At 68.8% G+C, this 57671-nt stretch carries 47 protein-coding genes (2 of these 47 cut by a window edge); 20 read left to right on the forward strand and 27 right to left on the reverse strand.

Annotated features, from left to right (window positions below):
• Nucleotides 1-592, reverse strand: the 5' portion of a protein-coding gene (gene queE, locus QLQ86_RS05975) for a 7-carboxy-7-deazaguanine synthase (RefSeq protein ID WP_282816221.1). It extends 65 nt beyond the left edge of the window; the window shows 592 of its 657 coding nt (coding positions 1-592); its start codon is at nt 590-592; its stop codon lies beyond the left edge, outside the window.
• On the reverse strand, nt 592-1275 hold the full coding sequence (gene queC, locus QLQ86_RS05980; protein WP_282736142.1) for a 7-cyano-7-deazaguanine synthase QueC: 684 nt from the start codon (nt 1273-1275) through the stop codon (nt 592-594). Before queC ends, queE begins: the two co-directional genes overlap by 1 nt.
• Nucleotides 1276-1496: 221 nt before the next feature.
• Between queC and trhP the strand changes: the two genes are divergently transcribed.
• Together trhP and QLQ86_RS05990 are read left to right on the forward strand one after the other, a co-directional pair.
• On the forward strand, nt 1497-2936 hold the full coding sequence (gene trhP / locus QLQ86_RS05985) for a prephenate-dependent tRNA uridine(34) hydroxylase TrhP (RefSeq protein ID WP_282816222.1): 1440 nt from the start codon (nt 1497-1499) through the stop codon (nt 2934-2936).
• A gap of 74 nt (nt 2937-3010) precedes the next feature.
• On the forward strand, nt 3011-3421 hold the full coding sequence (locus QLQ86_RS05990) for an SRPBCC family protein (protein WP_282816223.1): 411 nt from the start codon (nt 3011-3013) through the stop codon (nt 3419-3421).
• Between the two features lie 278 nt (nt 3422-3699).
• Here QLQ86_RS05990 and QLQ86_RS05995 read toward each other — a convergent pair whose 3' ends face one another.
• The 12 genes from QLQ86_RS05995 to QLQ86_RS06050 form a co-directional block, all read right to left on the reverse strand.
• A complete protein-coding gene (locus tag QLQ86_RS05995) occupies nt 3700-3936 on the reverse strand; it encodes a DUF2789 domain-containing protein (protein WP_282736139.1) in 237 nt (78 codons plus the stop codon).
• 91 nt (nt 3937-4027) lie between these two features.
• Complete coding sequence (locus tag QLQ86_RS06000; RefSeq protein ID WP_282816224.1) at nt 4028-5080, reverse strand: asparaginase; 1053 nt, start codon at nt 5078-5080, stop codon at nt 4028-4030.
• An 86-nt stretch (nt 5081-5166) separates the two neighbouring features.
• Nucleotides 5167-6375, reverse strand: a complete 1209-nt coding sequence (locus tag QLQ86_RS06005) for an efflux RND transporter periplasmic adaptor subunit (protein ID WP_282816225.1) — start codon at nt 6373-6375, stop codon at nt 5167-5169.
• Between the two features lie 27 nt (nt 6376-6402).
• Nucleotides 6403-8766: an ABC transporter permease gene (locus tag QLQ86_RS06010; RefSeq protein WP_282816226.1), complete on the reverse strand. Its 2364-nt coding sequence runs from the start codon at nt 8764-8766 to the stop codon at nt 6403-6405.
• Nucleotides 8767-8770: 4 nt separating this feature from the next.
• A complete protein-coding gene (locus tag QLQ86_RS06015; RefSeq protein WP_282736135.1) occupies nt 8771-9502 on the reverse strand; it encodes an ABC transporter ATP-binding protein in 732 nt (243 codons plus the stop codon).
• 34 nt (nt 9503-9536) lie between these two features.
• Complete coding sequence (locus tag QLQ86_RS06020; RefSeq protein WP_282736134.1) at nt 9537-10763, reverse strand: MFS transporter; 1227 nt, start codon at nt 10761-10763, stop codon at nt 9537-9539.
• Nucleotides 10744-11298: a hypothetical protein gene (locus QLQ86_RS06025; protein ID WP_282816227.1), complete on the reverse strand. Its 555-nt coding sequence runs from the start codon at nt 11296-11298 to the stop codon at nt 10744-10746. The genes QLQ86_RS06020 and QLQ86_RS06025 overlap by 20 nt, the downstream gene beginning before the upstream one ends.
• Before the next feature lie 7 nt (nt 11299-11305).
• The gene (locus QLQ86_RS06030) at nt 11306-11806 is read right to left on the reverse strand and encodes a hypothetical protein (protein ID WP_282816228.1); all 501 of its coding nucleotides are present in this window, start codon (nt 11804-11806) and stop codon (nt 11306-11308) included.
• A gap of 88 nt (nt 11807-11894) precedes the next feature.
• Complete coding sequence (locus QLQ86_RS06035; protein ID WP_282736131.1) at nt 11895-13205, reverse strand: DEAD/DEAH box helicase; 1311 nt, start codon at nt 13203-13205, stop codon at nt 11895-11897.
• A 141-nt stretch (nt 13206-13346) separates the two neighbouring features.
• Nucleotides 13347-13940 (reverse strand): PqiC family protein, encoded by a 594-nt coding sequence (locus tag QLQ86_RS06040; RefSeq protein WP_282816229.1) that lies wholly within the window; start codon nt 13938-13940, stop codon nt 13347-13349.
• A complete protein-coding gene (pqiB, locus tag QLQ86_RS06045; protein WP_282736129.1) occupies nt 13937-15625 on the reverse strand; it encodes an intermembrane transport protein PqiB in 1689 nt (562 codons plus the stop codon). The genes QLQ86_RS06040 and pqiB overlap by 4 nt, the downstream gene beginning before the upstream one ends.
• A complete protein-coding gene (locus QLQ86_RS06050) occupies nt 15622-16971 on the reverse strand; it encodes a paraquat-inducible protein A (RefSeq protein WP_282736128.1) in 1350 nt (449 codons plus the stop codon). Before QLQ86_RS06050 ends, pqiB begins: the two co-directional genes overlap by 4 nt.
• A 110-nt stretch (nt 16972-17081) precedes the next feature.
• On the opposite strand from QLQ86_RS06050, the gene QLQ86_RS06055 reads away from it, so the two are divergent.
• The 7 genes from QLQ86_RS06055 (at nt 17082) to QLQ86_RS06085 (ending at nt 27102) form a co-directional block, all read left to right on the forward strand.
• A complete protein-coding gene (locus QLQ86_RS06055; RefSeq protein WP_282736127.1) occupies nt 17082-18068 on the forward strand; it encodes a calcium/sodium antiporter in 987 nt (328 codons plus the stop codon).
• A 302-nt stretch (nt 18069-18370) separates the two neighbouring features.
• Entirely contained in the window at nt 18371-19789 is a 1419-nt protein-coding gene (locus QLQ86_RS06060) for a cytochrome ubiquinol oxidase subunit I (RefSeq protein WP_282816230.1), read from the forward strand.
• 3 nt (nt 19790-19792) lie between these two features.
• On the forward strand, nt 19793-20794 hold the full coding sequence (cydB, locus tag QLQ86_RS06065) for a cytochrome d ubiquinol oxidase subunit II (RefSeq protein ID WP_282736125.1): 1002 nt from the start codon (nt 19793-19795) through the stop codon (nt 20792-20794).
• A 4-nt stretch (nt 20795-20798) separates the two neighbouring features.
• Nucleotides 20799-22508, forward strand: a complete 1710-nt coding sequence (gene cydD / locus QLQ86_RS06070; protein ID WP_282816231.1) for a thiol reductant ABC exporter subunit CydD — start codon at nt 20799-20801, stop codon at nt 22506-22508.
• Complete coding sequence (cydC, locus tag QLQ86_RS06075) at nt 22495-24228, forward strand: thiol reductant ABC exporter subunit CydC (RefSeq protein ID WP_282816232.1); 1734 nt, start codon at nt 22495-22497, stop codon at nt 24226-24228. Before cydD ends, cydC begins: the two co-directional genes overlap by 14 nt.
• A 30-nt stretch (nt 24229-24258) precedes the next feature.
• A complete protein-coding gene (locus tag QLQ86_RS06080; protein ID WP_282736122.1) occupies nt 24259-25254 on the forward strand; it encodes an adenosine deaminase in 996 nt (331 codons plus the stop codon).
• A 159-nt stretch (nt 25255-25413) separates the two neighbouring features.
• Nucleotides 25414-27102: a GGDEF domain-containing protein gene (locus QLQ86_RS06085; RefSeq protein ID WP_282816233.1), complete on the forward strand. Its 1689-nt coding sequence runs from the start codon at nt 25414-25416 to the stop codon at nt 27100-27102.
• Between the two features lie 70 nt (nt 27103-27172).
• Here the strand turns inward: QLQ86_RS06085 and QLQ86_RS06090 are convergent, their stop codons facing one another.
• Nucleotides 27173-28114, reverse strand: coding sequence for a cytochrome-c peroxidase (locus QLQ86_RS06090; protein WP_282736167.1), 942 nt, complete (start codon nt 28112-28114; stop codon nt 27173-27175).
• Nucleotides 28115-28403: 289 nt separating this feature from the next.
• On the opposite strand from QLQ86_RS06090, the gene msrP reads away from it, so the two are divergent.
• Both msrP and QLQ86_RS06100 read left to right on the forward strand, forming a co-directional pair.
• A complete protein-coding gene (gene msrP / locus QLQ86_RS06095; RefSeq protein WP_282816234.1) occupies nt 28404-29372 on the forward strand; it encodes a protein-methionine-sulfoxide reductase catalytic subunit MsrP in 969 nt (322 codons plus the stop codon).
• Between the two features lie 16 nt (nt 29373-29388).
• The gene (locus QLQ86_RS06100) at nt 29389-29988 is read left to right on the forward strand and encodes a protein-methionine-sulfoxide reductase heme-binding subunit MsrQ (protein ID WP_282816235.1); all 600 of its coding nucleotides are present in this window, start codon (nt 29389-29391) and stop codon (nt 29986-29988) included.
• A gap of 15 nt (nt 29989-30003) precedes the next feature.
• Here the strand turns inward: QLQ86_RS06100 and guaD are convergent, their stop codons facing one another.
• From guaD to xdhA, 4 genes are all read right to left on the reverse strand, one after another.
• Nucleotides 30004-31323 (reverse strand): guanine deaminase, encoded by a 1320-nt coding sequence (guaD, locus tag QLQ86_RS06105; RefSeq protein ID WP_282816425.1) that lies wholly within the window; start codon nt 31321-31323, stop codon nt 30004-30006.
• 97 nt (nt 31324-31420) lie between these two features.
• The gene (xdhC, locus tag QLQ86_RS06110) at nt 31421-32311 is read right to left on the reverse strand and encodes a xanthine dehydrogenase accessory protein XdhC (protein WP_282816236.1); all 891 of its coding nucleotides are present in this window, start codon (nt 32309-32311) and stop codon (nt 31421-31423) included.
• Nucleotides 32308-34812: a xanthine dehydrogenase molybdopterin binding subunit gene (gene xdhB / locus QLQ86_RS06115; RefSeq protein WP_282816237.1), complete on the reverse strand. Its 2505-nt coding sequence runs from the start codon at nt 34810-34812 to the stop codon at nt 32308-32310. The genes xdhC and xdhB overlap by 4 nt, the downstream gene beginning before the upstream one ends.
• Nucleotides 34796-36265, reverse strand: a complete 1470-nt coding sequence (xdhA, locus tag QLQ86_RS06120) for a xanthine dehydrogenase small subunit (protein ID WP_282816238.1) — start codon at nt 36263-36265, stop codon at nt 34796-34798. The genes xdhB and xdhA overlap by 17 nt, the downstream gene beginning before the upstream one ends.
• 181 nt (nt 36266-36446) lie before the next feature.
• Here xdhA and QLQ86_RS06125 point away from each other — a divergent pair, with 181 nt between their 5' ends.
• Together QLQ86_RS06125 and hrpB are read left to right on the forward strand one after the other, a co-directional pair.
• A complete protein-coding gene (locus tag QLQ86_RS06125; RefSeq protein WP_407650048.1) occupies nt 36447-37130 on the forward strand; it encodes a TetR/AcrR family transcriptional regulator in 684 nt (227 codons plus the stop codon).
• 9 nt (nt 37131-37139) lie between these two features.
• On the forward strand, nt 37140-39572 hold the full coding sequence (gene hrpB / locus QLQ86_RS06130) for an ATP-dependent helicase HrpB (protein ID WP_282816239.1): 2433 nt from the start codon (nt 37140-37142) through the stop codon (nt 39570-39572).
• A 15-nt stretch (nt 39573-39587) separates the two neighbouring features.
• Here hrpB and QLQ86_RS06135 read toward each other — a convergent pair whose 3' ends face one another.
• The 3 genes from QLQ86_RS06135 to QLQ86_RS06145 form a co-directional block, all read right to left on the reverse strand.
• Nucleotides 39588-42356 carry a cation-translocating P-type ATPase gene (locus tag QLQ86_RS06135; RefSeq protein WP_282816240.1) on the reverse strand — a complete coding sequence of 923 codons (2769 nt, stop codon included), beginning with the start codon at nt 42354-42356 and terminating at the stop codon, nt 39588-39590.
• A 206-nt stretch (nt 42357-42562) separates the two neighbouring features.
• Entirely contained in the window at nt 42563-45355 is a 2793-nt protein-coding gene (locus tag QLQ86_RS06140; RefSeq protein WP_282816241.1) for a cation-translocating P-type ATPase, read from the reverse strand.
• Nucleotides 45356-45452: 97 nt separating this feature from the next.
• Nucleotides 45453-45713, reverse strand: coding sequence for a hypothetical protein (locus tag QLQ86_RS06145; RefSeq protein WP_282816242.1), 261 nt, complete (start codon nt 45711-45713; stop codon nt 45453-45455).
• Between the two features lie 94 nt (nt 45714-45807).
• On the opposite strand from QLQ86_RS06145, the gene QLQ86_RS06150 reads away from it, so the two are divergent.
• The 3 genes from QLQ86_RS06150 (at nt 45808) to QLQ86_RS06160 (ending at nt 48045) form a co-directional block, all read left to right on the forward strand.
• A complete protein-coding gene (locus QLQ86_RS06150; RefSeq protein WP_282816426.1) occupies nt 45808-46263 on the forward strand; it encodes a YchJ family protein in 456 nt (151 codons plus the stop codon).
• Between the two features lie 99 nt (nt 46264-46362).
• A complete protein-coding gene (rluF, locus tag QLQ86_RS06155; RefSeq protein ID WP_282816243.1) occupies nt 46363-47385 on the forward strand; it encodes a 23S rRNA pseudouridine(2604) synthase RluF in 1023 nt (340 codons plus the stop codon).
• A 33-nt stretch (nt 47386-47418) separates the two neighbouring features.
• Nucleotides 47419-48045: a DUF938 domain-containing protein gene (locus tag QLQ86_RS06160; protein ID WP_282736109.1), complete on the forward strand. Its 627-nt coding sequence runs from the start codon at nt 47419-47421 to the stop codon at nt 48043-48045.
• Between the two features lie 44 nt (nt 48046-48089).
• Here the strand turns inward: QLQ86_RS06160 and QLQ86_RS06165 are convergent, their stop codons facing one another.
• A complete protein-coding gene (locus QLQ86_RS06165; RefSeq protein ID WP_282736108.1) occupies nt 48090-48911 on the reverse strand; it encodes a TlpA family protein disulfide reductase in 822 nt (273 codons plus the stop codon).
• 219 nt (nt 48912-49130) lie between these two features.
• On the opposite strand from QLQ86_RS06165, the gene QLQ86_RS06170 reads away from it, so the two are divergent.
• Nucleotides 49131-52091, forward strand: a complete 2961-nt coding sequence (locus tag QLQ86_RS06170) for a helix-turn-helix transcriptional regulator (RefSeq protein ID WP_282816244.1) — start codon at nt 49131-49133, stop codon at nt 52089-52091.
• A gap of 60 nt (nt 52092-52151) precedes the next feature.
• On the opposite strand, the gene QLQ86_RS06175 is transcribed toward QLQ86_RS06170, so the two are convergent.
• A complete protein-coding gene (locus QLQ86_RS06175; RefSeq protein WP_282816245.1) occupies nt 52152-52409 on the reverse strand; it encodes a DUF4242 domain-containing protein in 258 nt (85 codons plus the stop codon).
• Between the two features lie 358 nt (nt 52410-52767).
• Between QLQ86_RS06175 and QLQ86_RS06180 the strand changes: the two genes are divergently transcribed.
• From QLQ86_RS06180 to QLQ86_RS06190, 3 genes are all read left to right on the forward strand, one after another.
• Nucleotides 52768-53235, forward strand: a complete 468-nt coding sequence (locus QLQ86_RS06180) for a hypothetical protein (protein ID WP_282736105.1) — start codon at nt 52768-52770, stop codon at nt 53233-53235.
• Nucleotides 53236-53509: 274 nt separating this feature from the next.
• Nucleotides 53510-54388: an alpha/beta fold hydrolase gene (locus tag QLQ86_RS06185; protein ID WP_282816246.1), complete on the forward strand. Its 879-nt coding sequence runs from the start codon at nt 53510-53512 to the stop codon at nt 54386-54388.
• Nucleotides 54389-54403: 15 nt separating this feature from the next.
• Complete coding sequence (locus QLQ86_RS06190) at nt 54404-55786, forward strand: FAD-binding oxidoreductase (RefSeq protein WP_282816247.1); 1383 nt, start codon at nt 54404-54406, stop codon at nt 55784-55786.
• 251 nt (nt 55787-56037) lie between these two features.
• Here the strand turns inward: QLQ86_RS06190 and QLQ86_RS06195 are convergent, their stop codons facing one another.
• The 3 genes in view from QLQ86_RS06195 to QLQ86_RS06205 are tightly spaced (at most 41 nt apart) and all read right to left on the reverse strand, a layout consistent with a single transcriptional unit that may run on beyond the window.
• Nucleotides 56038-56229, reverse strand: a complete 192-nt coding sequence (locus QLQ86_RS06195) for a hypothetical protein (RefSeq protein ID WP_282816248.1) — start codon at nt 56227-56229, stop codon at nt 56038-56040.
• Nucleotides 56230-56270: 41 nt separating this feature from the next.
• The gene (locus QLQ86_RS06200) at nt 56271-57530 is read right to left on the reverse strand and encodes a TRAP transporter large permease (RefSeq protein WP_282816249.1); all 1260 of its coding nucleotides are present in this window, start codon (nt 57528-57530) and stop codon (nt 56271-56273) included.
• Nucleotides 57527-57671, reverse strand: the end of a protein-coding gene (locus tag QLQ86_RS06205; RefSeq protein WP_282816250.1) for a TRAP transporter small permease. Its footprint extends 380 nt past the window's final position; the window shows 145 of its 525 coding nt (coding positions 381-525); its start codon lies off the right edge, out of view — the gene reads right to left on this strand; its stop codon occupies nt 57527-57529. Before QLQ86_RS06205 ends, QLQ86_RS06200 begins: the two co-directional genes overlap by 4 nt.

Consider the following 57671-nt stretch of genomic DNA (forward strand, 5'->3'; position numbering starts at 1 on the left):
AGGTCACGGTCTCGGCCATGCCGTCGCCCCGAAGGCCCGCGGGGGCAGCGTCCATGGGCTGCAGGAAGAAGTGGGCGAACGCCAGCCCCGCGAAGTGCTCGGGCGGGGCGTCGGCCTGGGGGTGGACCAGCTTCAGCTCGTCGCCCTGGGTGATCGCCAGCCGATTCTCTCCCTTGGGACTGACGCAGAGCCAGTCGATGCCGGCGGGAGCGGGCAGGGTACCGTTGGTCTCGACCGCGACCTCGAAGCCGCGGGCGTGCATCTCGTGGATCAGGCGCTCGTCGAGTTGCAGCAGCGGTTCGCCCCCGGTAAAGACCACATAGGGCGTGGCTCCTCTCACATCCTGCCCTTGCTGGTCCGGCCAGAGCGCGGTCAGGTGCTCGGCCAGCGCCTCGGCCGAAGAGAAGCGGCCGCCGTGCTGGCCAGCGGTGCCGATGAAGTCGGTATCGCAGAAGCGACAGGCCGCCGCGGCGCGGTCCTGCTCGCGGCCGGACCAGAGGTTGCAGCCCGAGAAGCGGCAGAAGACGCTGGCGCGACCCGCCTGGCCGCCCTCGCCCTGCAGGGTGTAGAAGGCCTCCTTGACGTGGTACATCAACGGCCCCCTGGCGTGTAGGCGATGGGGTCCGTCGTGTCGTTGGCGGCGAAGGCGTCCAGGCGCTCGCGACAGCTGCCGCAGCGCCCGCAGGCAAGCGCCTCGCCCCGGTAGCAGGTCCAGGTGTCGGCGTAGTCGAGCCCCATGGCCAGTCCCTCGGCGAGGATCTCCGCCTTGCTGGCACGCAGGTAGGGCGTATGGATCTCGACGGCCTCGAAGTTGGCGATGCCTGCCACGGCATTCATCGCCTCGACGAACGCCGGACGGCAATCCGGGTAGAGCAGGTGGTCACCGCCGTGGGCGCCGTAGTCGACTCGTCCGGCGCCGATATTCACCGCCTTGGCGATGGCCAGCGAGAGAAGGATCATGTTGCGGTTCGGTACCACGGTGGCCGTGAGATTGTCTTCCGCGTAGTCGCCCTCGGGCATCTCGCGGCGGGCGTCGGTCAGCGCCGAGTCGTCGATCAGCCCATGGATGGCGCGGATGTCCACCACCTGGTGGGGAATGCCCAGCTCACGGCAGACGCGCGTGGCCACCTCGAGCTCGCGGGCGTGACGCTGGCCGTAGTCGAAGGAGAGGGCGTGGACCTCACGCCCCTCGCGCAAGGCGCGGTGGAGCACGGTGTAGGAGTCCATGCCGCCGGAGTAGATCACCACGGTGGCAGGTGTAGAGGAGTCGTTCATGGCGGGAGCTCTGGTCGGAGAATTTGTCGGGCCGCTTGCGCGGCGGTCCGGGGTCCGGTCCGGAAACGGCGCCAGTCTACTTGACCTGCCTTCCTCGGGGAACTCCCAACTGCCCCGCTCGGTGTTCGGCGCTCGGCCGATGGCCCTCTGTCCTGCTATAATCCTGCCCCCTTCACACCCTGCGCCGTCGTGCGCCATCGTCCTGACAACGGTGACCTCCTATGCAAGCCCCCGAACTGCTCTCCCCCGCGGGAACGTTCAAGAACATGCGCTACGCCTTCGCCTATGGCGCGGATGCGGTCTATGCCGGCCAGCCGCGCTACTCGCTGCGCGTGCGCAACAACGACTTCAAGATCGACAACCTGCACAAGGGCATCGCCTATGCCCACGCGCGTGGCAAGCAGTTCTACGTGGCCTCGAACATCGCGCCGCACAACAGCAAGCTGAAGACCTACCTGCGCGACATGGAGCCGGTGATCGAGGCCGGCCCGGACGCGCTGATCATGTCCGACCCCGGCCTGATCATGATGATCCGCGAGCGCTGGCCGGATCAGGTCATCCACCTGTCGGTGCAGTCCAACGTGGTCAACTGGGCGGCGGCCCGGTTCTGGCAGCAGCAGGGCATCAGCCGCATCATCCTGTCGCGTGAGCTGTCCCTCGCCGAGATCGCCGAGATCCGCGCCGAGTGCCCGACCCTGGAGATCGAGACCTTCGTCCACGGCGCGCTGTGCATCGCCTACTCCGGACGCTGCCTCCTCTCGGGCTACTTCAACCACCGCGACCCCAATCAGGGGACCTGCACCAACGCCTGTCGCTGGAAGTACAATACCGTGGCCGCCGCCCATGACGAGACCGGCGACCTGGTGCCGGCCAACTCGGCTCGCGCCCATTCAGGCAGCGGCATCTGGACACCCGGGGACGGGGGACAGCAGGGCGGCGGGCTGATCGCTTCCGGCGGCGGCAGTGCCCAGCAGGTCGAGGAGGTGGCAAGCACCGCCACCGCGGGTGGCGTGGAGGGCCAGGACGAGCTCTCGGCACTGATCGAGGACCGTACCCGCCCCGGCGAGCTGATGCCGGTGTTCGAGGACGAGCACGGCACCTACATCATGAACTCCAAGGACCTGCGCGCCGTGCAGCACGTGCCGCGCCTCACCGAGATGGGCGTCACCTCGCTGAAGATCGAGGGGCGTACCAAGTCCCACTATTACGTGGCGCGCACCGCCCAGGTCTACCGACGCGCCATCGACGACGCCGTGGCCGGCCGGCCCTTCGACATGCGCCTGATGGACGAGCTCGACAACCTGGCCAACCGCGGCTACACGGAGGGCTTCTACCGCCGCCACGTCCACGACGAGTACCAGAACTACGAGCAGGGCAACTCGGTGGGGGTCCACCAGCAGTTCGTCGGCGAGGTCACCGGCTACGACCCGGACCGTGGCGTGCTGGAGGTCGACGTCAAGAACCGCTTCGAGGTGGGGGATGGCATGGAGCTGATGCTGCCCGGCGGCAACCGCCGTTTCGTGCTCGCGCATATCGAGAACCGGCGCGGCGAATCCGTGGGCGCCGCCCCGGGGTCGGGTCATGTGGTGCGCATCCCGGTGCCGGGCGAGGCCATCGCGCCGGAACGGATCGAGTTCGCGCTGCTGATGCGCGATCTCTGACCCGGGCGGCGGCTGGACATCCACGGCCGCCGGCGACATTGTGGGCATCGATTGTTCGTCGAACAGGGAGCGGCATGGCCACCATCGAACACAGCGCGATTCTCAAGGCCTCCCCCGAGCGGGTCTTTGCCCTGCTCGAGCGGGTCGAGGACTTTGCCGACTACTCCGACCTGATCCAGGCCATCGAGCCGCTGGGCGAGGACCGCTATCGCTGGCATGTCCACGCGGTGGGCATGGACTGGACCTTCGACGTGGCGATCACCGAGGCACGATCCCCGGAGGTGCTGGCCTGGGAATCGCTGGACGGGGTCCACAACCGGGGCTGCTATCGCCTCACGCCCGTGGCCGGGGGCACCGAGGTGTCCCTGACCCTGACCTATGCCATCCGCAATCGCCTGCTGGAGAAGGCCGTCAACCGGGCGGCCCGGCCGCTGGTCGGCAAGGTCAGCCGGCAGATCCTGGAGCGGGTCGAGGCGCGGCTATGAATCCGGCGTCAGTGATCGATAAAGACAATCAGCGGCCTAGCTTACTGCCGCCCTGGGGCAGCGCTATGATGGGGTAAACAGGCCGTCGGCCTGTGCGAGGATCATCCCATGATCACTGGCCTTCTCTGGTGTCTTGCCGTCCTGGCGGGCCAACTCTGGCTGCTGCACCTGGTGGATCGACGCGTGGCGTCCATGCCACGCCTGCCGCCGCAGGATTTCCCTTCTACCGATGATCCCCGGAGTGGGCACTCTCCGCCTGCCTGACGGCGGCCATCGGCTCAGCCCTTGCGCAGCGAGGTGTTGAGGTGGTCGACCACCTCGGCCCAGTCGGCGTCTGCCTCGAGGGCCTCGCGCAGGAACTCGGCCTGGCCCTCGTTCCAGCAGGGCGCATCGGGCAGGGCGACGTCCTCGGGAAGGGGAGCATGGCGATCGATGAAGCGCTTGATCGCCGCGGGGTCCGAGGCGAGGCCGAGCTGCTCGAAGAGTTCGGTGAAGGGGTGGTCGGGGTGTTCCATGGCGTGACTCCTGCTGTCCTGTCGAGATACTCCCACCTTAGCGACTTCCGGGATGTCGTGCTTGACGCCCGTCAACGCTGCAGGCGACGCCTCATCGCTCGCCGGCGAGGGGCATGAGAAAGCGCCGTCGCCGCTCCTCCTCCGGAAGCGGCAGGGCCAGCAGGTGGACCAGCTTGGTGAAGGTGGCCTCCGGTGTCATGTCATCCGCCGAGAGCACTCCCGCATCGGCCAGCCCCTGACCCGCGGCGTAGCCGCCGAAGGCCACCGGGCCATGGGGACACTGGCTGAGGGCCGCCAGCAGCTTGCCCTCGCCGCTCGCGCGGGCGAGCGCCCCGGCCAGTGCCGGGTCGTCGGGCAGGTTGCCGCCTCCCCATACCTCCAGCATGGCGCCCCTGACCCGATCGTCGTGCAACCAGGCCTCCAGTTGCCAGGCCTGGATGCCCGGCCAGAGGGCCAGGCGCACGACACCCCCGGCATCCAGCGCCGCATAGTCGGCCAGCTCGAAGCGCGGGGCGCCCCGCTGATGATCCGCCAGCCCGCGTCCCGGGTAGAGCACGACCTCGTCGTCGACCCGCTCGCCGAGCATCGGCTGGTTGGGGCTGGTAAAGGCGTCGGCCTCGCGGGTCTGCCACTTGCGGGTGCGACAGCCTCGCAGCAGGCGGCCGGCGAAGCAGATCGCCACCTCCTGCAGGCGCGGGGTGACCGCGAAGTGCAGGGCGGCCTCGACGTTGGCCGCGGCGTCACTGCCCTCGGCCTCCAGTGGACGCATGGCCCCGGTGAGGATCACCGGGCGGTCCAGCCCCAGCAGCTGGAAGGCCAGGCTCGAGGCCGTCCAGGCCAGGGTATCGGTGCCATGTAGGATGACGATCCCGGCATGCTGCCGGTAGCGCCGCGCCACCAGGGCGGCGAGTCGCTGCCAGTCGCCGGGCGTGGCACTGCTGGAGTCGATGGGCCGGTCGGTCTCGAGCATCTCGAAGGTCGGCAGGCTCGCCTGGCGGCCCGGCGGCAGGTCGGCCAGGGCACGCCGGAGGCGATCCTCGATGTCGTGGCCCGGGACCAGGCCGCGAGCGGTCTCGACCATGCCCAGGGTGCCACCGGTGTAGATCACCAGGACGGGACGCTCTGCGGAAACCGGGGTGGGCATCTGGGCTCCTGTCGACGGCGGATCGGAAACGCGATGGCGCCATGATACCGGTCCGCGGCGAGGGGGCAAGGCGGCCAGTGGAGACGTCAGGGATCCGGGCTGACCCGCACGCCATCCGCAACCCGCTCGCCGGGATGGACGATGACCCGCTCGCCCTGCTCGAGGCCGCCGACGACCTGGGTGACCAGGCCGCTGCGCCGGCCGACCTCGACCCGGCGGCTGACCGCATGCCCGTCCGCGACCACGAACACCGTCCACTGGCCGGTCGCGCGGAACAGTGCGCTGGTGGGCAGCTGCAGGATCTCCTCGGCCTGCCAGACCAGGAACTCGACGTCGACCCGGAAGCCGCTGCCCAGCCCCAGGGCGGCGGGCTCGACCGCCTCGTCGAAGTCGACGATCACCGGCACGCGCTGCTCGTCGACGCCGAGCGCCGAGATGCGGGTGAAGCCGGCGGGCTCGATGCGCCGGACGCGGCCCGCCAGTGGCTCGCCGCCCCAGCCGGTGATTCGCACCGTCATCCCCGGGCGCAGGTGCACGGCGTCCATGGAGAGCAGGTCGACCTGGATCTCCAGGTCGTCGAGGCGGCCGAGCTCCAGGATCGGTTCCCCGGCGGCCACGCTGCCCTCGCAGCAGCGATAGCGGCCGAGCACCACGCCGTCGATCGGGGCGCGCACCTCGAGCTCCGGGTGCTCGATGTCGCCGCGCTGGCCGCTGGCCACCGCCAGCACGGCCCGGGCACTTTCCACCTCGAAGCTTGCCGCCTCGACACTGGACGCGGCGGCCCGCTCCAGGGCGCGCTGGCGGTCACGCTGGCTCTGGCGCTGCTCCAGCTCGGTGGTGGAGACCAGATTGCGCTGGTGGAGCTGGCGGTAGCGCTCGTACTCCGCCTCGGCGAAGCGTTGCTCGGCCCTGGCGGTCTCCAGGTTGGCGCGGGCCGCCTCGAGTCGGGCCTCGGCGGCCTGCAGGGCGTCCTCGGCCTGCTGGCGGGAGCGCGAATCGAGGGCCGGGGCCGGGCTGGGTTCCAGGCGGAACAGCACCTCCCCCCGTTCGACCTCGTCGCCTACCTCGAGCAGCACCCGCTGGAGGTAGCCGGCGATGGGCACGGAGACGTTCCAGGTGTCGCGTAGCCGCGTGCGCCCCTCCTCGGTGATCGAGTCAACGAAGGGGCCGACGATGACCTGGGCCACGCTGACCGGTACCGGGGTGGGGCGCAGCGCCCAGACCAGGGCCATGACCAGGGTCAGCCCCAGTGCGATCCACAGCAGGCGACGGGTCCAGCGCTGGCGTGATGTCATGAAGGCTCTCCTGTCATGGGGTACCGGTCACTCCACGGCCTTGAGCACGCGGATCCTGTCGAGACGGCCCAGGCGGCGGACCACCAGCAGGCCTACCAGCAGCGAGGCGCCCAGCACCCCGCCGGCGGCGATGCCGAAGGCCTGGGGCGTGAAGACCAGGGGGATCCGGTAGAGGTCGCTGCTGAAGGCCTGGTTGAGCAGCCGGGCGAAGGCGATACCGATGGCCCAGCCCAGCGGGATGGCGACCAGGGTCAGCAGGGCGATCTCGCCGAGCAGGATGCGCGAAACCTCGGCCCGGGTGTAGCCCAGCACCTGCAGGGTGGCCATTTCCCGGGCGCGTTCGGCGAAGGCGATTCGCGCATTGTTGTAGACCACCCCGAAGGCGATGGAGCCGGCGACGGTGACGAAGATCAGCGCGACCATCAGCAGCGTCTCGTCGAGGTAGTCGCGGATGCCGCGTTCGGCCTCGGCGAGCAGCCCGATGGCGGCGACGCCCGGCATGCCCCAGAGGGCGGCATTGAGCTCATCCATGCGCCCGGGATCGACCAGCAGCCAGGCCCCGCTGATGGCCGGCCCCTCGCCCATCAGGGCGTTGAGGCTCGCGCGCCGCAGGTAGGCCCCCGTGCCGAGGGGCTCGTCCACCAGGGCCACCAGCGGAAGGTCGACGCGGCGACGCTGGCCTTCCATGATCGCCACCTCCAGGGTATCGCCTATCCGGGCCTCGAGCTCCCCGGCGAGGTGGCGGGTCAGGGTCAGGCCCTCCTCGGGCAGCCCTCGGGCGTGGCCGTCGGCGTCGAGCAGCTGGCGCAGCCGTGGCATCGGTTCCAGGCCCAGCAGGCTGGTGCGGACCTCGCGGTGGCCGTGGACCAGGGTCGCGGGCACCCGGCGCCAGGGTTCCACCGCCATCAAGCCGGGCTGGTGGCGAAGCTCGCCGACGGCACGCGCCGGGGTCGCATCGATGAAGGTGAGCTCGACATCCATGCGCAGCACCTGGCGATACTGCTGGTCGAGCATCGCCTCCACGGCATCGAGCTGGTAGGCGCCCACCATCAGTAGCCCGCAGGAGAGGGCGATGCCGGCCACCGAGAGGCCGGCCTTGGCCGGGTGCCGGGCGAGGTTGCGCAGGATGATGCGTCCCTCGTGGCCGAGCAGGGCGGCCGGCAGCGCCCGTTCGAGCCAGCCTTGGCGGAACCGCGCCGGCGCCGGCGGGCGCATGGCCTCGGCCGGCGGGCGGCTGACCGCCCGCCACACCGCCTGCCAGGTGCCGGCCAGGGCGGCCAGCACCACCACCCCGAGCGACAGGGCCAGGGCCCAGGCCGGCACCCGGAAGACCATCTCGGGAAAGCGGAAGTACTCGCGGTACAGGCCGGCCATCCCGCTGGCGGCCCAGGCGCCGAGGGTGACGCCCAGCGCCCAGCCGGCCAGCACGATGGCGCCGGCCAGCAGGGCATAGTGGCGGGCCAGCTCCCTGTCGCGATAGCCGAACGCCTTGAGCACGGCCAGCTGCTCGCGCTGGGTCTGGATGATGCGCCCCATCACCACGTTGAGCAGGAAGGCCGAGACCGAGAGGAAGATGGCCGGCAGCACGCCGGCCATCAGGCGCTGCTGGGCCAGCTCCTCCTCGAGGAAGCGATGGGACTGCTGGTCGTGGCGGGTCTGGGCGCCGGTGCCGCCGTAGCGGGCCAGGGTCAGGTCCAGGGCGTCGATCACGTCTTCCTGGCGGGCCCCGGCCTGGAGGGTCAGGGTCAGGCTGTTGAAGGCCCCCTCCATGTCGTAGGCATTGGCCAGGGCGCGCTCGTTCATCCACATCACGGCATAGCGGCGGTAGTCCGGCATCAGGTCGGTGGGCGCGGCCTGGTAGAGGTGTTCCGGGCTCAGGGCAATGCCGGAAAGCCGAAGTCGCGTCTGGCGGCCATCGATGATTGCCTCGAGGGTATCGCCCGGCGCCAGGTCGTGCGCTTCGGCGAAGGCGTCGCTGACGACCACCTGGTCGTCGCGGCCGGACGCCGGCAGGGCGCCGGCGAGGAGCTTCAGGCGGTTGAGGGTCGGCTGGCGGCCGTCGGGAATTGACACCAGCAGGCCACGGACGGGGTCGGCGAAGCCGGGTACGGCCAGGCGCACCGCGGCCCTGACCCGTGACTCGATCCGGTTGACCCCCTCGATCTCCTGCAGCCGTGGCATCAGCCCCGCGGGGGCGCGCTTGACGTCGGCGAAGACCTCGGCGAAGTGGTGACTGGCGTAGAAGCGGTCCCGGGATCCCGTCAGCGCCTCCAGGGTGGTGACGGCGAGGATCAGCGTCATCACGCCGCCGGCGATCACCACGGCGATGGCCAGGGCCTGGCCCTTGAGGCGCCAGAGGTCGCGATGGAGCTTGCGGTCCAGGGTCAGCATGGCGTCACCAGCGAAGCTCGCCGGGCGGGCGGCGGCGGGCGTTGGTGTGGATCTCGTCCACCCGGCCATCGCGCAGGCGGATCACCCGGTCGGCCATCTCGCCGATCACCTCATTGTGGGTGATGATCGCCACCGTGGTGCCGGTCTCGCGATTGACGCGCTCGAGCACCTCCAGCACGCGGATGCCGGTGCGGAAGTCCAGGGCACCGGTGGGTTCGTCGCAGAGCAGCACATCGGGCTGCTTGGCCACGGCCCGGGCGATGGCCACGCGCTGCTGCTCGCCGCCGGAGAGCTGGGAGGGGAAGTGGTCGAGGCGCTCGGCGAGGCCGACCAGGGCCAGGGCGGCCTCGGGGGGCATGGGGTCCTGGCTGATGTCGGTGACGATGGCCACGTTCTCCCGGGCGGTGAGGCTCGAGATCAGGTTGTAGAACTGGAAAACGAAGCCTACGTGGTGGCGACGGAAGCGGGTCAGCTGGCGCTGGCTCGCCCGGGTCAGGTCGTGCTCCTGCCCGGCCCCGTCGCGATAGTGCACCTCGCCGTCGCTCGGGCTGTCGAGGCCACCGAGGATGTTGAGCAGGGTGGACTTGCCGGAGCCCGAGGCGCCCAGCATCACGACGAGCTCGCCGCGGTACAGCACCAGGTCGACGCCCTGCAGCGCCCGGATGGTGACCTCGCCCATGCGGTAGAGGCGGGTCAGTCCCCGCGTCGTGAAGACCTCATCCGTGCCGTTGTCCATCCGCCGGGCATCTCCCCTGCCTCCTGCTCCGAGTCTAGCGGGTGACCAGCCTTCCCGCGTCGTCGATCTCCAGGCGTCGGTTGCGGCCGGCGAGCAGGGCGAAGCCCATGCTGAAGGCGATGATGCCGAGCAGGACCCGGGTCAGGGTCGCAAGGCCTACCTCGAACTGCAGCATCATGCCGACTGCCAGCGGCCCCATGGCGGCCAGAGTATAGCCGCCCCCCTGGACCAGCCCCGAGAGCTTGCCGGCGAGGCGTGAGGTGGCGGTTCGCAGCACGATCAGGGTGAGGGCGAGACTGAAGCCGCCGCCCTGTCCGAGGCCCAGCAACACCACGCCGGGCCAGCGCCAGATCGCCGGCGCCTGCAGCAGCAGCCAGAAGCCGGCGGCGACCAGGCCCAGCACGATCAGCAGGGCGGGGCGCTGGTCGCGCCCCAGCCGTGCCAGCCATGGCGCCGACAGGGCCGAGATCAGCTGCACCATCACCGAGGCACCCATCATCCAGCCCGCCTCCGCTTCGCTGTAGCCGCGGGCCACCAGCAGGGTGGGCAGCCAGCCGAAGACGATATAGGCCAGCGATGACTGGCTGCCCATGAACAGCATCACCTGCCAGGCCAGCGGCTGGCTCAGCAGCTCCCGCGTTGAGCCGCCACCTCCGGGCAGGGCCGTGACGGCGTCATGGCGGGGCATCAGGAGCTGCCAGGCCACCAGCGCCACCAGCGCCAGCAGGGACCAGCTGGCCAGCCCGGCCGGCCAGCCCCCCAGGGTGTCGGCCAGCGGAATGCTCAGCCCCGCGCCCAGGGCGCCGCCGAGGCAGAGGGCCATGGTATAGACACCGGTCATCAGGTCGGCGCCGGCAGGCAGCTCGCGCTTGACCAGGGCCGGGAGCAGGGTCCCGGCCACGCCGATGGCGGCCCCGACCATCAGGGTGCCGGCGAACAGCGCAACGACGGCCGGCACGCCGCGCAGCAGCAGACCGCCGGCCAGCAGCAGCAGGGCGGCGGCGAGGGTGTTCTCGGGGCCGAAACGCTTGGCCAGCCAGGGAGCCAGCGGGGCGAAGATCCCCAGGCAGAGCACCGGGAGGGTGGTCAGGGCACCGATGGCCAGCGCCGAGAGTCCGGTATCCTGCTGGATGCGGTTGAGCAACGGGGCCAGGGTGGAGAGGGCGGGGCGCAGGTTGAGCCCCACCAGGACCATCAGGCCGATGAAGAGCGCCAGCGAGCGGGAGTCGGGACGAGACGCCTCAGAGCCGTTCGTTGTCATCACGCCACTCGCGTCGGCTCGCCGGCCGGGCGGGGCGACGCTCGTCCCGTGGCTCGGCGACCAGGGGGTGGTCCTCGAGTTCGTTGTCCGCGCGGAAGATGACCTCGCCGGGCGGCTGCGCAGTGTCGGGATCCACGCGCCGGCGGATGCCGGAGACATCCTCCACACTGACCAGGCCCAGCCCGCCGACGTTGACCCCCTGCTGGGCGACCAGCCTGCCCTCGAAGCTCCAGCAGCGCTGGGGCACCTGGGAGACGCGCCAGAGGCGGCCCTGCCAGTGGGCCTGGCCGTCGTCGGTCAGCGTCAGGTCGTCCAGCGGCACCAGGGCGGCGAACAGGCGGGCGTTGAGCACCAGCCCCCCGCCGGCCAGGCGCACGGCGCCCTGGAACTGCCCCTGCGCCAGGGCCGCGAGCACGGCCTTGCGCTTGTCCCGGCTCTCGAGCGTGCCCTGGCCGCACAGGTGCAGCAGGCCATCATCGACCTGCTTGATGACCCAGGCCTCCACGGGGGACGTGCCGAACAGCTTCTTCAGCATGCCGCGCTCACCGCATGTGGCGGCGCAGGTCGCCTCGCACCGCGTCGAGCAGGGTGATGAAGCGGGTGTCGCGGTCGCCGTCGATGCGATCGACCCGCACCACGCTGCTCATGCCGCGGTCGATGTTCAGCTGGTCGAAGATCTCCAGGGTGACCTTCTCGGCCGGCTGGTTGCCGGGCTCGATGCGGCCCTCCTCGAGGGTGAAGGTGGTCAGCAGGGTGGCGCGCACGCGCGTCGAGCCGCCCTCCGCCAGCACCCGGCGCACGAACAGCCAGCCCTCACAGGCCAGCGCCGTGTCGCCGTGATCCCGCAGGAAGAGGGTGCGATAGCTGGCGCCCTCACTGGCGGCCTTGGCGGCCATGCTGCGGTAGGCCTCTGTCATGCGCGTCGCCGAGACCTTCGACTCCTCGAGCCGCTGGCGGGCGCCGTGGTGTTCACGGTCGAGCCGGGCCTGCTGCTGAAAGGTCAGCCAGCGCCGATAACAGGTGACGAGATTCTTTTCATCCATGGAAGCGTCCTGCCTGGGACGGTGGAAGGGACTCGGGGATCAGCGGGCTACATTCGCACATTCCGATGCAGCCCGCCAGTCATGGGTCTCAGGCCTGGCGTGAGCCGGAGCGGCCGCCGCGCCGACGACGCGGGGCGCGGGCCTCGTCGCCACCGCTGCGCTGGCCCGCGGCCTGGCCCTGGCGTCGCTGGCCCTGGCCTGCGTTGCGGCCACCACCGCCCGAGCGCTTGCCGCGGCCGTTCTCGATGGGCTCGGGCCTGGCATTGGGGTCCGGCTCGAAACCCGGCTCGATGCGCTTCTCCAGGTCGCGCTTGATCAGCCGTTCGATGCCCTTGAGCAGGCCGTGCTCGTCGACGCAGACCAGCGAGACCGCCTTGCCCTCGCTGCCGGCCCGGCCGGTGCGGCCGATGCGGTGGACATAGTCCTCGGCCACGTTGGGCAGCTCGAAGTTGACCACGTGGGGCAACTCTTCGATATCGAGGCCTCGGGCCGCGATGTCGGTGGCCACCAGCACCTGCAGGTCACCGGTCTTGAAGGCGGCCAGCGCCTTGGTGCGGGCCGTCTGGCTCTTGTTGCCATGGATCGCCATGGCCGGGATGTCCTGCTTGGAGAGCTGCTCGGCCAGGCGGTTGGCGCCGTGCTTGGTGCGGGTGAAGACCAGCACCTGCTGCCAGTCGTGCTCGGTGATCAGGTGGGCCAGCAGGTCGCGCTTCTTCTCGCGGTCGACGCGGTAGATCGCTTGGTCGACGAGTTCGGCGGTGGTGTTGCGGCGGGCGACCTCGATCATGGCCGGATCGTCGAGCAGCTTGCCGGCCAGCGCCTGGATCTCGTTGGAGAAGGTCGCCGAGAACAGCAGGTTCTGGCGCTTCTCGGGCAGCACGCGCAGGATCTTCTTGATGTCGTGGATGAAGCCCATGTCGAGCATGCGGTCGGCTTCGTCGAGCACCAGGATCTCGACCTTCGACAGGTCCACGTGCTTCTGCTGGTGCAGGTCCAGCAGGCGGCCGGGGGTGGCGACCAGCACGTCGAGGCCGGCGCGGATGGCGTCTACCTGGGGCTGCTGGCCCACGCCGCCGAAGATCACATGGGAGCGCAGGGTCAGGTGGCGGCCATAGTCGGCCACGCTCTCGCCGACCTGGGCGGCGAGCTCGCGGGTCGGGGTCAGTACCAGGGCACGGACCTGGCGCTTGGCCGGGCGTGGGCCGTCGGCCAGGCGCTGCAGCATCGGCAGGGTGAAGCCGGCGGTCTTGCCGGTGCCGGTCTGGGCACTGGCCAGCAGGTCACCGCCCTTGAGGACGGCGGGAATCGCCTTGAGCTGGATCGGGGTCGGGGTGGTATAGCCCTGTGCCTCGACGGCACGGAGCAGTTCGGCACGCAGGCCGAGGTCGGAAAAGGTCATGCGGTCTCCGCAGAGACGCCTCGGTCGCGCCGCGTCGATGGTCGACGTGGTCAGTCCCGGGCCAAGGCGTGTAAAAGGAATCTGGCGCGGCAGGAGGGACCAGCGATCGCCGCGTGCCCGCAGTATGCCATAGTGCGCGGCTCAGCGCAGCCGTTTGATTTGTGCGGCGATCTCGTCGGCCACCCGGTCCCAGCCTCGGCCCAGGGCACGCACCAGGGCGGGATAGCCATCCTCTGCCAGTTCCACCTCCACCGCGAAGGGGGCCACCGCCAGCAGTTCGCCCCCGCCGTCGCGCAGCTGCCACTGGCCCCCGGCCACGGCCCGGCCGTCGAAGCGGCCATGGAAGCGGTCCACCTCCAGGCGCAGGGTGGCGGCAGCGCTCCGGCGGCTGTCGCTATCGTCCTGCATGACCCGGGTGTCCGGCAGGCGAGCCGCCAGGCGAGCGCGCAGGCCGCGCTCGAGCTGCAGGACGAGGGGCTCCGCCCACTGGTGGTGATTGGCCTCGTTGAGGGTGATGTCGTCGAGCTGCAGCACCAGGCCGTCGACGTCCAGGAAGCGGGCCAGCCGGGGCTGGCCGACGACCAGCCGATGCGTGGCGTCTGCCCCGGCGATGCGTGTCGGGTCGCCGCCGCCGTCCCCGGGGAGGGTGTACTGGCTCGGCGCCGGCCCGCTGGCCGCACAGCCGGCCAGCCACAGGGACAGGCCGGCGGCAATCAAGGCCTTGATGGACGTCATGGTGTGCTCCCTCGGGGTGGGCGTTGCGGTGCCCTGGGCAGCGGGTCCTCGCCGTCCAGGCTGTCGAACAGCAGGGCGCGGGGATTGTCGCGCAGGGTCCGCGCGGTGGGCTGCAGGTCGCGCAGCAAGCGCTCGAGTTGCTGCAGCGTGCTGGTGAAGTCGCCGTAGGCGGCGGAATCCGGCGCGACCCCCTCGAGGGTGTCGCGCAGTTCCTCCAGGGTCTGGTTGAGGTTGCCGGGGAGTTCCCGGGTGCCGGGATCGTCGACCAGGGTGCGCACGCTGGCGGTGAGCTCGCGGACCTCGACGAGCATGGCCTCGGACGTCGCCAGGTTGCGGTCGAGTCCGTCCAGCAGCGGTTCGACCTCCAGGCCGTTGAGCTTGTCGAGCAGCGCGGTCACCTGGGACTGGATCTGGGCAAAGCCGCTCGAGGTGGTGGGGAAGACGCTGCGTTCGGCGAAGGTCTCCGCGACATAGTCGCCGGCCTGGTCGCGGTGCAGGTTGAGGTCGACGAACAGCGCGCCGGTGATGAGGCTGCCGCTCTTCAGCGAGGCCTTGAGCCCCAGCCCGAAGAGGCGCTCGAAGCGTGTCCGCCACCCCTCGAGGTCGAGCTCCTGGGAGTCGATGCCCAGGCGCTGGGGCTCGATGCGGATCAGCACCGGGATGGCGAAGTTCGAGCGGGAGTCCGGCTGGGGGGCGGTGAAGTTCCAGGGCACCGCCGCCACCGTGCCGATGCGCACGCCGCGGAATTCCACCGGGGCGCCCCGGGAGAGGCCGCGCACGGTGTCCTCCACCAGCAGCACATATTCCAGGTAGCGATTGAAGGTCCCCTGGCGGGCGCTCTCCTCGTCGGGGTAGAGGCTGAAGGTGGTGTCGGCCTCCACGGCCATGCCGCGAGGCAGGTCCTCGGGCACGCCGAAGGTGACGCCGCCGCCGAGCAGTGTCTCCAGTGAGTCGATGTTGACCCGGAAGCCCTCGGAGTCCAGGCGCAGGTCGAACCCGCTGGCCGACCAGAAGCGGGTGCTGTCGGTGACCAGGTCGTGGTAAGGGCTCTCGATGAAGATGCGGTGGTGCATGCGTCGGGTCGCGGCATCGAAGCGGGCCTCCTCGACCCGGCCGACGATGAGGCCCTGATAGGTGACCGGGTCACCCACGGTCAGCGAGTTGCCCAGCTGGCTGACCAGGTTGATGCGCAGCCCCTCGGCCCCGGCTGGCGAGACCGGCGGCTGGTCACTGACCTCGAACTCCCGCGCATCGATCTCGCTCTGGCCCGGCTCGAGCTGGATGTAGGCCCCGGAGAGCACCGTGCCCAGGCCGCTGATGCCCTCGCGGCCGATGCGTGGCTTGACCACCCAGAAGCGGCTGTCCTCGACCAGCATGGCGTCGGTCTCGGGGCTCATGCGGGCGGTGATCACCACCCGGGAGAGGTCATCCGAGAGGTGGACCCGCTCGACCCGTCCGACCTCGACGTTGCGGGTCTTGATCAGGGTACTGCCTGCCTCGATACCTTCGGCGCTGTCCATGATCAGGCTGATCTGCGGGCCGCGACTGCGGTAGTTGTCGTAGACCAGCCAGGCGCCGATCAGGATCGCCACGAGGGGCACGATCCAGATCGGCGAGAGCCGGGCCTGGGGCGTGGCACGGGCGCGGTGGCTGTCCCGTTCGGGCGTGTCGGGGGCGTCGGTCATCGCGGGCTTCCTTGTGCGGGGCGGGACGCTCGCGGCAGGGGCGTGTCCCAGAGCAGTCTCGGGTCGAAGGTCATCGCGGCGAGCATGGTGCTGACCACCACGGCGCCGAAGGCCAGGGCGGCGGGGCCCGGGGTGATCGACATCAGCGCACCGGCGCGGATCAGCGCCACCAGGATCGCCACCACGAAGACATCGACCATCGACCAGCGGCCGATGAACTCGGTGAGACGGTAGAGGCGGGTGCGGGTCGCGGCGTTGAGCTCATCGCTACGCTTGATCACCAGGCACAGCCAGGCCAGCGCCACCAGCTTACCCACCGGCACGATCACGCTGGCCACGAAGATCACCACGGCCACCGGCCAGGAGCCCATCTGGATCAGCTCCACGACCCCGCCGATGATGGTGGAGGGGCTGGCATGGCCCAGGCTGGTGGTGGTCATGATCGGGTAGAGGTTGGCCGGCAGGTACATCACCGTGGCGGCGGCCAGCAGCGCCCAGGTGCGCTGCAGGCTGTGGGGCAGGCGCGCATGCAGGCTCTCGCCGCAGCGTCGGCAGCGACCTTGGCCCTGGCTGTCCAGGCGGTTGACCAGCCCGCAGGTGGCGCAGCCGGCCAGGCCCTGGGGGGCGGCGGGTTCGCCGGTGCGGGCGCCCTCCGGGGCAAGGGGTTCGCCGGCCAGCGAGAACCACATCCAGTCCGCGTCCAGCGACTGGGTGGTGAAAAGCAGCAGCAGGGCGAAGGCACAGAAGGCCCAGAAGGCGATGCCCAGCTCGATCTCGGCCATGCCGGCGATCTTGATCAGGCTCACCAGGGCGCCGACGATGAAGACGTCGGCCATCATCCAGGGGTGCAGGTGGGAAAGCGACCGGGCGATGCTGCGGCTGGCCGGCAGCGGGTCCTGGCGCAGCAGGCCGATCTGCAGCCAGACCACCCCGGCGAGGTAGACGGCGGGCAGCACGGCGATGGTCAGCAGCACCGCGATGGCCACAAGCGGCTGGTCGAAACCGATCAGGGTGGTGGCGGTCTGGGAGAGCTCGATACGGTTACCGATGCCGCCGACGCTGAAGCTGACGAAGGGAAAGGAGGCCGCCAGCGCCAGCGCCACCAGGGCGGCCAGGGCCAGCGCCATGCTGCGTTGGGCCGGGCGGTGGTGGCGGCTGGCCAGGGTATGGCCGCAGCGCGGACAGTCGGCCTTCTCGCCGGGGTGCAGCGGCGGCAACGCCACCAGCCAGTCGCACTCGTGACAGGCCCGCAGCCGTCTTCTCGAGGTGCGCGTCTCCGGTGGTGAGCGATCCACCAGCGGTTCCTCCCGTGGCAGGGTGGGGGCGCGAAAGGCGAGCCTGGGCACCGCGTCGGAGTCTCCTCGTGCCGTCAGATATCGGAAAAGCCAGTGTGGCACGTTGACGTAAGCGACACCATATACAAACATGCGACCCTGAATGTTCCCGAGGAGACGACATGTTACTTCCCGCCCTGGCGGTCTTGGCAGGCCTGGTCCTGCTGGTATGGAGCGCCGAGCGCTTCGTCGGTGGGGCGGCGGCGACCTCTGCCCGGCTGGGGCTGTCACCGCTGCTGATCGGCATGCTGGTGATCGGCTTCGGTACCTCGGCCCCGGAGCTGGTGGTCTCCGCCCTGGCGGCCAGCCAGGGCAACCCCGGCCTGGCGCTGGGCAATGCCTATGGCTCCAACATCGCCAACATGGGCCTGATCCTGGGCCTGGTGGCGTTGATCTCGCCGCTGGCGGTGCACTCCGGGGTGGTGCGTCGCGAGCTGCCGGTACTGGGCGGCGTCACCCTGCTCTCCGCCCTGCTGCTGTGGGGCGGCGTGATCGGTCGCCTGGAGGCGCTCCTGCTGCTGGGACTGCTGGCCGTTTTCATCGGCGTCTCCATCTATCTGGGGCTTCGCGACGGCAGCGATCCCCTCTCCAGCGACACCGAGGAGAGCCTGGCGGTCCACCCCATGTCGCTTCGGGCCGGGCTCGTCTGGACGGGCATCGGCCTGGTGCTGCTGGTGGTCAGCTCGCGCATCCTGGTATGGGGCGCGGTGGCCATCGCCCAGGGGTTCGGCGTCAGCGACCTGGTGATCGGGTTGACCGTGGTGGCGGTGGGCACCTCGCTGCCGGAGCTGGCCTCCTCGATCAGTGCCCTGCGTCGCCGCGAGCATGACCTGGTGCTGGGCAACGTGGTGGGCTCCAACCTCTTCAACACCCTGGGCGTGGTGGGCCTGGCCGGGCTGATCGCGCCCATCGAGGCCGGCCGCGAGGTGCTGCTGCGCGACTGGAGCCTGATGATGGCCATGACGGTGATGATGACGGTCTTCGCCATGGGCTGGCGTGGCCGCGAGGGCCGCATCAACCGGGCCGAGGGCGCGGCCTTGCTGGCCATGTTCCTCGGCTATACCGCCTACATGGTCAGCATGGTCATCCGGGGCGGCATGGCGGGGTGAGCCCGGCGCGAAAGTGTTCCCCTGCTGCGACACTGCGACACAGCTCCCAAGGTGGCCAGGGACGGCTGGTGGGCGCAGGATAGGCGGCGTGCCTGGTGATAGGGGTATGTCTTCCGATGTCATGACACGCCATGACGGCGTTGCCATCAGACTGGTCTAGGCTGGGCATGGGTGAGGAGGAATGCGGCAAGGCGCCATGAGCTTGGCGGCCTCAAGTACAAGAGCACCGGTGAGTGCCGTGCGCATCCCTTGACGACGCTGTCTTTGTGGAGCCCCGTCTCCGCAGCAATCAGGAGTGCGTGATGGAACTGGATCCCCTGCTGCTGTCGCGACTGCAGTTCGCCTTCGTGGTCGCCTTCCACGCCATCTTCCCGGTGTTCACCATCGGTCTGGCGTCCTATATTGCCCTGCTCAACGGCCTCTTCTTCAAGACCGAGAATCCGGCATGGGACCGTCTGGCCCTGTTCTGGACCCGGGTCTTCGCCGTGGTATTCGGCATGGGGGTGGTGTCGGGCATCGTCATGTCCTTCCAGTTCGGTACCAACTGGAGCAACTTCTCCCAAGCGGCCTCGAACTTCCTCGGCCCGGTGCTCAGCTACGAGGTGGTCACGGCCTTCTTCCTCGAGGCCGCCTTCCTCGGGGTGCTGCTCTTCGGGCGTGGCAAGGTGCCCCAGGGCGTCCATCTCTTCGCCGCCATCATGGTGGCCACGGGTACCTTCATCTCCTCGTTCTGGATCCTCTCGGCCAACAGCTGGATGCAGACCCCGGCCGGCGTCGAGCTGATCGATGGCCGCTTTCACGTCACCTCCTGGAGCGAGGCGATCTTCAATCCCTCCTTCTGGTATCGCTTCTGGCACATGGTGGTGGCCTCCTTCCTGACCGGGGGCTTCGTGGTGGCCGGTGTCAGCGCCTGGTACCTGCTCATCCGGCGCGACGTGGAGGCCAATCGCAAGGCCCTCTCCATGTGTCTGTGGCTGCTGCTGGTCCTGACGCCGGCCCAGGCCGTGCTGGGGGACTTCCATGGCCTCAACACCCTGGAGCACCAGCCGACCAAGGTCGCCGCCATGGAGGGCAACTGGGAGCGCAGCACCAACGTGCCGCTGCTGCTCTTCGCCTGGCCTGATCAGGAGGCACAGGAGAATCGCTTCGAGGTCGGCATCCCGAGCCTCGCCAGCCTGATCCTGACGCACCACGCCGACGGCGAGGTGCCCGGCATCAGCGAGGTGCCGCCCGAGGAGCAGCCGCCGGTCTGGCTGGTGTTCTGGTCCTTCCGGGTGATGGTGGGCATCGGCCTGGCCATGATCGCCGTCGCCCTGGCGGGGCTCTGGCTGCGCCGCGGCGGGCGGGTCTTCGAGCATCGCGGCTTCCTGCAGCTGATGCGGGTGATGACCGTGACGCCCTTCATCGCGGTGCTGGCGGGCTGGTTCGTCACCGAGACCGGCCGGGCGCCCTGGCTGGTCTACGGCATGATGACCCATGCCGAGGGACTGACCCCGTCGCTCACCGGTGGCATGGCGCTGTTCACCCTGGTCGGCTACATCGCCGTCTATGCGGTGGTGTTCTGGGCCGGTATCTACTACCTGACCCGGGTGGTGCGCCAGGGCATGCTGCCCGAGATGCACCGCGATACCGTGGAGGGGGAGGTCCACCGGCCCATGCGGCCGCTCTCCGCCGCCCATGCGACCTTCGAGGACGTCTCTCGCCAACCGGGAAGGAGCTGAGCCATGGAAGCGTTCGACCTGACACTGATCTGGGCCCTGATCATCGGTTTCGGGGTGATCATGTACGTGCTGATGGACGGCTTCGACCTGGGCGTGGGGATCCTCTTTCCCTTCGCCCCGGATGAGGAATCGCGTGACCTGATGATGAACTCGGTGGCCCCCGTCTGGGACGGTAACGAGACCTGGCTGGTGCTCGGCGGGGCGGGCCTGCTGGGGGCCTTTCCGCTGGTCTACTCGGTGTTCCTGCCGGCACTCTACATCGGGGTCTTCCTGATGCTGGCCGGCCTGATCTTCCGCGGTATCGCCTTCGAGTTCCGCTTCAAGTCCCACCGCAACCGTCGCTGGTGGAACCGTGCCTTCTGCTGGGGCTCCGCCGTGGCGTCCTTCGCCCAGGGGGTGGTGGTGGGGGCCTACATCCAGGGCTTCGCCGTGGAGGACTTCGTCTACGTGGGTGGCCCGCTGGACTGGCTGACGCCCTTCAGCGTGCTCACCGGCCTGGGGCTGATGGCGGGCTATGCCCTGCTCGGCGCCACCTGGCTGATCATGAAGACCGAGGGGACGGTCCAGGCCTGGGCCTACCGGCTCGCACCGCGCCTGCTGCTGGCGGTGCTGGGGGTGTTCGCGATCATCAGCGTCTGGACCCCGTTCGTCGATGCCGGGGTTCGCGAGCGCTGGTTCGGCCACCTGCACCTGATCTGGGTCTTCCCGGTGCTGGCGCTGGTCTGTGCCGCACTGCTATGGCGTGCCGTCAGCCAGCGCCGGGAGGGGCAGCCCTTCATCGCCACCCTGGGTCTGTTCCTCTTCACCTACCTGGGGCTGGTGGTGAGCAAGTGGCCGGTGATCGTGCCGCCCGACTACACGATCTGGGATGCCGCCTCGGATCCGGGCTCGCAGCTCTTCCTGCTGATCGGGGTCCTCTTCGTGATCCCCATCGTGCTGGCCTATACCGCCTGGACCTACTGGGTGTTCCGCGGCAAGGTGCGACCCGGCGAGGGGTACCACTGAGCCGATGGACGCGCCCGACGCGCCCGACGCGGCGTCAGGCGAGCTGACCGCGCGCCGCTATCTGACGGACCTGGCCGCCGGCGAAAGCCGGCGGCTGCGTCTCGCCGTCCTGGCGGGTACCTCGGCCGGTCTCTGGACCATCGCGCAGCTGGTGCTGCTGGCCCGGTTCATCAGCCGCCTGCTCGTCGACGGCGCAACGCTGGCCGAGCTCCTGCCGTTGCTGGCGGGGATGCTGGCCATGCTGGCGCTGCGCGCCCTGGCGCTCTATCTGCAGGAAACCCTGGCCCAGGCGGCGAGCCTGCGGATTCGCCAGCGTGCCCGGCGCGCGCTGCTCGATCACCTGGCGCGACTGGGACCGGTCAGGCTGGCGTCGCGGCACAGCGCCTCCCTTGCCAGCCAGCTGGTGGAGCAGGTGGAGGCCCTGGACGCTTACTTCGCTCGGTTCCAGCCGCAGCTGCGCCTGGCGGTGCTGGTGCCGCTGGTGGTCCTGCTGGTGGTGCTGTGGCTGGACTGGCTGGCGGCCATCTTCCTGATGATCTCGGCGCCGTTGATCCCGTTGTTCATGGCCCTGGTCGGGATGGGGGCAGAGCGGCTCAACCGGGAGCAGTTCGCCGCCGTGGCGCGACTCTCGGGCCACTTCATCGACCGCGTGCGGGGCATCACCACGCTCCAGCTGTTCGGCCGCACCGCCCAGGCCACCCGCGAGGTACATGCCGCCGCCGATGACTACCGGCAGCGCAGCATGCGGACCCTGCGCCTGGCGTTTCTCTCCTCGGCGGTGCTGGAGTTCTTCGCCTCGGTGGCGATCGCCGTGGTGGCGATCTACGTGGGCTTCGGCCTGCTGGGCTACATCACCTATGGCCCCGCAGAGGAGCTGACCCTCTTCAGCGGCCTGCTGGTGCTGCTGCTGGCACCGGAATTCTTCCAGCCGCTGCGCAGCCTCTCCCAGCACTACCATGATCGGGCGGCGGCGCTGGGGGCCGCCGAGGGACTGGTGGCCCTGCTCAACGAGGTCCCCGATGCCGGGCGCCTGCCGGGCACGGCCGTCCCGGCGCCCTTGCGGGATGTGCTGGTCGAGCTCGAGGCCGCCAGCGTCGAGTATCCCGGGCGCGGCCGAGTGCTGGGACCCGTCGACCTGACGCTGGCCGCAGGCGACGTGGTGGTTGTCACCGGGCCGTCGGGCGTCGGCAAGTCCACCCTCCTGCAACTGCTGGCCGGCTTCGTCGCCCCCGCCAGCGGCAACATTCGCGTGGCCGAGGGTCTCGGCCTGGCCTGGATGGACCAGCGCCCGCTTCTGATTCAGGGCAGCCTGGCGGACAACCTGCGGCTGGCGGCGCCCGACGCCGGCGAGGCCGAGATGCGCGGTGCGCTGGCCCGGGCGGGCCTCGGCGAGCTGCTGGCGGCGCTGCCCCACGGGCTGGAGACTCCCCTCGGCGAGCGTGGTGTCGGCCTCTCCGGGGGCCAGGCGCAGCGGCTGGCCCTGGCCAGGGTCTTCCTCTCCCGCGCCCCATTGGTGTTGCTCGACGAGCCCACGGCCAGCCTGGACGCCGAGACCGAGGGCTATCTTGTCGAGGCGTTTCAGGGGCTGGCCGATGAGGGGAGGGCACTGGTCATCGCCACCCATCATCCCGCCCTGATGGCGCTGGCGAGTCACCGCCTGTCGCTCGAGGCCGGGGCAATGGCGCAGGAGGCTAGCCGCTTTGCCACCCCATGACGCCTCGCTCTGGCGCACCCTGCGCCCCTGGCTTTCCCAGCTCGGGCTGCGTCGCCGCCGGCTGATCCTGGGCGCCCTGCTGATGGGGCTGACCCTGGTGTCGGCCATCGGCCTGCTGGCCCTCTCGGGGTGGTTCATCACGGCGACGGCGTTGACTGGCCTGCTCCTGGCGGCGGGCCTCTCCGCGACCCTTGATGTGTATGTTCCCGGTGGCGGGATCCGCTTCTTCGCGGTGACCCGCACGGTGTCGCGTTACGTGGAGCGACTGTACAACCACGATACCGTGCTGCGACTGCTCGCCGACCTGCGTTCACACCTGTTCGCCGTGCTTTCCGGCCTCGACGCCCACGCCCTGTCGCGACGGCGCGCCAGCGACTGGCTCAACCGCCTGACGGCGGATATCGACACCCTCGACAGTCTCTATCTGCGCCTCCTCGCCCCGGCGCTGGTGGCGCTGCTGGCGATCCTCGGACTGGCCGGATTCCTGGCCCTCTGGTCGCCGCGGGTCGGTGTGGCGACCGGGGCGCTGCTGCTTATGGGATGGCTCTGGCTGACCGCGGGCCAGGCCCGCCTGGGCATGGCCACGAGTCGTCGCCAGGTCGTCGATCTGGAGCGGCTCCGGGGGCGACTCATCGAGCAGGTCCAGGGCCTGGCGGAGCTGGAGGCGTATGGCAGCCTGGCGGATCACCGTGCGCAAATAGTCGCCATCGAGGCGCGCCTCTATCGGGACCAGCGTCGCCTGGGGCAATGCGTGGCGCTGGGCAATGCATCGACGTCGCTGGTCGTGGGCCTGTCGATGCTCCTGGCCCTCTGGCTTGCGGCCCAGGCCTGGAGTACCGGTCTGCTGTCCGGGCCGCTGACCGTGATGATGCCGCTGGCGGTACTGGCCATCAGCGAGGCACTGGCCCCGCTGGCCGCCGCCTTCACCTGGCTGGGGGCCACGCGGGGCGCCGCCGAGCGCCTCAACGCACTGGAAGCGCAGCGAGGGAGCGTGACCACGGCGGGCTCGCCTGCACGGCTGCCCGCGGGAGCGCTGTCGGTGACCCTTGCGGATGTGACCCTGACCCATGCGGATGCCCTGGTGCCGGCCCTGGCCGAGGTCGGCCTTGACCTGAGACCCGGTGAGCGGCTGGCCCTGTGCGGGGCATCCGGGGCGGGCAAGTCGAGCGTGGCCGGGGTGCTGACGCGACAGATCAGGCCTGAAACGGGCGAGGTACGGCTGGCTGGCGTGGCGCTGGAGGCGTGGCCCGAATCGGCATTGACCTCTCGCATGGCCCTGCTGACGCAGCAGACGGACCTGTTCGACGATACCCTGGCCGCCCACCTGCGCCTGGCCGACCCCGAGGCGGGCGAGGCACGGCTGTGGCAGGTGCTGGCGATAGTGGAGCTCGCCGACTGGGCCGGGGCCCTGTCCCGGGGCCTCGACACCCGGGTGGGGGAGGGCGGCCGGCGGCTGTCCGGCGGCCAGGCCCGGCGCCTGGCCCTGGCCCGGCTGCTGCTGCGCGAACCGGACCTGGTGGTGCTCGATGAACCCTTCGCCGGGCTCGACGCTGGCACTGCGGCACGACTGGCGGCCCGCCTCGACGCCTGGCTGGCGGGGCGCACCGTCATCTACCTGGTGCACCAGCTCGGCGACGCCGTCGACCCGCCCGGCATCGACCACTGCCTGACCCTGCGCGATGGTCGCCTTTGCACGAATGGTCAGGATGTTTCAGGATGAGCCCGATGACTCCCCCGGACGAGGTGTGCCATGCGTGATTTCCTCAAGCGCCTGCCCAAGGCGGAACTCCATCTGCATATCGAGGGCTCGCTGGAGCCCGAGCTGATGTTCTCCCTGGCCGATCGCAACGGTGTCAGCCTGCCCTATGCCTCCGTGGAGGAGGTCCGGGCGGCCTATGACTTCTCCGACCTGCAGTCCTTCCTCGACCTCTACTACCGGGGCATGAGCGTGCTGCGCACCGCCGAGGACTTCCATGATCTCGCCATGGACTACTTTCGCCGTGCCAGCGCCGAGGGGGTGGTGCACGTCGAGATGCACTTCGATCCCCAGGCCCATCTGGTGCGCGGCATCGAGCTGGCGGTGGTGATGGAGGGGCTCTCCCTGGCGCGACGCCGGGCACAGCGCGAGCTGGGCATGTCCACGGCACTGATCATGGCGTTCCTGCGCGACCGCCCGGCCGAGGAGGCGATGGCAGTGATGGAGAGTGCGGCACCCTACTGGGAGATGCTCGACGCCGTGGGGCTGGACAGCGCCGAGCGTGGCAACCCCCCGGCGAAGTTCGTCGAGGTGTTCGAGCGAGCCCGACAGCTCGGCATTCCCCGGGTCGCCCATGCCGGGGAGGAGGGGCCACCCGCGTACATCCGGGAGGCCCTCGACCTGCTGGATGTCTGTCGCATCGACCATGGCGTGCGCTGCCTGGAAGACCCGGAACTGGTGGCCCGGCTGCGGGACGAGGGTGTGGTGCTCACCGTCTGTCCGCTCTCCAATGTGCGCCTGCGGGTCGTCGAGCGGATAACCGACCATCCCCTGCCGCAGCTGCTCGACGCCGGCCTGCGCCTGACCCTCAACTCCGACGACCCGGCTTATTTCGGCGGCGGCATGCTGGCCAACTTCGAGGCCTGCGCCGATGCCTTCGACTGGTCGAAGGAGATCTTCATCCAGCTGGCCGGTACCGCCATCGAGGCCGCCTTCATCAGTGAGACGCGCCGCCTCGACCTGCATCGCCAGCTGGCGGACTGCCTCTAGGCGCCTGATGGCCACCCCGCACCGAGTGGGCCGTGGTGGGCCATGCCGTCGTCGACATCCGGTCGGCCCAGCGTTGATGGGCTGTCGTGCAACGGTCTGTAATATCGTGTAAAAGAAGGGGTCTCATCCTGCCATCGGGCCGATCGGGGAGAGCCGTTCTTGAGCCTTAAGACCCGTTTCCTGCTGCTGGCCGCCTGCCTCGTGCTCGTGGCGTCGGCGGCCGCCTGGACCGTCTTCCACCGCATCACCGAGGGCATCATCGAGCACTGGGGCGAGCGTGTCGCGGCCATCCAGGTGCAGTACGACAGCGGTCGCCTGCTGCAGCCCCTGGAGCGGGAGATTGCCCTGGCGCGCCAGATGGCCGACTCCATCGTGCTGCAGCGCTGGGCGCGAGACCCCGACGATCCGGCGCTCGAGGCCCAGGCCTTCGCGGAGATGGAAAGCTTCCGTCGCAACTTCAGCGACAACAGCTACTTCGTCGCTCTGACGAAGAATGGCGGGTACTACCACAACAACGCCGCCAACGAGTTCGCACAGGCGCGCCAGCGCTATCGGCTGCGGCCGGATCGACCGTCAGACGCCTGGTTCTATCGCCTGATCGAGGAGGAGCGAGACTTCCACCTCAACGTCAATCCGGACGTGGAACTCGGGGTCACCAAGCTGTGGATCGATGTCCTGATGAGGGATGGCGACGGCGAGATCCTCGGGGTGGTGGGCACCGGCATGGAGCTCGAGGCCTTCCTCCGGGAGATCGTGGATATCCAGCAGCCCGGCATCACCACCCTGTTCGTCGACTACAACGGCGCCATCCAGCTCTATCGCGACCGTCGTCTCATCGACTATGCCAGTTTCGTCAAGCCGGAGGGGCAGAAGCGCACCCTGGACCTGCTGGTGGACCTGCCCCGCGATGCCGAGGCGCTGTCCGACATGATGCGCGAGTTGCGTGACGCCCCTGACCAGCAGCCGAGCGTGCGCACCGAGTTCGTGACCGTGGAGGGCAAGCGCCACCTCGCCGGCCTGGCCTTCCTGCCAGCCCTCGGCTGGTTCGAGGTGACACTGCTCGACCTTGATGCCCTGATGCCGCTGGACGGCTTCACGCCGGTGGCGGTGGTGTTCGTGCTGACCCTGCTGGTCACCCTGCTGGTCTTCCATCTGGCACTGCGTCGTCAGCTGCTGGCGCCCATCGCGGCCCTGGAAGCCGCCATGCAGCGGGTCAAGGAGGGGGGCATGCCGCCCTCCGAACTGCCCCGGGGGCGGGGTGAGATGGGCCGGCTGATGCACCACTTCCATTCCATGGGCGAGGCCATCCAGCGCCACACCCGCGACCTCGAGGAGCGGGTCCGCGAGCGGACACAGGAGCTCGAGGCGGTGGCCATCCGCGATGTGCTGACCGGCCTCATGAATCGGCGTGGCATGCAGCAGTGGCTGGAGGAGCAGATCCTGCGGGCGTCACGAGAGGGGAGTCACTTCGGGCTGATCTGGCTGGACCTCGACCGCTTCAAGGAGCTCAATGATGGCCTCGGCCATGCGGCAGGGGATCAGGCCCTGATTCGCGTCGCCGAGGCGCTGCGGTACGGGCTGCGTCCCTACGACCGGGCCTCGCGCTGGGGAGGCGACGAGTTCCTGGTGCTGCTCTCGCCCTGCGACGAGTCGACCCTGACCCGGGTGGCCGAGCGCCTGCGCCAGGCGGTCGCCTCGATCGAGGTGGAGGGCAGAGCGGTCACCATCAGCGTGGGGGCCTGCCTGGCCGTGCCCGGTGAGGATCTCGACAGCCTGTTGAAGCGGGCCGACGAGGCGCTCTATCAGGCCAAGGCCGAGGGGCGCAACCGGGCCAGGGTGGCCGTCTAGGCCCTTAGCGGACGAAAACCAGAGAACCCCGGCATGACCGGGGTTCGCGTCGAACAGGCGGTGGCCTGGGTCAGGGCAGGGCGGGAACCTCGAAGTCGGGCATCTCGCCGGTCAGGGTGTGAAGGAAGGCGGTGATGTCGTCGATGGTGGCCTCCTCGAAGTCCTGGCCGAGCATCTCCTGGCCCATGATGGCCACGGCCTCTTCCAGGGTCTCGGTGGCGCCGTTGTTCATGTACGGGTAGGTGACCGCGACATTGCGCAGGGTCGGGGTGCGGAACTTGTGACGGTCGCTCTCCTCGCCGGTGACATCGAAGCGGCCCACGTCGGTGGAGCCCGGGACCTGGATACGATGGAACTGACTGTCGCTCAGGTTGGGGCCGCGGTGGCAGGCGATACAGCCGTTGTCCACGAAGGCCACCATGCCGTCCTTCTCCTGCTCGGTGAGGGCATCCTGGTCGCCCCTGAGATAGCGGTCGAAGGGCGAATCCGGGGTATTCAGAGTGCGCTGGAAGCTGGCCAGGGCGTGGGCCAGGTTGTCGGCGTTGATCGGCTCCTCGTCGTCCGGATAGGCCTCGGCGAAGCGCTGCTGATAGATATCGAACCCGTCAAGGCGCTCGAGAGCCTGCTCCAGATCCATGGCCATCTCGACGTCGGCCTCGATCGGGCCGAGGGCCTGGCCTTCCAGGTCCGGCTCGCGACCGTCCCAGAACTGCGACTCCAGAAAGCCGGAGTTGAGCACCGTGGGCGTATTGCGCTCGCCGATCTGGCCATCGTGGCCGGTGGCGCGCGGGATGCGGTCGCTCCAGCCCAGCGCCGGATTGTGGCAGGTGGCACAGCTGATCACGCCGCTCGACGAGATGCGCGGCTCGAAAAATAGCATGTTGCCGAGTTCCACCTTCTCCGGGGAGAGGGAGTTGTCCGCCGGAATCGGTGGCAGGTGCGGCAGCGGCTCGAAACGGTCGCGGTAGTCGCCGAGGCCGTCGTCGGCCACGGCGGGTGCGACAATGGCCATGGCGGAGCCCAGGGCGATGGCCGAGGCCAGCAGGTGCTTGTGATGCATGTCAGTTCCCCTTCTTCTTGGTAATCCCGGTGGCGGTGATCCAGGCGTGCCGCTAATCGGCGCTTAAGCTTATATCAGCGAGTTAGGCAGTTATCTTGCCGGCAATCAACCAAGCGCGGCAGTCAGGTAAGGGGGTTGATTGACCTGCATCAAGAAATCGACCCGATAGCGTCGCGTCGCTGGACCGCCATGCTTTTCCTGAGGGACGCTGGCAGGACATCCCTCCAGCCGATGAACCACCATGACCCGCTATCGCTATCTTGCCATTCCCGAGTCCGAGGTCACGCCACGCGAGGTGTTCCGCCAGCGCCGCCGCCTGCTCAAGGGAGGTACCGCCCTGGGTGCGGCGGCCATGCTGCCCGGCGGGATGCTGTTTCCCAAGAATGCCCGCGCCTGGCGAGATGATCTCGAGGGGCGCCTGGCGGAGGGGCTGCCCAGCCGCGACTTGGCCGGCGACGAGGCCCTGACGCCGCGTGACGACGCCACCTCCTACAACAACTTCTACGAGCTCGGCACCCGCAAGAGCGACCCCGAGGTCTATGCCCACCAGCTGGTCACCGACCCCTGGTCGCTGACCGTTGACGGCGAGGTGTACACGCCCGGTACCCTGGCGTTGGAGGAAGTGCTCGTGCGGGAAACCTTGGAAGAGCGCATCTATCGTCTGCGCTGCGTCGAGGCGTGGTCGATGGTGATCCCCTGGATCGGCTTCCCGCTGGCGGACCTGCTCAAGCGCCATGCGCCGACGTCGCGGGCAAGGTACGTGCGCTTCGAGTCGATTCATGATCCGGACAACCTGCGGGGCCAGAGGAGCTCGATCCTCGACTGGCCCTATCGCGAGGTACTGCGCATCGACGAGGCGATGCATCCGCTGACACTGATGGCGGTGGGCATGTACGGCGAGGTGATGCCGAACCAGAATGGCGCGCCGATCCGCCTGGTGGTGCCCTGGAAGTACGGCTTCAAGAGCATCAAGTCGGTGGTGCGCATCACCCTGACGGAGGAGCGGCCCACCAGCGCCTGGATGGAGCAGAATCCTTCAGAGTACGGCTTCTTCGCCAACGTCAATCCCGAGGTCGACCACCCGCGCTGGAGCCAGGCCCGCGAGCGGCGCATCGGCGAGCGCGGCAAGCGCGAGACGCTGATGTTCAACGGCTACGCCGACGAGGTCGCCGAGCTCTACGCCGGGATGGACCTGCAGGAGAATTTCTGACACCGGGGGCGATGGCATGCTCACACCCGCAGGACGCATTCTCGCCTTTCGCCTGCTGGTGCTGGTTGCCGGGCTGCTCCCGGCGTTCTGGCTGGCCTGGCAGTGGTGGCATGGCGAGCTCGGGGTGGTGCCCGAGGAGGCCGTGGTGCACATTACCGGCCGCACCGGCCTGATCCTGCTGCTGACCACCATCGCCTTCAGTCCCGCCTTCCGCCTGACCGGCTGGGTGGGCATCATGATCGCCCGCCGTCAGATCGGGCTCTGGGCCTTCGCCTGGCTCCTCGCCCATCTGCTGGCCTGGATGGGTCTGGAGCAGTACTGGGACTGGCCCTGGATCTGGCACGACATGCGGGACCTGCCCTATGTGCGCTATGGCGTCGCGGCGCTGCTGCTGCTGGTGCCCCTGGCGCTGACCTCCTTTCGCCGGGCGCAGCAGGCGATGGGCCATACCGCCTGGCACTGGCTGCACCGGCTGGTCTATGTGGCGGCGGCGCTCGGCGTCACCCATGTCTGGATCCTTACCCGTGCGGACTACCGGCTGCCGTCCCTGGCCGCGGCGGCGCTGGCCGCCCTGGTGCTCTTCCGGCTGCTGGATGCCGCCATCCATCGTCGGTAGGGCGCCCCTCGCTTGTCAGGCAGCGCGCCGGTGCTGCAGGCGCCCGCCGGCCCAGGTTTCGGCCACGCTGCGGTCGTCGCCCAGCATCATCAGCGCGAAGAGCGTCTCGGAAAGCGAACGGCTGCGGGCCGTTCGCCTTGCCAGCAGGGGCGTGGCGGCCGGGTCGAGCACCACCAGGTCGGCCTCCATGCCCGGGGCGAGACGCCCGATGTGCCCGTCCAGCGACAGCGCCCGGGCGTTGCCCAGCGTCAGCCCGTAGAACCCCTGCCAGGCGGTGAGCGGCTGGCCGCGCAGCTGGCCCACCTGGTAGGCGGCCTTGAGGGTGGCCAGGCCGGAGAGGTCGGTGCCGCCGCCCACGTCGCTGGCGTAGGTGATGTTGAGGGCCATCTCGCGGGCCGCCAGCCGGTCGAACAGGCCGCTGCCGAGGAAGAGATTGGAGCTCGGGCAGAAGGCGAGGTTCGCGCCTCGCTCGGCCAGCCTGCCGCGCATCGCCTGGTCCAGGTGGATGCCGTGGGCGAAGGTGCTGCGCGGTCCGACCAGGCCCGACTGCTCGTAGACCGCGAGGTAGTCGCGGCTGCCGGGAAAGAGCGCCGCCACCCAGTCCAGCTCGCCGGTGTTCTCGGCCAGGTGGGTCTGCAGCCAGAGGCTCGCGTCGTTGCGCATCAGTCCGCCGGTGGCGTCGAGCTGCGCCCGGCTGGAGGTGGGGGCGAAGCGCGGGGTCAGGCTGTAGCCCAGCCGCCCCTTGCCGTGCCAGTCGCCGATCAGCCGCTCGGTGTCGCGGATGCCGCCCAAGGTGTCGTCGCAGAGCGCGTCAGGGGCATGGCGGTCCATCAGCACCTTGCCGGCCAGCATGCGCAGGTCGCGCCGGCGGCTGGCGGAGAAGAAGGCGTCGACGGAGATCGGGTGGCTCGAGCAGAACACCTGGGCGGTGGTGGTACCGACCCTCAGCATCTCGTCGAGGAAGGCCTCAGACAGCGCCTCGGCATGCGCCCGCGCCGCGAAGCGGCACTCCTCGGGGAAGGTGTAGTCGTTGAGCCAGTCCAGCAACTGACGGCCGTACGAGGCCATGATCTCCAGCTGCACGTAGTGCACATGGCTGTCGATGAAGCCGGGAGTGATCAATTTCCCCCGGTGATCGATCACCTCGATGCCCTCGGGCAGCTCGGGGGCCAGGCGCGCATAGTCGTCCACCGCGTGAATGCGGCCGTTCTCGATCCAGATGCCGCCATCCACGATATGGCACACGCTGCCCTCGGCGGGAGCATCGTCCTCGCCGGGGTCGGCATCGAAGCTCAGCAGTTCGGCGCGCAGCACGCGCGAGTCGTTGTTGGTCATCTCGTCAGGGCTCATCGTTCTTCGTGGGAGCGCTCGGTCCGGCGTTCCGGCTTGCCGCGCGGTTGGCGCCAGAGTTATCGCGTTGCAAGCAAAGCGCTTACGTGGAATGGTCGGTGATGCTATGTCGCAGCTTGGCCGGGTCGAGGCCGCGCTGATCGCCTCGCTCGGGCGACTCGACCCGCGGCAGCAGCTCGGCGATGGCGGCGATGGCGATGGCGTAGGGGGTCTTGTCGCCCCCGGTCCCGCCCGCGGCGGTGCCGATGGGGCAGCGGACGCGTGCCAGGGCCTCCTCGCCGTGACCGGCGTCGTGCAGCCGGCGGCGGAAACTGGCCCACTTGCTGCGCGAGCCGATCAGGCCCAGCGACGCCATATCGCCGCGGGCGAGCAGGGCATCCACCAGGGCGCGGTCCTCGGTGTGATCGTGGGTCAGCACCAGCGCGTGGGCCCCGGCCGGCAGGGCGGCCACGGCGGCGGCCGGGTCGGGGGCATGGCGACAGGCGAGGCGCGGCTGGTCGTCCGACCAGGCGGGGAAGGCGTTGTCCCGGCTGTCGTGCCACAGTACCCGCCAGGGCAGCGGCGCGGCCAGGCGAACCAGTTCCCGGCCCACATGACCGGCGCCAAAGAGCGCCAGCGTCGCGGTGCTGCCCGGGAACACCTCGAGCAGCACGTTGACGAAACCGCCGCAGCACTGGCCGCTGCGGCCGCCCAGGCTGAAGGCCTCCAGGCTCATTCCGGCCTCGGCCTTTCCATCGGGGCCCGCCAGGCGCCGGCGGGCCGCCGCGATGGTCTGCCACTCGAAGGTGCCCCCGCCCAGGGTGTCGAATACCGCATCGGCGGTGATCACCATGCGTGCCCCGGGTTCCCGGGGCGTGGAACCGGCACTGGTCACCTGGGTGGCCAGAACGTGTGGCAGGCCTTCGCGCTGCAGGCGGTGCAGGGCGGCATGCCAGCTCTCGGGGCGCGTGTCCCGGCTATCCTCGGCGGTCATTCGGGTTCACCCGCAGCAGGTGGCCAGGGGGCGTGACGCGAGCGCAGCGCCTCGGCGGCCATCAGCACCCGCTCCGGCGTGGCCGGGGTATCGAGCCGTGGTGCCTCGCGATAGTCGGCAAGGCTCGAGAGGGCATCGCGCAGCGCCGCCCACACCGAGATACCGAGCATGAAGGGCGGCTCGCCCACCGCCTTGGAGCGGTAGATGCTGGCCATGGAGTTGGGATGGCCCTGGAGCAGCTCGACGTTGAACACCGGTGGCAGGTCGCCGTAGGTGGGGATCTTGTAGGTGGCCGGGCCGTCGGAGATCAGCTGGCCACCGTCGTTCCACCTGAGCTCCTCGCTGGTCAGCCAGCCCATGCCCTGGATGAAGCCGCCCTCCACCTGGCCGATGTCGATGGCCGGGTTCAGGGAGTCGCCCACGTCATGCAGGATGTCGACCCGGTCCACCTGGTACTCGCCGGTCAGGGTGTCGACGCTGACCTCGGCGACGGCCGCGCAATGGGCGAAGTAGTAGAAGGGCCGCCCCTGGCCGGTCATGCGGTCGTAGTGGATCAACGGGGTGGCATAGAAGCCCTTCTCGGAGAGCGATACCCGCCCGAGGTAGGCGGCCTGGACCAGCTCCCCCCAGGGAATGCGTCGCTCGCTCTCTCCGGTGCCGGCCACCAGGGCGCCGGCTTCGAGGCGCATGCCCTCGCGGTCCAGGGCATAGTGCTCGCTGGCGAAGTCGAACAGTCGCGCCTTGAGGCTGAGGCAGGCGTCGCGGGCGGCCATGCCGTTGAGGTCGGCGCCGCTGGAGGCGGCGGTGGGCGAGGTGTTGGGCACCTTGTCGGTGCGCGTGGCGGTGATGCGTACCGTCTCCAGGTCGAGTGCGAGCTCGCGGGCCACCACCTGGCAGATCTTGGTGTGCAGGCCCTGGCCCATCTCGGTGCCGCCGTGATTGATCATCACGCTGCCGTCGGTATAGACGTGCAGCAGGGCGCCGGCCTGGTTGAGGTGCTTGGCGGTGAAGGAGATGCCGAACTTCACCGGCGTCAGCGCCAGGCCACGGCGAATGACCGGGCTCTGAGCGTTGAAATCGGTGATTTCCCGGCGGCGTGCCCAGTAGTCGCTGTCGGCCTCCAGCCGCTCGACGACATGGTGAAGCAGGGCGACCTGCTCCACGGTCTGGCCGTAGTGAGTAGTCTCGCGTCCGGGGCGATAGAGATTGCGCTTGCGGATCGTCAGCGGGTCCTCGCCGAGGCGTCTGGCGATATCATCCATCGCCGCCTCGATCACCATCATGCCCTGGGGGCCGCCGAAGCCGCGAAAGGCGGTGTTGGAGGCGGTGTGGGTGCGCGCCCGATGCCCGGTGACCCTCGCCTCGCCCAGGGAGTAGGCGTTGTCGGCGTGGAACATCGCACGGTCGACGATGGCATCGGAGAGGTCCGGGGAGTAGCCGCAGTCGCCGATCAGGGTAAGCTCGCCGCCCTGGATCACGCCGGCCTCATCCACGCCCAGCCGGTAGCGATTATGGAAGGGATGGCGCTTGCCGGTGACGCGCATGTCCTCGGCGCGGGGCAGGCGCAGGCGGGTGGTGCGGCCGGTGCGCCGGGCCACCAGCGCGGCGATGCAGGCCCAGGGCGAGGCCTGGGTCTCCTTGCCCCCGAAGCCGCCGCCCATGCGACGCACCTCCACGGTCACCGCGTGGAAGGGGATGCCCAGCACCTCGGCGACCAGCTTCTGGGTCTCGCTGGGATGCTGGTTGGAGGTATGGACGATCACCCCCTCGTCCTCGGTGGGCTGGACCACGCAGGCCTGGCCCTCCAGGTAGAAGTGCTCCTGGCCGCCGACGAACTGCTCGCCCGTGATGACATGGGCCGCCGACGCGAGGGAGCGCTCCCACTCGCCGCTCTGCTGGACATGGGTCGGGCGCACGAACTCGCCGCGCTCGGCGGCGGCCACCGGGTCGAGGCTGGCGGTCTGCTCGTCGATCTCGACTCTCCCCTCGGCCCAGGCGGCGCTTACGGCTTCCCGGGCGGCGCGGTGGGTCTCGGCCGCCACGGCGAAGAGCACCTGGCCGGCATAGCTGATCTCGTCCTCGACGAAGATCGGGTCGCCCGGGAAGACCGGGCCGATATCGGTGTGGCCGGGCACGTCGGGGAAGGCGATCACGTCCACCACGCCGGGCAGGCTGCGCACCGCCTCGAGGTCGAGGCGGGTCAGGCGGCCGTGGGCCACCGGCGAGAGCCCCAGGGCCAGGTGGAGGGCATCGGCGGGGGCGGCGATATCGTCGATATAGGCGGCGCGTCCGGTGACATGCTTGACCGCACTTTCGTGGGGGCTGGCGCTGCCGGCGCTCCCGCGCGTCGCGGTGGGTTCGGTCTCGCGGGGTTCCGTTTCCCGAGCGAGGGGGCCGTCGCCCTTGATGCGACCCTGCTGCTCTTCCCGCACTCGTGTCGTGGCGTCATCGAGATCGGTTGTATCCCTGGACGGAACGTCAAGCTTAGTGAGCGTACGCATGGAGCATCACCTCCCGGGGAGAGTCGGTCGTCTCCTGTGCCATGACCAGGCGCAGGCGTTCGAGCAGGTTGGCGGCGGAGAGTCGACGGTAATGGGAACTGCCACGCACGTCGCTCATGGGCTGGAAATCCTGTGCCAGCGCCAGCCGGGCGGCCTGGAAGGCGGCGGGTGACGGCGCCTGGCCCTCGAGGGCGGCCTCGGCCGCTAAGGCCCGTTTCGGCGTCGCCGCCATGCCCCCGAAGGCGAGGCGGACGTCGCGCAGCAGGCCATCCTCTCGGCGCCAGCCGAAGGCGCCGAGTACGGCGGAAATGTCGTCCTCACGACGCTTGGACAGCTTCCAGACCTTGAGGTGTCGACCCACCTCGGGACGTGGCAGGAAGATTGCCCGGATCACCTCGCCCTCGCCCAGGGCAGTCTGCTTGTAGTCGAGGAAGAAGTCGTCGAGCGGCAACTCGCGCTCGCCCTCCGGGCCGGCCAGCCACAGCCGGGAGCCCAGGGCCAGCAGCACCGGGGGGGTGTCGCCGATCGGGGAGGCGTTGGCGATGTTACCGCCCAGGGTGCCGCGGTTGCGCACCTGGGCCGAGCCCAGGCGATGCAGCAGGTGGGCGAAGGCCTCATGGTGTTCCTCGAACAGCGGTTCCAGGCGCGAGTAGGTCACGCCGCCGCCGATCCACCAGCCCTCGCGGCCGTCGTCCAGCGTGGCCGCCTCGATGGCCTGGAGCTCGGCGACGCGCGTAATGTCGACCACCCGCGGGAAGCGGGCCAGGCGCTGGGTGACCTCGAGCCAGAGGTCGGTACCGCCGGCGACGATGGGCGCCTCGGGGTGGCGGGTGCGTTCGTCAAGCAGTTCGACCAGGCTTTCCGGCTGGACGAAGGCGCTGTCGGCATCGCGCTCGACGGGCGATGACGTGAGCGAAGCCGCGGCGTCGGTGCACGTCTCCAGCCATGCCGGACGCGCGTGGGGGTAGTCGCCCATGGAGAGCGCCGCGTCGCGGATCGGCCGGTAGCCGGTGCAGCGGCAGAGGTTGCCGCCCAGCGCCGCCTCCAGGCGCTGCGGGGTCAGCGGCGCCGGCGAGTGCTGCTGTTCCTCGTGCAGGGTGAACAGCGACATCACGATGCCCGGGGTGCAGAAGCCGCATTGGCTGCCGTGGCACTCGACCATGGCCGCCTGGGCAGGGTGCAGGGCGTCACCCCGGGCCAGGCCCTCCACGGTGACCAGCGCTCGTCCCTGGAGTTGATGGGCCGGGGTGATGCAGGCGTTGGCGCTGTGGTAGTGAATGCTGCCCGCGGGACCGGCCTCGCCGATGGCCACCGTGCAGGCGCCGCAATCGCCGGAAGCGCAGCCCTCCTTGGTGCCGGTCTGGCCGAGCGTGTCGCGCAGCAGTTCGAGCACGCTGGTGTCGGGCGTGGCCGCGCAGTGGCGGGGCTGCCCGTTGAGCAGGAAGTCGATCATCGCCTTGTCTCTGTTGTTGGCGTGGAAGCGCTTGGGTTCAGGGGGTGCAATAACTTGACCATTCGGTCAGGATAATTCCAGCTTGGTCCAGATTCGTCCGCTTTGCAAGCCCGTTTGCACCCGGCACGGGGGTGGGGCACTATCCATGGCTTTGATCCGCCATGGGGCAGTGAGGTGGCCGATGACACAGGAGAGCGCGCCCGCCGAGCGTGGGGCGAGAGAGCAGGGCGAGGCCAACGGGATGACCCGCCAGCGCAACGAGCGCGAGATCCTGGCCGCGGCCGAACGGGTCTTCGCCCGGCATGGCTATCGGGGGGCGAGCCTCCAGGCGATTGCCGAGCAGGCCGGCCTGCCCAAGTCCAACGTGCTCTACTACATGGGCAGCAAGCGCGGCCTCTACGTGCGGCTGCTGGAACGTATGATGGAGCGCTGGAACGCGCTGCTCGATGATATCTCGGTGGAGGATGACCCCGCGGAGGTGCTGGAGGCCTTCATCCGCAGCAAGATGCAGCTGTCACGGCGTCATCCGGAGGGCTCGCGCCTGTTCGCCGCCGAGATTCTCGGCGGTGCGCCCTTCCTGCAGGAATACCTGCACGGCGAGCTGCGCGACTGGGTCCAGGCCCGGGCGCGGATTCTCGAGCAGTGGGCCGAGCGTGGCCTGATGGATCCGGTCGACCCGGTGTGGCTGATCTTCCTGATCTGGTCGGCCACCCAGCACTACGCCGACTTCGAGGCCCAGGTTCTGGGCATCACCGGTCGGGACGCGCTCAGTGATGCCGACGTCGAGGAGATCACCACTTTCCTCACCCGGGTGATCCTCAAGGGGTGCGGCGTGCGCTTCCGGGATGCCGCTCCAGACGGCTGAGCTCTCGCCATGACGCTGCCCATCGATTCTCGCCTCGACGCCATCCTCGATGCCCTCGAGACACACCCGCGCGCCCTGCTGGTCGCCGAGCCCGGCGCCGGCAAGACCACCCGGGTGCCGCTAGCGCTGCTCGAGGCCTTCTGGTGCACGGGGGGAAAGCTGCTGCTGCTGGAGCCCCGTCGGGTGGCGGCCCGCCTGGCCGCCGGCTTCATGGCCGAACAGCTCGGCGAGCGCGTCGGGGAAACCGTCGGCTATCGGATGCGCGGCGAGAGCCGGGTGGGGCCCTCGACCCGCCTGGAGGTCGTCACCCAGGGTGTGCTGACCCGCATGCTCCAGGACGACCCGATGCTCGAGGGGGTGGCCGGGGTGGTCTTCGACGAGTTCCACGAGCGCAGCCTGGAGGCGGACCTGGGCCTTGCACTGACCCTAGATGCCCAGTTGGGCCTGCGCGAGGACCTGCGCCTGCTGGTGATGTCGGCAACCCTGGATGTGAACGCCCTGCTGGGCGTGCTGGGCGAGGCCACGCCGGTGATCGACTGTCCGGGACGAAGCTTTTCCGTCGAGACCCGCTACCGGGCACTCAACAGCCGGGCAGAGGTGGCTCGTCAGCAGGCCACGGCACTGCTGGAGGCCCTCGAGCAGCAGGCAGGCGACGCCCTGGTGATCCTGCCCGGGGTGGCCGAGATCCGCCGGCTGGCCCGGGAGCTCGCCGTGCGGGCGCCGGACTTGGTCGTCATGGAATTGCATGGTCGCCTGCCCCTCGACGCCCAGCGGCGCGCCCTGCGTCCCGACCCCGAGGGGCGTCGTCGGGTGGTGCTGGCCACCGCCATCGCCGAATCGAGTGTCACGGTGGACGGCGTGCGGCTGGTGATCGATGCCGGCCAGGAGCGGGTGCCGGTCTTCCAGCCGCGCAGCGGGCTCACCCGGCTGGAGACGCGCCGCGTCAATCGTGCCAGCGCCGACCAGCGCCGTGGCCGCGCCGGCCGCCAGGGCCCTGGCCTCTGTGTGCGGCTATGGGGCGAGGAGCAGCCGCTCATTCCCCATGGCGAGCCCGAGATCCGTCAGGCCGACCTCGCGCCGCTGGCCTTCGAATTGGCGCGCTGGGGCATTCAGGACCCGGGCCAGCTCGCCTGGGTGACCCCGCCGCCCGGGGCGGCCCTGGCCGCTGGACGCGACCTGCTGCGCCGGCTGGGGCTGCTGGACGAGGCGTACCTCCTCACCCCGCTGGGGCGTGCCTGCGTGCGCTGGCCGACCCACCCGCGCCTGGCGGTGATGCTGGAGCGCTCCGACGCGCTCGAGGCCCGTCCCCTGGCCTGTGCCCTGGTGGCGCTGCTCGAAGGGCGTGGCCTGGACGAGGAGCGCGACCTGGAACGGGCGCTCCAGGCGCGGCTCAAGGCACCCCGGGCGCATCGCCAGTGGCAACGCGATGCCCAGCGGCTGGCGCGCATCGCCGGTGCGGCACTCCAGGTAACGCGCCTGGCGCCACTGGCCGAGCTGCTGGCGCTGGCCTATCCGGAGCGTGTCGCCCAGCGGCTGGCGCCGGGGCAATTCCGCCTGGCCAGTGGGGGGCACGCGACCCTTCAAGAGAGCCACCCCCTGGCCCATGCCGAGCTGCTGGTGGCCGCCGAGCTCGACGGCCAGGCCAGCGGGGCGCGCATCTTCCGCGCCGTGGCGCTTTCCCGAGCGCGGCTCGAGGCGCTCTATCCCGAGTGCGGCGAGTGGCGGGCGAGCCTGGAGTGGTCCGACGACCAGGGACGGCTCACGGGCGAGCAGGTACGGGGCCTTGGGGCGGTGGTGCTGGAAAGCAAGCCGCTGGCCAGGCTGCCACCGGAGGCGGTGCGCCGTGCGCTGCTCGAGGCGCTGCGTCGACGGGGGCTACCGCAGGGCGAGGCACTGAGGCAGCTGCAGGGCCGGGTGGCGCTGCTGCGCCGCCACCTGGGCGAGGCGTGGCCCGACTGGTCGGAGACGGCGCTGCTCGCGACCCTCGAGGCCTGGCTGGGTCCGCATCTGGACGGCATCACCCGACTGGACGCGGTGGAGCGCCTGCCCCTGGCGCGCCTGCTGCTCGACAGCCTGGACTGGGCGCTGCGCTCGCGCCTGGATGGGCTGGCGCCGGTGCGCCTGGCGGTGCCCAGCGGCGCCAGCCATCGGCTGGATTACACGCCGTGCCTGGCGGACAAGCCGCCGGTGCTGGCCGTAAAGCTGCAGGAGTGCTTCGGCTGGCAGGCCTCGCCGCGCGTGGCCGACGGACGGGTACCGGTGCTGCTGCACCTGCTCTCGCCGGCGCGTCGCCCGCTGCAGGTGACCGCCGACCTGGCGAGCTTCTGGGCCAGCGGCTACCCGGAGGTGCGCCGCGAGATGCGCGGCCGCTACCCCCGGCACCCCTGGCCCGAGGACCCCATGACCGCCGAGGCCACCGCCCGCACCAAGCGGCGGCAGTGAGGGGCTAGCGAGGGATCAGCGAGCTTCGGCTTCGTCGCGGCTGGTGGCATGGTCGCGCGGCCTGCCGCTGCCGCTCATGCCACGCCCTCGCAGTATCGTCTTCTCAGCCTCCACGACCAGGTAGATGGCCAGGCTGCCGGCCAGGATTACCCCCCAATGGCCCGCCGAGAGCCCCTCGCTGCCGAAGATCAGCTGCATGAAGGGCAGGTAGGTCCAGCCCAACTGCAGTGCGACAATCAGGCCGATCGAGATCCAGACCGAGCGGCTGCCGAAGATGCCCGAGAGCGACAGGGTGCTGCCGACCAGGAAGCGGCTGTTGATCAGGTAGGCGGCGCTGCCAATCACCAGCATGTTGACCGCGCCGGTGCGGGCCAGCATCTCGCTGCCGCCGTGCTGGAGGATCCAGCTGAACATGCCGAACACGCCGGCCAGCAGCAACAGCGAGACGAACACTACCCGCCACAGCAGGAAGAGGTCGAGCAGCGAGGCGTCCGGGTCGCGGGGCTGGCGCTGCATGATGTCCTTCTCGGCCCCTTCGAAGGCCAGCGCCAGGCCCAGGGTCACCGCCACCACCATGTTGACCCACAGCGCCTGCAGCGGCGTCACCGGCAGGGTGGTGCCGGCCAGTACCGCCAGCATGATCGCCAGGCCCTGGCCGCCGTTGGTGGGCAGCAGGAAGGTGATGGTCTTGCGGATATTGTCATAGACCTTGCGGCCCTCGCGGATGGCCCCGACGATGGTGGCGAAGTTGTCGTCGGCCAGCACCATCTCGGCGGCCTCCTTGGCGGCCTCGGTGCCCTGGATGCCCATCGCCACGCCGACGTCGGCGCGCTTGAGGGCCGGGCCGTCGTTCACGCCGTCGCCGGTCATGGCGCAGATCCCGCCCCGGGCCTGCATGGCCTGCACCAGCCGCAGCTTGTGCTCCGGGGCGGCGCGGGCATAGACATCCACCTCGAGGATGATCGCCTCGAGGTCCGCATCGCTCATCGCCTCGATCTCGCGCCCGCTGATGGCGCGGTCGGTCTGGGCGAAGCCCAGCTGTCTGGCGATCGCCTGAGCGGTCACGGCGTGATCCCCGGTGATCATCACCGGACGGATGCCGGCGGCCAGGCAGTCCTTCACCGCCTCGATGGCCTCCTCCCGGGGCGGGTCGAGCAGGCCGATGAGCCCGAGCAGCATCAGCTCCTGCTCGGCGTGCTCGTCGGTCAGCTCATGGACGTCCCGGACCGGCTTCTCGGCCAGGGCCAGCACCCGCAGGCCGCGCGAGGAGAGGTCGTGGATGCGCGCTTCCCATGTCGCGACATCCAGAGCCTGGCCCCCCTCCTCGGTGCGCACGCGGTGGCACATCTCCAGCAGGCGGTCCGGTGCGCCCTTGACCAGCAGGTACTGTTCCCCCTCCAACTCGTGGAGGGTCGCCATGTACTTGCGGTCGGACTCGAAGGGGATGGCGTCATGGCGGTTGTGGTCGTCGCGCAGCGTCCCGGTGGACAGCCCGGCCTTGGCCGCAGCCACCACCAGGGCGCCCTCGGTGGGATCGCCGTGGATCTTCCAGCGGCCATCTTCTTCTGTCAGCTCGGCGTCGTTGCACAGCACGCCGACCTTGAGGAAATTGCGCAGGGCATGGTGGTCATCCAGGTCCAGTGCCGCCGTCTCGGCCTCGCCGTCGCGCACGGCATGGAAGTCGCCCTCGGGGGAGAAGCCGACCCCATCGATGCGGATCTCGCCATCGGGCAGCCAGATGGCCTGGGCGGTCATCTCGTTGCGGGTCAGGGTGCCGGTCTTGTCGGAGAAGATGGTCGAGATGGAGCCCAGGGTCTCCACCGCGGGCAAGCGGCGGATGATGGCATTGCGCCTGGCCATGGTCTGGACGCCCAGGGCCAGGCCGATGGTGACGATGGCCGGCAGGCCCTCGGGGATGGCGGCCACCGCCAGGCCTACGGCGGCCATGAACATCTCACTGAGGGGCTGGTCATGGACCAGCACGCCAATGCCGGCCGTGAGTGCCGCGGCGCAGAGGATGAACATCGCCAGGACGCGGCCGGCGCGGTCGATCTGGCGCAGCAGCGGGGTCTTGAGCTGCTCCACGCCACGCAGCATCTCGGAGATGCGCCCTATCTGGGTGCGCGAACCGGTTTCCACCACCAGGCCTCGGGCATTGCCCTGGACCACGATGGTACTGGCGTAGGCCATGCCGGTGCGGTCACCCAGGTCGGCGTCCTCCGCCACCGCCTTGGTGGCCTTGTCCACTGGGGTGGACTCCCCGGTCAGCGAGGCCTCCTCGGTGCGAAAGCGCCGGGCTTCCATCAGGCGCAGGTCGGCCGGCACGCGGTCACCGCTCTCCACCAGCACGATGTCACCCGGCACCAGCTGCTCGGCGGGCAGAGTCTCGCGCCGGCCATCGCGCAGCACCTTGGCCTGGGGCGAGAGCATCTGGCGAATGCTCTCCAGGGCCTGTTCCGCCTTGCCCTCCTGGAGGAAGCCGATCAGCGCGATGATCAGCACCACGCCGAAGATGGCCGCCGCGTCCAGGGTGTGGCCGAGACCCAGGCTGGCGATGGCGGCCACGATCAGCACCAGCATCAGGATATTGTTGAACTGCTCCAGCAGGCGTTTCCACCAGGGACGGGCTTCGGCCTGCTGCAGCTGGTTAGGTCCGTGGTCAGCCAGCCGCTGCTCGGCCTCCGCGCGGCCCAGTCCATCGGTGCGACTCTCGAGACGCGCAAGGGCCTCCTCGGCCGACAGGGCATGCCAGTCGGTGAGCTCGTTCTGTGAGCGGTCGGTCATGGGTGTTCTCCGGCAGGACGCAGCAGCGCATCGACACCCATCCAGCATGTTGCACCGCGGTATTGCCGCGCAAGGCTTTCTCGGCCGAATGTGGCGTCCTGCCACCCCCGAGGCGCGCGGGCCGGCCTGCCGCCGAGGCCGTCAGCGCCGGGCTCTCGCACGCGGCCGCCCGCTCGTATCCCTGGCGCCCCCCGCGTATCGCGGTATCAGGCCTGCTGGCGTGAGCCCTCGCGGCGGATGGCGGTCTGCCCGGTCGACACCAGGTCGAAATGGCGCAGCACCCACTTTTCCAGTTCCACCACCAGAAACAGGCCAACTCCTGCAGTGAGGATCAGGCCCCAGTGGATCGGGCTCAGGGGCTCGCCCTCGAACAGCAGCTGCATGAAGGGCAGGTAGGTCCAGCCAAGCTGAATGGCGATGACCAGGCCGATGGCGAGCAGCACCGGCCGGCTGCCGAACAGCCCCTGCAGGCTCAGCGAACGGCCCACCACATAGCGGCTGTTGAGCAGGTAGACGATCTCGCCCATCACCAGCATGTTCACGGCGACGGCGCGGGCGAGTTCGAGGCTGCCGCCCTGGCCACGCACCCAGAAGAACAGGCCGACCACTGTCGCCACCAGCAGCACCGAGACGAACAGTACCCGCCACAGCATGAAGAGATCGAGCAGGGGAGCATCGGGATCGCGCGGCTTGCGGCGCATCAGGTCGGCCTCGGGGGACTCGAATACCAGCGCCATCCCCAGGGTCACGGCCGTGACCATGTTGACCCACAGGATCTGCAGCCCGGTGATCGGCAGCGTCATGCCGCCGAGCATCGCCAGCAGCACCGCCAGGCTCTCCGCGCCGTTGGTGGGCAGCAGGAAGGTGATGGTCTTGCGGATGTTGTCGTAGACCTTGCGGCCCTCTTCGATGGCCCTTTCGATGGTGGCGAAGTCGTCATCGGCCAGCACCATCTCCGAGGCTTCCTTGGCCGCCTCGGTGCCCTGGATGCCCATGGACACGCCGACGTCGGCGCGCTTGAGGGCCGGGCCGTCGTTGACACCATCGCCGGTCATGGCGCAGATGCCGCCCTGGGCCTGCATGGCCTTGACCAGCCGCAGCTTGTGTTCGGGCGCGGCCCGGGCAAACACATCCACCTCGCGAACGCTCTTCTCGAGTTCCTCATCCGACATCGCTTCGATGTCGCGACCGGCGAGGGCGTGCTCGGTCTGGGAGAAGCCCAGCTTTTCGGCAATGGCCCTGGCCGTTTCGGGGTGGTCGCCGGTGATCATCACCGGGCGGATGCCGGCGGCGAGGCACTGCTTGACGGCCTCGATGGCCGCTTCCCGCGGCGGGTCGAGAAGCCCTGTCATGCCCAGCAGCACCAGGCCCTGTTCGACGTCCTCGCGCTCGAACGATTCGCCCTCGTCAGCGACCTTTTCGGCAATGGCCAGCACGCGCAGCCCCCGGGCCGAGAGTTCCTTGATGTGGCGCTCCCAGGCCTGAGTGTCGAGCGCCACCTCCTCGCCGTCGTGACGCACCCGGTCGCACATGTCCAGCAGGCGGTCGGGCGCGCCCTTGACCAGTATCCGCTTCTCGCCCTCGATCTCGTTGAGGGTGGCCATGTAGCGGTATTCCGATTCGAAGGGCAGGGTATCCAGGCAGGGAGACGCCTCGCGCAGCCTCGAGACGTCGAGGCCGGCCTTGGCGGCCGCCACCACCAGCGCCCCTTCGGTGGGATCGCCTTCGATGAACCAGCGGTCGTCTTCCTGCTTGAGCTCTGCCTCGTTGCACAGCACCGCGGCAACCAGCAGGCGTTCGAGGTCTGGATAGTCGGCAAGGTCGAGCGTCTCGCCTTTCTCCTCGCGCGTCTCGTCTTCTGTCTCGCCCTCGGCTGATTCGGAGGCCTCGTGAAGGCTGCCCTCGGGGGAGAAGCCCACCCCGGAAAGGCGTACCTCCCTGGCCGCGAGGCGGATGGCCCGCGCGGTCATCTCGTTGCGGGTCAGGGTGCCGGTCTTGTCGGTGAAGATCGTGGAAATCGAGCCCAGGGTCTCGACGGCAGGCAGGCGACGGACGATGGCGTTGCGCCGCGCCATCGCCTGAACGCCGATGGCAAGGCCGATGGTGACGATGGCCGGGAGGCCCTGAGGAATGGCGGCCACGGCCAGGGCAACGGCCGCCATGAACATCTCGGTGGCCGGCTGGCTGTGCACGAAGATGCCGAAGGCCGCCGCGAAGGCGGCACCGCCGACGATGAAAATGGCCAGCACGTTGCCGGCGCGGTCGAGCTGGGCGAGCAGGGGCGTCTTGAGCGTCTCCACGCCCTGCAGCATCTCGGAGATGCGCCCGATCTGCGTGTGGCGGCCGGTCTCCACCACCAGGCCCCGGGCGCTGCCCTGGACGACCAGGGTGCCGGCATGGGCCATGGCGCTGCGCTCGGCCAGCGCGACGTCCGCATCGACGGCCTCGCTGGATTTCTCGACGGGCTCGGATTCGCCGGTGAGCGGCGCTTCCTGGGTGCGCAGACGCTGGCTCTTGATCAGGCGCAGGTCGGCGGGCACCCGGTCGCCGCTCTCGATCAGCACGATGTCGCCCGGCACCAGGGATTCGGCGTCCAGGGTGGCGCGCTTGCCGTCGCGCAGCACCTTGGCCTGGGGGGAGAGCATGGTGCGAATGCTGTCCAGCGCCCGCTCGGCCTTGCCCTCCTGGAAGAAGCCGATCAGGGCGATGATCACCACCACGGCGACGATCACCGCGGCGTCCAGCGAGTGGCCAAGCAACTGGCTCGCCACCGCCGCGACGATCAGAATCAGCATCAGCACATTGTTGAACTGCTCGGCCAGGCGTCGATACCAAGGGCGCGACTCGGCCTGCTGCAGCTGGTTGGGGCCGTATTCGTCGAGCCGTCGCTTGGCGTCCTGGCTATCCAGCCCTTCGCGGTGACTCTCCAGCTGGTCAAGGGCCTCCTCGGGCGACAGGGCGTGCCAGTCGGTAGCGCCGTTCTGGGAACGATCGGTCATGATGGGTCTCCGGCCGGGAGCGAGAATTCAATGTCCGAGAAACAGCATGTTGCACTGCAGTGTTACCACGCAAGGCTTTCCCGCCAAGCCATCGGGATCACCGGGTCATGAAGGCCACCCGTGTGCCGCAGGCCAGGCGCTGCGTCGCGGAGGGGGTGGGTTCCCGAGGGTAGTCCGACCATGGCATCGGAGCCCTCTGCCCAGTGAGAACCCCTTCCCGATGATGGAACGGGACGATGTAATAGCCCATGTCCAACGACTGGATCTCCACCAGTGGCAGCGTGTCATGCGATAACCAGCGGCGCAGTGCTTCGGCGGTCAGGGTGGCGGGCATGGCGGGGGCAGGAAGGCGTTCCATGGTAGATTCCCTCATGGCATATCGAACACGGCATGGCGCGTATGGATCGACACGAGTCTTCTATATCTATCGTTATTCGTACAGGGTTTCCATGATGTTGCCTTCGGATGGCTGCCCCTGCGGCAGCGGCCTGCCCCTCGCCGAGTGCTGTGGCCGCCACCATGCCGGCGAGCCGGCCCCCACGCCACAGGCCCTGATGCGCTCGCGCTACTCTGCCTTCGCCCTGAACCTCACCGACTACCTGCTGGCAAGCTGGCATCCCGACACCCGTCCGGTGAGTCTCCTCCCGGATGAAACGACCCGCTGGGTGGCACTGGAGATCCTGGAGAGCAGCGAGGAAGTTGACGAGGGCGTCGTACATTTTCGCGCCACCTTCCGCGAGGGGCGACGGTTCTTCGTGCTGGAGGAGCGTTCGCGCTTCCTGCGCGAGCGGGGGCGCTGGTTCTATCGCGACGGCGATTCGACCATCGCCCGGCTCAAGCCGGGGCGCAACGATCCCTGCCCCTGTGGTCGCCCTCGCAAGTTCAAGAGCTGCTGTGGCCGGGGCTGAATGCCTCTCGGGCTCGCTGGTCGTGAGGCGGGTCAGCCCTTACACTGCCCGGTGCCGTGCCACTTCGGCCCTCTTATCACCTCGTCCCGGACGCGTCCCATGGCCCAGACCCTCTCGAAACGGATCAACAAGTACATCAGCGAGAGTGGCATGTGCTCGAGGCGAGAGGCCGACCGCTACATCGAGCAGGGCAACGTGCACATCGACGGCAGGCGCGCTTCCCCGGGGGATCAGGTCTTCCCGGGCAGCGTGGTGAAGGTTAATGGCCGGGTCGTCGAGCCGCTGGCGCTGGAGGCCGAGGATCTGGTGTTCATCGCCCTCAACAAGCCGGTGGGCATTGTCAGCACCACTGACCCCGACGAGAAGGCCAATATCGTCGACTTCATCGGGCACGGCGCGCGGATCTTTCCCATCGGCCGGCTGGACAAGGACTCCCAGGGGCTGATCTTCCTGACCAACAATGGCGACCTGGTCAACCGTATCCTGCGGGCGAGCAACCAGCACGAGAAGGAGTACCGGGTCACCGTCAACAGGCCGATCACCGATGAGTTCATCGCCGGTATGGGCGCGGGCGTGCCGATCCTCGGCGAGGTCACCCGCAAGTGCCGGGTGATCAAGGAGTCCCGGTTCGTCTTCAACATCACCCTGGTGCAGGGGCTCAATCGCCAGATCCGCCGCATGTGCGAGGCGTTCGGCTTTGAGGTGGTGAAGCTCGAGCGGATCCGGATCATGAACGTGACACTCAAGGGTCTGGCGACGGGGGACTGGCGGGACCTGACGCCGACCGAGGTGGCGACGATCCTTGCCATGACCGAGCACTCCACCTCCGAGGCCCGAACAGACTCACGCCGGTCGGCCCGGCGCAAGGGCGCCAAGGCTGGTGCCGGCAAGCAGGGGCCGCAGAAGCCCGGGACGCCCCGCCGTGGTGTGGGCGGCAAGCCCGCCACCGGGAAGGGGGCGAAACGCAAGGCCGGCGGCAAGGACGCGCCTGGCAAGTCCCACGGCGCCAAGCCGGTGCCAGCCGGCAAGACATCCAGAACCCAGAAACCGGGATCCAAGCCGGCGAAGGGGGGCCGCCTGAAGGCCGGTGGTCCGTCCCGCAAGCCCAAGGGCAGGAAGTAGCCGCCTTCCTAAGCACCGGCCATGAGGAGCGCCATGAACGACCCACGCCTGCAGAGCCCCGCCGCGGCCCGCAATCGACAGCCGATCCTGGAGGTCCTGCGGCAGGTGCTGCCCGACCGTGCCCGGGTGCTGGAGGTGGCCAGCGGCAGCGGCGAGCATGCCGTCTACCTTGCCGGCGCCGCTCCTGGCTGGTCCTGGCGGCCCAGCGATCCCAGTCCCCGGGCGCTGGCCTCCATCGCCGCCTGGCGCGAGGCCGCGGGCCTGGCGAACCTGCACGAGCCCGTGGAGCTGGACGTGACCGGCGACTGGCCGGCGGCGTCCTTCGACGCCGTGGTGGCCATCAACCTGCTGCATATCTCGCCCTGGGCGGTCACCGAGGCACTGCTGGCGGGTGCCGGCGCCGCTCTGGTGCCCGGTGGCGTGCTCTACCTCTATGGGCCGTTCAGGCGGGAGGGTCGCCACACGGCATCCAGCAATGCGGCCTTCGATGCCGACCTGCGCGCCCGCGATCCGCGTTGGGGCATCCGTGACCTGGCGGCGGTGGCGGCCGAGGCCGAGCGATGGGGTCTCGGCCTCGAGCAGGTGGTGCCCATGCCGGCCAACAACCTCAGCCTGGTGTTCCGCCAGTCGGACCAGGTCACGCGCAGCTCCGCCTGGTAGTTGGCCGGCCTCGGGCCTCGGGGGAAGGGACTCCGCGGACCGGCTCAGCGCAGCCGTTCCAGCTCACGATTGAGCGTTGCCCGGGAGAGCTCGCCGAAGTGGGTATCGAGCAGCCGGCCATCGGCATCGTAGAAAAGGGTGGTGGGCATTGCCCTGGCACCGACGCGATCGCCGAAGGCCAGCTGGGCATCGAGCAGCAGGTTGTCGAGTTCGAGGGACTCGTGGTCCAGGAAACGACGGACCTGAGCCGGGTCCTCGCCCTGGTTGAGAAACACGAAGGTGATGTCCCCCTCCTTCCGCTGGGCATCGGCGAGCACCGGCATTTCGCGACGGCAGGGCGGGCACCAGGTCGCCCAGAGGTTTACCACCATGGGCTGGCCCTCGGCGGCCTGCAGCTCGGGGAGGCGGATGGCGTCGCCGGCAAGGGTGGCGAGCGCCGTCTCGGGCACCGGGCGGCTCTTCCCGGCCATCAGGCCGAGGGTGCCGGCTGTCACGCCCCAGGTGAGTATCCCCGCGGCCAGCGCGCCGCCCAGGGCCTTGCGCTGGGCGGGTTGCCGCCACAGTCGCCAGGCCGCATAGGCGAGCCCGGCCGTGAGGCCGCCGAGGATATCGAAGCCACCGTCGCGGATGTCGAGCATCGCCAGCGGCCCGCCGTAGTCCTGGTGGTAGCGCGCCACGAAGACCAGTCGTGCGCCGACCAGCGCGACCAGGAGGAGCGTCGAGAGGGTGTCGCCGACCCCCAGGCGCTGGCGCCGCCCCAGCAGCAGGCCGGTGATGAGGGCGACGCCGAGGGCGAAGACGATCAGCAGCTGGCCCAGGCTCAGGCCCAGTGGGCCGATGGCGATGCTCCGGGAGAGGAGGTTCATGGTCGGTCACGTCGGTCGGGAATGTAGACCCCAGCATGCCCGGCCGCGGTTAGTGCCGCATTAAGTGCCCCTCATGCTCCGAATGGGGGACACGCCCAGGGGGCGGTTAAACTAGGCTTATCAGATAAATGATCGTTCGGCTCTGCGAGCAGCATCATGCGGTGTCATCACTGTGGTTGCGTTAATCGTGAGGAGGCTGCGTTCTGTGATGAATGCGGCATGGTCTTGACATGCATCGCTGTACCGCAGACAGGCTTCATCGGCCGCCGGGTCGAGTTGGCTGTCCTTGATAATGCGATGCAGCAGACCCTGGCCGGGCAGGGGCGGTTAGTACTGCTAAGCGGTGACCCCGGCATTGGCAAGACGCATACCGCCCAGGAATTCGCTAGCCGTGCCGAGCAGCAGGGGATGCGGGTTTTCTGGGGGCGCTGCTACGAGGAGCCGGGCGCACCGCTGTACTGGCCCTGGCTGCAGCTACTGCGGGGCTGGCTTGAGGAAACCGACTCGGTACTGCCTGATGAAATGGCGGGCAGCGATGCCGGAGTGATCGCCGAACTGCTTCCCGAACTGCGGCAGCGCCTGCCTGAGTTGCTGGAGACGCCGTCCATCGACGATCCTGCCCAGGCTCGCTTTCGGCTCCTCGATACCCTCACGCGGTTCTGGCAACAGACCGCACGGCTCCAGCCTCTGGTGCTGATTCTGGACGATCTGCACTGGGCCGATACTGCCTCGCTCAAGCTGCTGGAATTCCTGGCCCGGGAGATCGCGACCAGCCCGCTGCTGCTGCTCGCTAGCTTTCGTGATAACGCGATGAGCCGTCAGCATCCGCTCTCCGATACCCTCGGTGAACTGTCTCGTCTGCCTCATTGCCAGCGCCTGACGCTGAGCGGCATGTCGCGCGATGAAACCGAGCAGTACCTGGGCTCGCTGGCCGGCACCCTTCCGCTGATTGTTGTCGCGACAGCGATATACCAGCACAGCGAGGGCAATCCGCTGTTCATGCGTGAGCTGTCTCGCTACCTGCTGCAGGAAGGCCTTCCCGCAGACGGGGTGCTACCACGCATCCCGTCGGGCATCCGCGAGATCATCGGCCAGCGTTTGAACGCATTATCGCGCGACTGTAACAGCTTGCTCGGCATGGCGTCGGTGATCGGCCGGCGCTTCGAGCTCGAGTTGCTGGCCGGCCTGGCGCTGCCCGAAACCAAGTTACTGGACCTTCTGGACGAGGCGCTGGAGGTGCACATCATCGAGGAGCTTCCGCAACCGGGCCATTTCCAGTTCAATCACGCCCTGGTTCGTGAAACCCTCTACGAGGAGCTGTCGACCCCACGGCGAATGAGTCTGCATCGAAAGGCCGGTGAGCGGCTGGAAACACTGCATCCACACGATCTACAGGCCCGTCTTCCGGAACTCGCCCACCACTTCGCCGAGGCCGCCCCCGACGGCACGGCCGAAACGGCCATCGACTATGCCGAACGGGCCGGTGACCGGGCCGATACGCTGCTGGCCTACGAGGAAGCGGTACATTTCCACCACCTGGCCCTGCAACTGCTGGAGCAATACCTGCCACAGGACAGCGAACGCCACTGCCGCTTGCTGCTGGCCCTGGCGGAAGCACACAACCGGGCCGGCGGGCATGCCGATGACTCCCTGGGCCACTTCATGCAGGCCGTCGAACTGGCGCGCCAGGTGGGGACGGCCGCAAATTGGTCCGTCCCCATGCTGGCCCATGCCGCCCTCGGCTACGAAAGCGTCGGCTGGCGGATCGGTCGTCATGGGGATCGGGCGGTAGCACTGCTGGAGGAAGCCTTGGCGGCCCTGGACCCAGCGGCGGAGCGTCTGCGCGCCAAGCTGCTGGCGGCGCTGTGTCGGGCCAATATCTACTGCGACCGGCCTCAGGCCGCCCATGCGGCGCTTCGGCAGGCGACCCGACTGGCGCGCCGGCTGGGTGATCCCCGTACGCTGTTCGAGGCACTCAGCGCCATTGTGCCGGCACGCTCGTGGCCGGAACACCTGGAGGAGCGTCTGGCCGCCGCAAGCGAGGCCCTCGAACTGGTGCACCAGGCGGGGCACCCGGAATGGGCGGTCGGTGACATGTCCGGCTGGTACATCGGGGATCTGATGGAAGACGGCGATATCGACACGGCCCGGGCCGTGCTCGATCTGCACCTGCAGGTGGCCAATGCCTGCCGACAGCCCTTTCTGCAGGCTGTCGGCCTGAGTGCCCAGGCCATGCTGGCCACTCACCGCGGCCGTTTCGCCGAAGCCGAGCAGCAAGCGCGGGAAAACCTGATCGTCGGCCGACGCTTTTCTCCGGAGCATGCCGAGGGAGTGTTCGGCATGCAGATGTTCACCCTGCGCCGGGAGCAGGGCCGTCTGGGTGAGTTGCAGCCGGTGCTGCGACATTTCGTGCAGAATACGCCCGAGGCAGCTGCATGGCGACCGGGACTGGCCGTGCTTTACGTCGAACTCGAACGGCTGGAGGAGGCGCGCCTCGAGTTCAAGTACCTGATGACCGATGAACTCAAGGCCGTGTCACGCGATGCCATGTGGTCGACCAGTATCACCTACCTGGCAGAAGTCTGTGCACGGCTCGACGAGGCTGGGTATGCCACCCCCCTTTACCGCCATCTGCTGCCCTATGTCGGGCGCAACATCGTCTTCGGAGCCCATACCGTCTGCTACGGTTCGGCCGACCGATTTCTCGGCATGCTGGCGGCCACCCTGAAGCAGTGGGACACCGCCGAGCGGCACTTCCAGACCGCTCTGGCGATGGATGAACGCACTGGGGGATGGCCCTGGCTGGCCCATGACCGCTTCCAGTACGCCCGTGTGCTGGCGCAACGCAAGAAACCCGAGCCGGCGAGGGCATTGGTGGAAGCGGCGGAGCAGACTGCCCGTGGGCTTGGTATGGAGGCGTTGGCACGGCGCTGTGCGACGCTACGCGAAACCCTCTCGACCCGCCCGGTCTACCCGGCCGGATTGAGCGGGCGAGAAGTGCAGGTGTTGCAATTGCTCGCTGCCGGACGGAGCAACCGTGAGGTGGCCGAACGACTCTTCCTTAGCCCGAATACCGTTGCCAATCATGTACGAAACATCCTGGCCAAGACCAACACCGCCAACCGCACGGAAGCGGCCGCCTATGCCATCGGGCACGGGCTCGTCGAAAACCGGCCATGAGCCATCGTCGCCGAGCCATCAGCAGGTACCGCCGGGCGGTGAGGCCTCTCCTCGACCCGTTCAGGCAAATGCCGTGGGATTTATCTCGCTGACCTCGACGATCACATCAGCCGGTACGCCGGCACGCCTGGCCGCTTCGCGGATGGCCTCGGAATCGGAGGCCTCGTACAGACAGTAGGTCTTCTTCTTGTCCGCACTGAGAAAGGAAAACAGCCAGTGCACGCCGATGTCCTGGTTGATCTCGGTGATCTCCCTTACGCCCTCGGCGGTCACATCGAGCCGTTCGGCATAATTGCGTTCGATCAGAAACAAAGGCATGGCGCATTACTCCCTGAAACGGGACAGGCTCGCCCTATACGATCTCACTATAGCCCACCCCAAGGCACGGGAACGCGCAGGGTTCTCCGGGATCTCGTCCTGCCCGTTGAGCCTTTGTCATGTGCGTGGCCACCATTGCGGAATTGCCACAGCCATGAACTCCTCCGTCCCCGGTATTTGTCACCGGCATCCTTCACACGACATCGAATGAAGTCAGGTGGTCAACCCTGATCATTCGAGCGGTCGTGTGGGTGCCAGTCAAATGATCCGTTCTGTCGATGTGCCAAAGATGGCCGCCTCCTAGGCTTGAATGACACGTCCATTGCCGACGTGCGATCAAGCCAGAGGAGACAGTGCCATGAGAACCACCATCGTTAGCTGTTTCGCGGTCATCGCCCTGGGTCTCGCCTTCGGTGCCGCTGCCGCCGAGCAGACGCTGAAACCCATCCATGCGTATCGTCTGGGAAACGGGGAGCAAGCTGCGGTGCTCTATTACACCGAGCGGGGCGACGGCTACGAGATCGTTACCACCTGGGTCGACGAGCAGGAAGTGCAGATGCGCCACATCGGCCACCTCGAGCCCGGCCAGCGCTATACCCTGTCACTGGGCGGCCTCAGTCCCCCGGTCCAGTTCACGGTCCATGGCGATGCCGGCCAGGTGGTCATGGACGTGCCCGACCGTCCGGCCTATGCGCAACGGTGCCGCGGGCCCGAGGCCGGCTATCCGACCCCGCTGCAACGCCGGGTCCTCTGCCCAAGTGATCGAGGGGTTGCGAGTCGCCCCTTGTCAGCCGGTATCGGGCCGACGCGGCGCGGTCAGCAGTGATCGATCGGGTCGTGCCTTGTGCGCGAGCGCGGGTTCCCCGGACCGTCCATCACGTCCGAGGCGCGTCCCGATAGTCAATTCTGACCATGTCGGCCGCCTTCGTTGCCTGCCCGCAAATAGTCAGACCTGTCGATGTCTTCTTCGACGGCTCGCCCTAGGTTGATGTCAGAACCCTCGCCATCGTCAACCCTATTGATGGTCCGATGGCCGATGTCCATGACCAATAACCGAGGGAGTGGGGAGAGCCGCCATGCACAGATTGCTCGATGTTTTCATGTTATCTGCCGCCGTCGCTCTGGCCGGCCAGTCTTCCAGCGTCTTCGCCCAGCAGACCTCCACGGTGGAGGTCAATGGCGTCACGCTGCGCTACGTCGACGAAGGCGAAGGCAAGCCCGTGATCTTTGTGCCCGCCGCCATCGCCGATCACCGGGGCTGGGAACCGTACCGCGTGACCATCGCCCGTGAGCACCGCTTCATCACCTATACCCAGCGCTATTTCGGCACAGAGCCCTGGCCGGACGACGGCGAGCAGTTCTCCAGCGAGACCCATGCCGCCGACCTGGCGGCCTTTATCGAGGCACTGGATGCCGGGCCGGTCTATCTGGTTACCTGGTCGTACAGCGGTCAAATCGTTCCGCTGATGGCGCTGGAACACCCGGAGCTGGTGCGTGGCATGGTGCATTACGAGCCCTTTGTCCCCTCACTGGTCGCCGAGTTGCCGGAGGAGCGTCAGGCCGCCATCGCAGAGGAGAGAAAGAAATACGGCCCGGCCATGGAGGCACTGGAGGCCGACGATGCGGAACAGGCCACCAAGCTGTTCATCGAGGCCGTCTTCCAGCGACCGCCGGGTGGCTTCGAGCAGGAACCGGATTACATGCGCACCATCTGGCTGGATAACGCCCGCACGGTGCCGCCGCAGATGAACATGACGCCACCCGCCATCACCTGCGAGGATCTGGCGACCCTCGAGCAGCCGACCCTGATCCTCAAGGGTGAGCATGCCGACATCTATTTCGAGTCGGTCGCCGACATCATGGCGCAGTGTCAACCGCAGGCCGAGCTAGGGGTGATTCCCGGCGTCAATCACGATGGGACATTCAATGCTGTCGAGGACTTTACCGCCGCCATTCTCGATTTTCTGGCCGAGCATTGAGAGGGGGGCACTGCCATGAGCACAGATACCGCACGGGATACCTTCAGAGCCGACCTGCGCGGCGCCCTGATACAGACTGGTGATCCCGACTACGAGCCGGCCCGCCGGCTCTACAACGGCATGATCGACAAGCACCCGCGGCTGATCGTTCGTTGCGGGAACGTTGCCGACGTGATTCGTGCGGTCCATTTCGCCCGCGAGCAGGGCCTGCCCCTGGCGGTGCGTTGCGGCGGCCACAGCGGTGCGGGCCTGGGCAGCTGCGACGATGGCATGGTCATCGATCTCTCGATGCTGCGCGGCATCCGCATCGATCCCGCCATGCGCACCGCGCGGGTCGAGGGCGGTTGCACCTGGGGGGAGGTGGATCACGTTACCCACGCCTTCGGCCTGGCCACGGTCAGCGGCATCATCTCCACCACCGGGGTGGGCGGGCTCACCCTGGGCGGCGGCCACGGTCATCTGAGCCGCCAGTATGGGTTGACCATCGACAACCTGCTGGAGGCCGACCTGGTGCTGGCCGATGGCCGCTTCGTCACCGTGAGCGAGACCCAGCACCCCGAGCTGTTCTGGGCCATCCGTGGCGGTGGCGGCAACTTCGGCGTGGTGACCTCGTTCCTGTTCCAGCTGCATCCGGTGAGCCAGGTGAATGCCGGACCAACGCTGTGGGAACTGGAACATGCGGGGGCCGTGCTGCGCTGGTATCGCAACTTCATCACGGGCGCCCCCGAATCGCTGAACGGCTTCTTCGCCTTCCTGAGCGTGCCGCCGGGGCCGCCGTTCCCCGAGCATCTGCACAATAAGCAGATGTGCGGCATCGTCTGGTGTCATACCGGGCCCGAGGAAGAAGCCGACAGACTCCTGGCGGCGGCGGTGCATGAACCCGCAGAACCGGCGCTGCACGGTGTCCAGCCCATGCCCTATCCGCTGCTGCAGAGCGCCTTCGACGACCTCTATCGACCCGGTTTGCACTGGTACTGGCGTGGCGATTTCGTTACCGAGCTCAGCGATGCGGCCATTGAACGCCACGTCGAATTCGCGGCGGTACCGACGCCGCTATCGACGATGCACCTGTACCCGGTCGATGGCGCGGTTCACCGTGTGGGGCGCAAGGATACCGCCTTCAGCTACCGCGAGGCGAAATGGTCCGAGGTCATCGTCGGCGTTGATCCCGACCCGGCGAACCGGGACAGGATCATCCGCTGGACCAGGAATTACTGGGAAGCGCTGCACCCCTTCTCCGTCGGCGGTGCCTATGTCAACTTCATCATGGACGACGAGGGCCAGGAGCGAGTTCGGGCCACCTACCGTGACAACTACGTGCGGCTAGCGCGCATCAAGGCCGAGTACGACCCAGACAACCTGTTCAGGATCAATCACAACATACCTCCGGCCGGCTGACTCGCGACGCCCGGAGCGCATGCCGAGCGGACGAATCTGGCACGCCCTCATGCGGGACGCGGTCCATAACTTCCCGGGTTCATATACCGAAGGCGAGGCGCCGCCCGGTCTCCTTCGTCTCCGGCCGCTTCCTGGCGCAGGTCGTGGCCATTGTGGTGGAGAAGGGGGTTGCCATCTACCGCCTGGTGTATCGGCAAAGGGTAAGAGGCGAGCCGGCAGATCGAGATATCCGTGCAGGATTACCTGCCCTCTTATTCCGGGATCTCGCCGGGCTCCCGATACTCGACGCCCTCGGCCTGGCGTTCCTCGCGGGTCTTGGTCTCGTCCTCGGCGGGCACGCCCCACACGGTTTCCCGGCGACCGTCCTCCCAGGTGTAGGTGGTGCAGCCGGCCAGCAGGGCCAGGGCAAGCAGGCCGACGACAGGCGGTATCGATCGATGCATCGGAAACTCCTCGTTGTGTGGTGAACTGGTGATCAAGGGCGCTAGCCGGAGAGGCCCAGCAGGATCGGGACATAGACCACCAGCAGCAGCACGGCGACCAGCCCCAGCAGGTAGGGAATGATGGCACGGGTGATGCGCTCCAGCGGCAGTTGGGTGACCGAGGAGGCCACATAGAGGTTGATCGCCACCGGCGGGGTGATCATGCCGATGGCGAGTCCCACCACGATGATCAGCCCGAAGTGGATGGGGTCGATGCCCAGCTGGGTCACCAGCGGCAGCAGTACCGGGGTGAGGATGATCAGGGCGCTGGCCGTCTCGATGAAGACGCCGGTGAGCAGGATCACCGCCACCACCAGCAGCATGATCACGTAGGGGTCGGTGGACAGCGACAGCACCGCCTGGGCGATGGCACCGGGGACCTGCCAGCTGGAGAGTGTCCAGCTCAGTACCGCCGAGGTGGCGATCACCAGCATGATCACCGAGGTGGTGATCGCCGAGCGGATCAGGATGCGGTAGACGTCGGTGAGGCTCAGGTCGCGGTAGACGAACAGCGACACCAGCAGGGCGTAGTTGACCGCCACCACGGCCGCCTCGCTGGGCGTGAACACGCCGGAGAAGATGCCGCCGAGGATGATCACCGGGGTCGCGAGGCCCCAGCTCGCGCTCCTGAAGGTGCACCAGATGGTGGCCGGCGAGAAGGCGGTGCCGCGCGGGTAGTTGCGCCGGTAGGCCTGGACGATGGCGATAGCGCCCAGGCCAAGGCCCATGGCGATGCCGGGCAGGATGCCGCTGAGGAACAGCTTGGAGACCGACTGCTGGGCGATCACCGCATAGATGATCATCGGCACCGACGGCGGAATCACCACGCCGATGGTGCCGCTGGCGGCGATCAGGCTGGCCGCCGAGGCGGGATCGTAGCCCTTCTTGCGAAGCTCCGGCACCAGGCTCGAGCCCACCGCGGCCGTGGTGGCGGCCCCGGAGCCGGAGATGGCGGCGAAGAACATGCCGGCGCCCACCGAGACGATGGAGAGGCCGCCCTTGAGGAAGCCGAACAGCGAGTCGGCGAAGGCCACCAGTTTCTCGCTCACCTTGCCCTGGGCCATCAGGTCGCCGGCCAGGATGAACATGGGCACCGCCACCAGGGCGAAGGAGTTGATGCCCTGGAACATCTGCTGGGGCACCACCATCAGCGGCACGCCCTGGGCATGGAGCGCCACCAGGGCGCTGGCGCCGATGGCCAGCGCGATGGGCACGCCGAGCAGCATGAAGGCCAGGAACAGCACGAAGAGCAGGGCGGTCATGCGGCGGGCTCCTCGGCGTGCACAGGGGGCTCGCCCAGCGCCAGGGCAACGATGTCCACCAGCGCATACCAGGCCATGATCGCCGCTGTCAGCGGCATGACCGCATAGACCCAGGTCATGGAGAGACGCAGCGAGGCGGAC

Source organism: Halomonas rhizosphaerae (genome assembly GCF_030012485.1).
In the GTDB taxonomy this organism is placed as follows: domain Bacteria; phylum Pseudomonadota; class Gammaproteobacteria; order Pseudomonadales; family Halomonadaceae; genus Halomonas; species Halomonas rhizosphaerae.

Coding starts and splice junctions, on each gene's coding strand:
- QLQ86_RS06165 (WP_282736108.1), bottom strand. CDS start 48,911: ATGAACCTCCTCTCCCGGAGCATCGCCATCGGCCCACTGGGCCTGAGC.
- QLQ86_RS06140 (WP_282816241.1), bottom strand. CDS start 45,355: ATGACCGATCGTTCCCAGAACGGCGCTACCGACTGGCACGCCCTGTCG.
- QLQ86_RS06035 (WP_282736131.1), bottom strand. CDS start 13,205: ATGACCTTTTCCGACCTCGGCCTGCGTGCCGAACTGCTCCGTGCCGTC.
- QLQ86_RS06015 (WP_282736135.1), bottom strand. CDS start 9,502: ATGGACAACGGCACGGATGAGGTCTTCACGACGCGGGGACTGACCCGC.
- xdhB (WP_282816237.1), bottom strand. CDS start 34,812: ATGCGTACGCTCACTAAGCTTGACGTTCCGTCCAGGGATACAACCGAT.
- QLQ86_RS06100 (WP_282816235.1), top strand. CDS start 29,389: ATGCTCACACCCGCAGGACGCATTCTCGCCTTTCGCCTGCTGGTGCTG.
- QLQ86_RS06150 (WP_282816426.1), top strand. CDS start 45,808: ATGTTGCCTTCGGATGGCTGCCCCTGCGGCAGCGGCCTGCCCCTCGCC.
- cydD (WP_282816231.1), top strand. CDS start 20,799: ATGGACGCGCCCGACGCGCCCGACGCGGCGTCAGGCGAGCTGACCGCG.
- QLQ86_RS06125 (WP_407650048.1), top strand. CDS start 36,447: ATGACACAGGAGAGCGCGCCCGCCGAGCGTGGGGCGAGAGAGCAGGGC.
- QLQ86_RS06185 (WP_282816246.1), top strand. CDS start 53,510: ATGTTATCTGCCGCCGTCGCTCTGGCCGGCCAGTCTTCCAGCGTCTTC.
- QLQ86_RS06025 (WP_282816227.1), bottom strand. CDS start 11,298: ATGCTGAAGAAGCTGTTCGGCACGTCCCCCGTGGAGGCCTGGGTCATC.
- QLQ86_RS06160 (WP_282736109.1), top strand. CDS start 47,419: ATGAACGACCCACGCCTGCAGAGCCCCGCCGCGGCCCGCAATCGACAG.
- QLQ86_RS06080 (WP_282736122.1), top strand. CDS start 24,259: ATGCGTGATTTCCTCAAGCGCCTGCCCAAGGCGGAACTCCATCTGCAT.
- QLQ86_RS05995 (WP_282736139.1), bottom strand. CDS start 3,936: ATGGAACACCCCGACCACCCCTTCACCGAACTCTTCGAGCAGCTCGGC.
- QLQ86_RS06170 (WP_282816244.1), top strand. CDS start 49,131: ATGGTCTTGACATGCATCGCTGTACCGCAGACAGGCTTCATCGGCCGC.
- QLQ86_RS06040 (WP_282816229.1), bottom strand. CDS start 13,940: ATGACGTCCATCAAGGCCTTGATTGCCGCCGGCCTGTCCCTGTGGCTG.
- QLQ86_RS06090 (WP_282736167.1), bottom strand. CDS start 28,114: ATGGCCATTGTCGCACCCGCCGTGGCCGACGACGGCCTCGGCGACTAC.
- QLQ86_RS06020 (WP_282736134.1), bottom strand. CDS start 10,763: ATGACAACGAACGGCTCTGAGGCGTCTCGTCCCGACTCCCGCTCGCTG.
- QLQ86_RS06000 (WP_282816224.1), bottom strand. CDS start 5,080: ATGCCCACCCCGGTTTCCGCAGAGCGTCCCGTCCTGGTGATCTACACC.
- QLQ86_RS06135 (WP_282816240.1), bottom strand. CDS start 42,356: ATGACCGACCGCTCACAGAACGAGCTCACCGACTGGCATGCCCTGTCG.
- QLQ86_RS06180 (WP_282736105.1), top strand. CDS start 52,768: ATGAGAACCACCATCGTTAGCTGTTTCGCGGTCATCGCCCTGGGTCTC.
- cydB (WP_282736125.1), top strand. CDS start 19,793: ATGGAAGCGTTCGACCTGACACTGATCTGGGCCCTGATCATCGGTTTC.
- QLQ86_RS06030 (WP_282816228.1), bottom strand. CDS start 11,806: ATGGATGAAAAGAATCTCGTCACCTGTTATCGGCGCTGGCTGACCTTT.
- queC (WP_282736142.1), bottom strand. CDS start 1,275: ATGAACGACTCCTCTACACCTGCCACCGTGGTGATCTACTCCGGCGGC.
- QLQ86_RS06175 (WP_282816245.1), bottom strand. CDS start 52,409: ATGCCTTTGTTTCTGATCGAACGCAATTATGCCGAACGGCTCGATGTG.
- pqiB (WP_282736129.1), bottom strand. CDS start 15,625: ATGACCGACGCCCCCGACACGCCCGAACGGGACAGCCACCGCGCCCGT.
- msrP (WP_282816234.1), top strand. CDS start 28,404: ATGACCCGCTATCGCTATCTTGCCATTCCCGAGTCCGAGGTCACGCCA.
- xdhA (WP_282816238.1), bottom strand. CDS start 36,265: ATGATCGACTTCCTGCTCAACGGGCAGCCCCGCCACTGCGCGGCCACG.
- QLQ86_RS06195 (WP_282816248.1), bottom strand. CDS start 56,229: ATGCATCGATCGATACCGCCTGTCGTCGGCCTGCTTGCCCTGGCCCTG.
- QLQ86_RS06145 (WP_282816242.1), bottom strand. CDS start 45,713: ATGGAACGCCTTCCTGCCCCCGCCATGCCCGCCACCCTGACCGCCGAA.
- xdhC (WP_282816236.1), bottom strand. CDS start 32,311: ATGACCGCCGAGGATAGCCGGGACACGCGCCCCGAGAGCTGGCATGCC.
- rluF (WP_282816243.1), top strand. CDS start 46,363: ATGGCCCAGACCCTCTCGAAACGGATCAACAAGTACATCAGCGAGAGT.
- QLQ86_RS06005 (WP_282816225.1), bottom strand. CDS start 6,375: ATGACATCACGCCAGCGCTGGACCCGTCGCCTGCTGTGGATCGCACTG.
- QLQ86_RS06200 (WP_282816249.1), bottom strand. CDS start 57,530: ATGACCGCCCTGCTCTTCGTGCTGTTCCTGGCCTTCATGCTGCTCGGC.
- hrpB (WP_282816239.1), top strand. CDS start 37,140: ATGACGCTGCCCATCGATTCTCGCCTCGACGCCATCCTCGATGCCCTC.
- QLQ86_RS06190 (WP_282816247.1), top strand. CDS start 54,404: ATGAGCACAGATACCGCACGGGATACCTTCAGAGCCGACCTGCGCGGC.
- QLQ86_RS06055 (WP_282736127.1), top strand. CDS start 17,082: ATGTTACTTCCCGCCCTGGCGGTCTTGGCAGGCCTGGTCCTGCTGGTA.
- trhP (WP_282816222.1), top strand. CDS start 1,497: ATGCAAGCCCCCGAACTGCTCTCCCCCGCGGGAACGTTCAAGAACATG.
- QLQ86_RS06010 (WP_282816226.1), bottom strand. CDS start 8,766: ATGCTGACCCTGGACCGCAAGCTCCATCGCGACCTCTGGCGCCTCAAG.
- QLQ86_RS05990 (WP_282816223.1), top strand. CDS start 3,011: ATGGCCACCATCGAACACAGCGCGATTCTCAAGGCCTCCCCCGAGCGG.
- QLQ86_RS06060 (WP_282816230.1), top strand. CDS start 18,371: ATGGAACTGGATCCCCTGCTGCTGTCGCGACTGCAGTTCGCCTTCGTG.
- guaD (WP_282816425.1), bottom strand. CDS start 31,323: ATGACCAACAACGACTCGCGCGTGCTGCGCGCCGAACTGCTGAGCTTC.